Genomic DNA, 49,383 nt, shown 5'->3' with positions numbered 1-49,383 from the left:
ATCCGACTAAAAAGCCTGACCTCCAGGCGTCGTTCGCGGTGGTTCTGACCACGACGCAAGCTCAGCCTCGCTGACCCAGACCGTCAGATCACCACGTCGCCGCAAGCCTTCGTCATACTCAGCCCAGTTGGTCACACGATGTTCTCGGCGCGGTTATTGAGCCCCTTGTGTGACCAATGATCAAGGCCAGGCGCGACTTCGCGCTTGGCGGCGCCGTAGGATCGCAATTTGTCCGTAATGATCCTTTTGGGAACGGAGCCCCAGCGTTTCATCAGCTTGACCAAAAGTCGCTTTGCCGCGACCTTCACGACGACTTCGTCCAGATGCAAGACATCGCCGGGGCGCGGCTGCCGTCGCCGCAGAACGTGGGCGATCAGGGGCCCAAACTTAACGGTCCAGCGCCGGCTCGTCTCGTACGAAACGTCCACGCCACGTTCCATCATCATCTCCTCGACCTCGCGCAGGCTCAAGTTGACCCGGGCGTAGAGCCAGACAACATGAGCAATGATCTGGGGCGAGAAACGGTGGCGCTTGAAAGCGCCGGAACGTTGGCTTTTGTCCAATCGGTCGCTACCGTCTCAGAGCAGGCCCGGCAAGTTGACGATGCCGCTGTGCTGGAAGAAGTTCGCGAGTGCAATCCCAGGCGCTGGAGCGGATGTGTCGCATCGTGATCTTCGACGCTATGCGGATCAAAATCCGCGACGCTCCCTCTCGTATGTTTAAACATGCACTGCCGGGCAACGAACAGCCTCATGGTCAATAATAAGGCCGTCTACTTGGCCCTCCGCGTCAGCAGGGAGGGCGTCCGCGAGGTTCTCGGCCTCTGGATTGCCGACAACGAAGGCGCCAAATTCTGACCGTCTGTGATGAACGAACTCAAGAGCCGGGGCGTGCAAGACATCCTGATCCCCGTCGTTTATGGGCTCAAAGGCTTCCCTGACGCCATCACGGCGGCCTTTCCCGAAGTCGCGGTCCAGCCGGAGCTCCGACCGTTCTGGGCTGAATTGGTCCACTGGAACAATTCCAGGACGCCCCTCACCCTGCATCATGTCTCCGGTACGCCAGTCCATGAATTTCTGCGCATGGAAAGACCGCAAGGTTGTCGCCGCCGATCTGCGCTTGATTTACGGGTCTGCCGCAGCCGATCTGGCGTCTGCGGAACCGGACGCCTTCGAAGAGAAATGGGCCGAAAAATACCCCTCAAACGCTCCGGTATGGCGGCGAGGGTTGCAAAAGGCGATCCCGTTCTTCGCCTTGGATCCTGCGATCCGCAAGATCATCGACACCACCGATGCTGTCGAAAGACTGGACCACTTGATCCGAAAATCCATCAAGACCCTTGAAATCAATCGCCACGTCCGGGACCCTGTCTGAAATCTCAAAACCTCCGACTATCACAAGCGTCACGACAGTCACATCCGCTCAACAGTTTGTGGAAGAGCCTTTCTGCATCCGCCGTTTACCGAGGGCTAACCGTTATACAAAATTATAGTAGAGAATTTCTCCCTTTTTGCCTCATAGATCCAGACTTGGCAGGGAGTCGGAGATCGCAACGTTGATTAAAAGAGCTCAAATTGAAACGAAAGTCGACGATCCCTACCATCTGAGCGAAGCGGCGCAAGTCGTGGCGCTTGGGATGCAGCGGGGGGCATTGGCCCCAATTTGGGTCGCATGTTTTGCAAGCGCGATCGAATTTCCGATGGCAGCGCTGATACTGTGGTTTGCGCAATTTGCATCTGTTCCGACAAATGAATTTTCTGCTAAGAGCGCGGAATACATCGCCATTGTCGGCGCCGGTCTGTTTGTCGCAACAATGGCGCTAACGAACAGTTTCCGCATTTCTGTCATCTCCTCTGCGCTGAATTTCACAGCAAGAACGGCGATTTGCCTGCTGATCCCAGTCCTGATTGCCTGTGACTTCCAAAGCGACGCCAGGCTCGGATCGCTGCTCTACAATGTGATCTTAGCGCTTTTGATCTACGTCCTGCCCACCCGGCTGATTGCCGCATACGTCATGAAATGGGTGGCCGAGGCCGGGCTGGTCTCAAGACATGCGGTCATCGCGGGAAACAGCGCAGAAACGACCAGCCTTATTCGCGGCCTTGCACAGCGGAAAACCAATATCATCCGTCCTTATGGCATTTTCGATGACGACGACACGTCGCCCGACCAGAACCTGGGGATCCCAAAGATCGGAACATTCAAGGATCTCATTTCATTTGTGCGCATAGCCAAAGTGGACATGATCATCATCGCCCTGCCTCTGAGAGAGGAGGCGCGCATCAACTGGCTTCTCGAAGAGCTCAAGGTTCTTCCTGTCGAGGTGCGGCTGTCCGCCTACACTCAGGACTACAACTTTTCCGGCGCACATCGTGATCGCCTTCTTTCCGCCCTAAGGCAGAGCTTCGCGCCGCGCCGTCGGCTTACGAAACGCATCTTCGATCTTTTCTTTGCCAGCACAGCCCTTCTGATCCTGTGGCCTGTCCTGCTTATCGCCGCAATCGCAGTGCGCCTTGAAACTCCGGGCCCGGTCATCTTTCGCCAGTTACGGCATGGCTACAACGACGGCGTCATAGAAGTTTTTAAATTCCGCTCGATGTATGCCGAAATGTCCGATCCGCAGGGACGGGATGTTGTCACGCGTGGGGATCCGCGTGTCACCCGTGTCGGCAGATTTTTGCGGCGAACCTCCATTGACGAGCTTCCGCAATTGTTCAACGTCCTGCGCGGCAACCTGTCGCTGGTCGGCCCGCGGCCGCATGCCCTGAATGCGCAGTCCAGCAAACACGAACCTTTCAGTCAACTTGTTCAGGGCTATTCGGCACGGCATCGTCTACCCCCCGGGATCACCGGCTGGGCACAAATAAACGGATGGCGTGGCGAAATCGACCAAGCGTCGAAACTCACCGCTCGGCTTGATCACGACCTGTTCTATATCGAGAATTGGTCAGTGTGGCTCGACCTGAAGATCCTACTCCTGACGCCAGTCAGTCTGGTCACCACGAAATCAGCCTATTGATCGACCTTCAGGTTATTGCATGGCAAAGACTGTGTTGATTGCGTTGATGCGCCTCCCGACGGCATCGCAATGTGCCATTGTGGAGAGTTTTAACGCCATCACAAAAGGAAGGAGCATCCACGTCCAAAGTTACTCTCATCGGTAACGAGGCGCTCCGCGCGTCCAGATACTTCGGTCACGCCATCTGGCAATAGTGGAGCGGTTGACCACGCCCACCTTTCGGTGTGTGGTCAGCGCATGATACGCGGCGCTCTGATCACGCATAATACCTTTGGTTTGCCTGATATTTTCTGGCGTGAGGCACGGTTTTGCCTGAATCCAGCAACCGAACTTACCTATATGCTCGATCCCTCCGGCCCGGTAACTGTCCGCTTGCCAGCAGACCTGAGGGGAGCCGTTATAAAGCGTCGCAGTGAATACCTTGCCGGGCGAGCCGTCGCCGCCTTGGCGTTGCGAGAGGCGGGATTGCCGGAGCAGGTCGGAAGGCGCGATCGCGCGCCGCTCTGGCCAAAAGGAAGCACGGGATCCATCAGCCATACAGACACAAGGGTCATTGCGGTGGTCTCGCGCAGCCATGCGGGGCTGGGGGTGGATTGTGAAACGATCATGACCCCTTCACAGGCCGCGGAAATACACCCCATGGTCCTGACCCCTGCAGAGGCTGGTCAGCACCCGGGAATACTGTCGTTCTCCGCGTTCCTGACCCTTGTCTTCTCCGCCAAGGAAGCGCTCTACAAGGCCGTTTCCGCCCGCTTGGAGCGCATTCCCGAATTTTGCGAGGCGACCCTTACGAGCATGTCTGCGGATACACTGCATCTGGACTTTGAGGGAGCCATCTATGTCGCTCATTATAACATTGACGCGTTGGAATGTCTGACACTGGTCCAACTGCGGGAATGACCGCTTCGGATTGAGATGCCTCAGCGGGGCCACGGCAAGCATGAACCAAAAGCTCAGCCCAATGAGATCTGAATCTCTGCGATCTTGTTTGCGTCATAGTTGGGCTGATCTGAACCTGTTGCGGTTTTGTCCCAATCCAAGTGCTCGTTTAAGCCATCTTGCCTTCAAAAGCGACGCACCGCCTCAAGACCCTCGGCGGCCCCGGGCCCTACGAATGCATCTGCAAAATCTGGACTTCAGAGCCAGCTTGATTCATCCTAAACCCGTTCCACGGCTGTGTTGCTCAAATCCCGTGAAGGATTCACTTCATGAAACCAATATCATAGCCGGCGGGCATGAGCAGTTAGGCCCCCACAAAGTACAAGACTACGAACTGGTCGAGCTATAACGCGTCGCTGAAGCGCAGGGGATCGCTGTCGATCTGGTTTGACCCCGAGATGATCTGGTCACCACCGCCGAGCGGCAAGCGCGGTCGGCAGCAGCGTTTCAACGACGCCGCGATACAGGCTCGCCTGACTTTTAAGGTGCTGTTCAGGCTGCCACTGCAGCAAACCACTGGATTTGTGGAAAGCCTAATACAGTTGGTCAGACTGGACTGGGCGGCACCTGATTTCAGCACCCTCTGCCGCCGTCAAAAAAAGATTGAGGTAAGCCTTCCAAATCGTGGTGGCAATGGCCCTCAGAGCCTTCTGATCGATAGCACGGGAATTAAGTCAGAGGGCGAAGGCGAGTGGAATTCCCGTAAGCATGGTAGTCCCAAGCGGCGTATCTGGCGCAAGATCCACATCGAGATCGACGAGAAAATGTTGGAAGTTCGCGCGATTGAGGTCACCAGTAGCAACATCGATGAACATCGCCGGTGAGCGCGGCATGGCGCTCTGTGCGACAGCCGCAGGCCAGCCTCTCTACGAGAAACTGGGATTCGAGGGGGTTGGTACGGTCACCCAGTATCAGGGGTTTGTCACCGCCCTGCCCCAGGCTGCAGATGTGCCATTGACCCGCTGCACCGGCGCGGATCTCGACTGGCTGATCCAGACAGACAGGCCTATGGCACCGCACGACCCGTGATGCTGGAAGAATTGCTGAACATCGGTGAGGTTGCGCGCTGTGAAACTGGCTATGTCGCACGCAGGAACTTCGGTCGCGGCGCTGTGATCGGCCCAATCGTCGCGCAGAATGCCTCTCTAGCGCTTTCGATGATCCGGGCAATGGCCCGTCCTGGCGAATTCCTGCGCATCGACACCACACCCGAAACCGAAATTGCACCGCATCTGAAAGCGATGGGGCTTGAATATGTCGGCGGAGGCACCTCAATGGTGCGGGGCGCGCGTCGTCGCGCGACCGCGCCGTGGTCGGTGATGGCTCTTGCCTCGCAGGCGATCGGTTGAACGCCGCCACCGCTTCGTGCAGACTTCCGCAAGCCTCAGTGCGCTGAGCCTGAATGAAAGACCCTCCTGATGACTGATCTAACCGCGCAACTCGCCCACCTTCAGACCCCATGCCTCCTGCTGGATGAGGCGAAGATGGCGCGCAATGTCACCCGGATGCAGGCCCGCGCAGAGCAGCTGGGCGTGACGCTGCGCCCGCATCTCAAGACCAGTAAATCCATAGAGGTCGCGCGCCGGACTTTGACCGGCGGCACCGGTCCTGCGACCGTCTCGACACTTGCAGAAGCAGAGGCCTTCGCGGCAGCCGGTCTGCGCGACATCCTCTATGCGGTGGGCATCACGCCGCATAAACTCGGGCGGGTTCTGGCGCTGCGTGCGTCGGGGTGCGATCTGACCATACTGCTCGACTCTCTGCCCCAGGCCGAAGCGGTGGCCGCGGCAGCGCGCGCATCTGGGCAAGCAATCCCGAGCTTTATCGAGATCGACAGCGATGGGCATCGCGGTGGCTTGCAAGCGGGTGACGCGGCCCTGATCGAGATCGGCAAACTGCTGGAAGACAGCGGTGCAGGCTTGCGCGGTGTGCTGACCCATGCCGGAGAGAGCTATGGCGTCAGCGGCACCCAAGCCCATGAAAGATTTTCCGAAAAAGAGCGTGATGCAACGGTTTCAGCGGCAGAGGCGCTGCGCGCGGCAGGACTTCCCTGTCCGGTGGTATCGGTCGGTTCGACGCCGACTGCCGTGGCGGCGCGTGACCTGACGGGCGTTACCGAATTGCGGGCGGGCGTCTTTGCCTTTTTCGATCTGGTCATGGCCGGGATCGGTGCTTGCAGCATAGACGACATCGCGCTCTCGGTTCTTGCCACTGTGATCGGTCATCAGCCAGAGCGTGGCTGGATCTTGATTGATGCAGGCTGGATGGCGATGTCGCGCGACCGCGGCACAGCGGCTCAGGCGGTCGATCAGGCCTATGGTCTGGTCTGCGATGCGCAAGGCAATCTGCTTGAGGATCTGATCCTGCTCAAGACCAATCAGGAACACGGCATTATCGCGCGGCGCGACGGGGCGGCAGGGCCGCTGCCCGACTTTCCAATCGGCGCGCAGCTGCGGATCCTGCCCAACCATGCCTGTGCAACCGCAGCGCAATTTGACCGCTATCACGTACTGCCGGCCAAAGGCGCAGCTCCACTGCAGGAATGGCCCCGCTTTGGCGGCTGGTGATTGATATCCCATCCGGCGATCAGCTCTATTCGGCCAGCTTGGCAGGGCTGAAACGCTCCGCGAAGATTTCCGCTACGGGAAAGGTGCGCTGAACTCCGAATGTTGGGTGCTACATTTGTTGGCTGTGAAAGGCTGAGTGCACCTCCGGCACAGCAGCCCAAACAGATCCCCACACAATGTCTGGCACCTTTCTGGTGGCAGCCTCCCTGCCTGGGCTTGCACGATCACCGGCCTGGGGAAACAGCCAGAGGCCCAATCAGGACCTTTAGCCCTGCTGTCCAAGGCCAAAATCACCCCCGCCAAGCGGGAACTTATTGCCAAACCCACCTCCCCAAAAGCCGGATCTCTGAGCATCCTCTCGTAAATCATTGTAGTGTAAGCGTCTTATCCCAGCATCATGGCCAGAAAAGCCTTGCGCGAATCCGAGTCGTTAGGCAATAGTCACGAAAAAGCGGCGATAAACGCCAAATTCCGTGAACACGTCGCGGGGGCAGAGGGCAAATGGACAAAACATTTTCGCAGGAAGACCTGAACGCGGTCATCCGCCAACACTCTGAATGGCTGGCTGCCCAGCTGCATTCGCAGCGCGCGAGCCTGTTCCCACCCAATGCCACAAAGAACATGCGCAAGTTCACCTCTGGCGAGGCTGCGTCTTTGCTGGGCGTCAACGATTCCTACCTGCGCAAACTGCATCTCGATGGCAAGGGCCCCTCGCCCGAAACCACCCCCGGCAACCGGCGTCTCTACTCGACCGAGGATATTCAGGCCCTGCGCGTCCTTCTGGAAAAGACCGCGCGCAAAGTCGGCGACTATCTGCCAGGGCGCCGCGACGGCGATCACATGCAGATCATCGGCGTGATGAACTTCAAAGGCGGTTCGGGCAAGACCACCACCTCGGCCCATCTCGCACAACGCCTTGCCCTGCGCGGCTACCGGGTGCTGGCCATCGATCTTGACCCGCAGGCCTCGTTAACGGCGCTGCATGGGGTGCAGCCTGAATTCGATCTGGTTGACGGCGGCACGCTCTATGACGCGATCCGCTATGACAATCCCGTGCCCATCCGCGATGTCATCCGCGAGACCTATATCCCGAACCTTGATCTGATCCCGGGCAACCTGGAACTGATGGAATTCGAACACGACACCCCCCGCGCCCTGTCGCAGGGCAATGCCGGCCTGTTCTTCTTTCGTGTAAAAGAGGCGCTCGCCCAGATAGACGACAGCTATGACGTGGTTGTCATCGACTGCCCGCCGCAACTTGGCTTTCTGACCATGTCCGCCCTGTCGGCGGCGACTGGCGTGCTGGTGACCATCCACCCCGAAATGCTCGACGTCATGTCGATGAGCCAGTTCCTGCGCATGACCGCAGACCTCATGGACGTGATCGCCGAATCCGGTGCCGACATGAGCCATGACTGGATGCGCTATCTGCTCACCCGGTACGAACCTTCAGATGCGCCGCAAAACCGCATCGTCGCCTTTCTGCGCACCATGTATGGCGACAAGGTGCTGAACGCCCAGATGCTGAAATCCACTGCGATTTCAGATGCCGGCCTGACCAAGCAAACACTTTATGAGGTCGAGCGCAGCGCCTTCACCAGATCGACCTATGACCGCGCCATCGAAAGCATGAACGCGGTCAATGATGAAATCGCCCAGCTCATTCAGCAGACTTGGGGACGCAAATGACCAGCTCCAAAAAAACCCGGATGTCGATGCTCGACAATCTTACGACAACCGGCACCCCCTCTCCGGCCACCACCTCGATGATGTCGAGCAATCGGGCCCTTCGGTCGGCGCGTGACGCAGTCGATGGCCACCGGGTCTGGGACATCGACCCGGCGTTGATCATGGACGACCGTTATGCCGACCGTCTTGACCCCAACGATGTGGCCGACCTGCGCGAGGCGATCGAAACCAATGGCCAGACAGTGCCCATTCTGGTGCGTCGCCATCCGACCGAAGCCGACCGCTACCTGCTGGTCTATGGCCGCCGCAGGCTCGAGGCGATCCGCCTGTCGGACAAGGTGGACAAGGTCCGCGCCCTTGTCGCAAATATCGATGATGATGCCGCTTTGCGCGCGCAAATCTCGGAAAACATGGCTCGCCGAGATCTGTCGTTCATCGAAAAGGCCCTGTTCGCCAAGGAACTTGTGGAAAGTGGCTTCGGCAATCAGTCCCAGGTTGCCGAGGTCTTGACGGTCACCAAATCCTCAATCTCGATGGCCATTTCCATTGCCGAAACCATCGGCACCGATCTCGCGAGGGCTATTGGCCCGGCGCATGGCATTGGTCGGCCCAAATGGGAAGCTTTGGCAAAGGCGATTGAGGAAACGGGCATCAGCCGCGACCGGCTGATCGACTTGGCCGCAAAGGTCCATGACGATGCCGCCGTCTCGCTTTTGACGCAGGACAATTCTCCGGACACATCAGAGGTTTCGGCCCAGGCTTTCGACGCCGTGACCAGGCTGGTGGCAAAGGCCGCCGCCCAGACGTCGGCCCCCTCCCCTGCCCGTCGCAGCAGCCGTAGCCGTCCGTTGCTGGTCTCTGGTCAGCGTGGCGGCACCGTCCGCCGTTCGGACAAGGGTGTGTCGCTGGATCTGGACACTGGACCATTCGCCGATTGGATCGACTCGCAGGCCGAGGATCTGGTCGCAGAACTTCACGCACGATGGAAAAAGCGTGCGGAAGATTGAGGTAGATCAGCAATGAAAAGGAGGCACGATACAGGCTAAAGAAAAGGTCCCGCAAAGACGACGCTTCACGAGACCCTAACTTGTTGCTTGCACCTTCAAGATAGTGGCCAGAGCTTCACTCCGCAAGTCCAAAGGATTTGCGGGCGGCATTTTCTTTGTCTTCGTGAACGTAAAATGGGCTATATACCTGTAACGCCGTTCCGGCGAACCTTGGATGCTGCCGTTTTGGCACATCAATCCTACGCAAGCCGCGACCTTCCCTGCGACGCCATCGACAAATGGCAGGTCCTGCGGGATCTTGCCACGGCACGAGAAGCCTATGAGCTGTCAGACCGTGACATAACGGTGCTACAAGCGCTGGTCAGTTTCAGCCCTGGCGCGATTCTTGGCGGTCCCGAGGCGGGTCTGGTGGTTTATCCGTCAAACCAGACAATCTGCGACCGGCTGAACGGCATGCCCTCTTCGACCATGCGTCGCCATCTTTCGCGGCTGGTTCAGGCGGGGCTTGTCCTGCGCCGCGACAGCCCTAACGGCAAAAGGTTCGCCCGCCGTTATGGCGCTGAAAAGGTGGCCTTTGGTTTTGACCTCAGCCCGCTCGTGACCCGCTTTGATGAATTCAAGGTAGCTGCCGATGCAGCCCGTCACGCTGCAGCAGAGCTTCAGCGCAAGCGACAGACCGTCAGTCTGATGCGCCGCGACATTGCCAACCTCGCAGAGTTCGGAGCCACCCTGCCCTGTGTTCCAGCGCAGTGGGATCGCTTCAGCGACCTCGCCCGCCTCACCGCCCGCGACCTGCGCCGCAAGCTGAACCTTGCCGAATTGACTGCGCTTGAGATCACACTCGGCGATGCGATATTCGAGCTGCACACATACCTTGAACCCACAGAAACAGACGAAATGGGCATCAGCGAGTCCCAGAATGAGCAGCACCATCAGAATTCAAATAAAGAAACTGATAAGTCCGATCTTGCTGAGAACATGCCAGAGAATTGCCGCGTTCCGCTGACAGAAAAAGCAAACCCCCACGACACACCAAGTGCACAATACACCCAGAGTTCAGACACAGAATATTTGCCGAAGAGTCCCCTTAATATGGTTTTGTCCGCTTGCAGGGAAATTCAGACTTACTCAGAACGTCCCATACGCAGTTGGCGGGATCTTGAAGTTATTTCAGAAACGATAAGCCCCATGATGGGTATCACCCCATCAGCCTGGAATCATGCAAAGCAATCCATGGGCCGACAAGAGGCCGCCGCCGTCCTGTCAGCGATGTTGGAAAGGTTCACAGAAGTCCGCTCTCATGGAGCCTATTTACGGCACCTCAGTGATAAGGCTGCGCTTGGTTTGTTTTCCAGTTCATCGATGCTGATGGCCCTCCTGCACCGGGAGGCCACGTGAAAAGTTCACAGCTGTGAACAGTGCATTTCGGCGGTCGATCCAGTTAGAGTTCACAGCTGTGAACTCTTGATGGTTTGATCTTGCACGGCCAAAGACCGGTCAGGACAGCCTATCTCTCGCCTTCTTTAGCGCCCGATTTAGCTGAATAAGCTACAGCAGTCAGAATCTGAGCCGCCGCTGCTGCGTTTCAAAGGCAAGGTATGAGGGTTGAGACCCCTTTCACAGATAGCTCACTCGGACACGGTGTTTAGAATTTCTCTGCCTAGGACATGCTGCGCAGTGATCAACCGGCGTAGCAATATCACCCAAAGACTCTAGCGAAGAACCGGCAGGATCTCGTCAGATCACTACCGAAGTGGAATGGTTCGTCTGGTAACCCGAACTTTTTAAAACCTTGCAAAAAAAGGAACCGAAGGCCCGTTCTTGGGGAACCCCTATTCGGCTAACAATCCCGCGCAAGCCTCTTGTTGCAGTGGCTGAGGAAGTGGGCAGGTCGCGAGCGTACCCACTATCGGATCGGAGAAGGGCGGGCGGGCTGCTGGAAGTCGCGGTCCATTACTGGTGTAGCCGAACTCGAAGATCACCAAGACGTCCGACATGGTCCTGCTTGATCAGCGCGGCACCACTGGCAAGCTGACGATGCCCTCGTCGCTCAAATGTGCCATAGCTTCCAATGTCAAGTTCCGCCTGCGCTGGACCGCCAATTGATCGTTTTGTTCAAGCGGCACGGCGCCGACCAAGCGGACAAGGGCGTCATCGTCGGAAAGTTGGGAGGTTCAGGAAACCATCCGGTAGATGGTTTTTCCGACCAACGCCAACAACATCGGTGAGGTGCTTTATTTCGCTGTTGAGGAATTTGATCGGATTGGCGAAGTTCAGCTTGGGGCGATGCTCATTCAGAAAGGTCATCTAGGCCAGAGCGTCTTGTTCTGCGTTGTCCACGATGTTCGCAAGGCTTGGTACTTTTGGGCGGATCTGATTGGTGACTGCGCGCCACTGGGTGCTGGCAGCTGCGGCTGTCGGCTGGGCAAAGGCTGCGACATTGCGCTGAAAATGAACCCGACAGCGCTACCACTTGGCGCACAGAACCTTTATGAAGGCTACCTTGAGCCGCGACAGCTGGCTCTTCTAGGTGCCACTCATGCATGTTCTCGGCAGCATCCTGTTCATGTGTCTTCTGGACGGTGCATGGCTTCACAACCTCGTCGACAGAGCACGTAGGGATGCCTGCTGGAGCGAGCCATGGGAATCCGCTTGCTCCGAAAGACAGTGGCGAGCGCCTTCAGTGCCGTCTCGGCCGTCCGGCTCCGCTCAAAAAAGCCGGGAAAATAATCGGCCTTGCGGAGCTTCTGAATGCGCAGCTTGACCATTCCGACCGTTCGACGAGAAAACGATCCCTCGGATCATTCTCTGCCACCTCACCTCCCAGTCCCCGTCGCGATGATGTTGCGCTGCGCCTGTTGGATCGTGTCCATCTCGCCATAAGCGGCAACAGTAAAGCCACCGACCGCCATCTCCATCAGGCGTTCGGCTACATAGCTGATCATCTCGCGCCGAAGGTTACCGTCAGGAGCCTTTTCGACGAGGTGGTGGAATTCGAGCACGTCGGTGGCATCTGCGGTCCAGGTTGGCGTTAGCAACCAGACCCTACCGGAACATCGCCGTTGAGCACCTCAACCAGACTCTACCCGACGCGTCGGGATACGATCGGGCGCGTGCGCGTTACGCGACGACCTTGCCTGTTTCGACACGGACTTTTAAGTGCTCGGGAATATATGTGTGTCGATAGACAGAGTTAACGACAGCGATATCCACATTGAAACACATACGAAAACTCGAGACCGCCTCTATGAGTAACCAGTCCCGCGGAAGATCTGAATATCGGGAGAAAAAGAACTTGTGCCAGTGTTGCGCCGGATCGGATTCAACATCCGAGACAATCGACGTCTACAACGTCGGCTATGTCCACCCTGCCCCGCTACTGTCAACGATAGAACGTTGGCTTCCGGCGTTGCCCAGGATCAAGCGCCGCTATATCCGCACGCCGATGCAGAAAGAAGTGGCCTTGCGCAACGGTTTCCTCGCCACCCTGCTCTTCGATCTGTGCGACCGGGAAATCCAGCCTTCGGGCTATCGAGGAAGCCTGCGCCGGTCCGAGATGGTCAGCCTGGATGTGCACAAAGACGACCGGCTGGTCGGCGGTGTCATGTTGACCCTGAACGCCGAAATTGGCCTTGGTTCGCCGGATCAGACCCGCCCGATGAATGCGCTGCAGCACTGGTTTCGCTGTGTCATGATCGACTTCAGCCCCATCTTCATGCCGCGCCCGTATGCTGTTAATTCGGTTTACTGACAGCTGCTTAGCCCGCCTGGTCAAGCGTGCCGTGCTCTAGATTGACATTCGTTCGGAAATGTTCGGAAAGATCCGCCTCGCATTGCTCTTGGCCGCCAGCTTATGTGGCGATCTTGCCAGTTCGGCCGATGGTTACGACTGCTAAGTCCGTAAGTTGTTCGTGCCTGCGCAGGCAGAAATGCCCCCCCCTTTATCAGCGCCAGAGTGACCGTTTCCAGACAAAGCTGGACCCAGATTGCGGGGTTCGTGCCCCCTGCGCTTCTGTCTTGTCCAGAGCGTTCAGGCTTTGAAACACGCAGATGGAATTCATATGGAAAGCGTATGGTTTCCGTATGGCTGAGATCCAGCACAGAAGGGATAGGAGCTTTCGTTGGTGATGCATAGGTCCGAGTGTGAGGTCACTGAGAGCAGGATATTTGCGCAATGGCCTGTGTGGGCTGCCAAGGGCGTTAAACGATTTACCGCGGTAAATCGCAGGTTCAGATACCGTTGCCTTGCGCACCTGCGCGAGATTGCTGTGTCGATCAGTTCACCGCGGTAAACTGATCCTTTGCCGGTAACATGGCTGTTCATATCATCGACCTATACTGGCACGGGATTGCGTGCTGACAGTCGTTCCAAACGCTTTGGCACAACAGAGCCATTGGCGATGGGGTGTCCCGCCTGAAAGCTTTTGATCATAGTAAGTAGATATCGGTCCGGGTGGGCTATCCCTGTGATGTTTTCAGAGAGGTAATCCAGAACGGGGATCATTCCGTTCCAGCCTAGGGAAGATAGGCTGTGGGTGACGCTGTCATGTCTTAGTCCAATAAAAGATGAAAATTGAAAAAGGGTGTTTGCAAGACTGCGCTCTGTTTGCGGGATTTCTGGATACAGAGCCTGTATGGATTTTGTCTCTGCCCAGAGACGCGCGATACGCTTTTTATCGAAACGCAGATGCTGCGTATTTTTTATATCTTTTGGTTCTGACTCTATGTGGCGGACAGATTGACCGGCATCCGCGGGTTTTCTGTCCGGTGAAACCACGGTTTCATAGCGTTTGGAAGGGCAGGGGGGCGAGCAGGGGACGACCGATTCAAAGCTGTCGACGGGGGTTTCTGTATCCGCTTCGAGTTGTTGAAGCTGGGTTTCGATCTGGTCGAGATCCTCCATCCGGGTCGTGCTGCGCCGCAGGACATTGCGAAGCGTTTGTCGCAGGGCATCGGCCCAGTCGGGCAGGGCCTGTGCGCTTGCCGTGAGGTGGCGCAGGAGGGATTGCAGGCGGGCGCTGAGGCTGTTCTTGCGGCTGCGCAGGGCAAGCCGTTCTGCGTCAAGGCTGTCCTTGAGGCGAAGAAGTTCGGCATGCTTTTCAAAAATCGGGGCGAGGTCGATGCCATAGGCGTTGACGATGCGGCCTGATCTGTCGCGTTCGGGAAAGCGTCTGCCATTGGCGCTGAGACGGCGGCGTATGAGGCCGACTTCCTCCAACCGTGCCTCGCCGCGCCGGAAACGCCGTGCGTCCATTCCACAGGCCCGGTCCAGAATTTCGGCCACGCCCATGAAGGACACATTGAGCCTGGACGGATCAAGCGGACCCTGTGGCAGCACGGTGAGATGGGCCCTGAGCACCATCACATCCCGGTCGGTGAGCCCGATTTCACGGCGCATCGAGGTGATTAGAGACAAGAGTTCCCAGCGGTCCAAGGGGCAAAGCCCTTGACCAGAGTTCGGACAAGCGTCTGCCGCCTGCCCACGCGGGGTTACCGCGGACATCCATGTGTTCATTCAGTTATCAGACGGCAAAATCCGACCGTTCACCGAAAACCGGTGTTGAAAGATATTCGGAAAGCGGCTAGAAAGACTTTGCTACAAGACCATTCCAGCCCTCTCCGGAACTACGGTTTCGGGGGGGCTTTTTTGTGCCGGTATCTGCTCCTTATGTGTTGCCTGTATGAGGGCCTTATGGCCCAACTTTTTTGGATTTACCGCGGTAAATCAATTTTTCTTTTTATTATCAGGTGGTTACATGGTCGCTTTCCTTGTTTTGTTTCAAATTCAGCCATGAGTTCCGCGATCGTTGCGTCGATCTTGTCAAGAATCTCGGATGGCATGTTCTTGCGGGTCTTGACGACCAGCTGCTGTGGCTTGCGCGCTGTGGAGACGCCGCCATCAAGGAATGTGCGCCGGGTCACGGTGGCGGTGACAGCGGGGGAGGGGGCCTTTTTGCGCGCCAGACCAGCCTGCAGGGCGTTTGAGAGCGCCTCAAAGCGTTCGACGCTGTCCTCTATGGTGGGATCAACGCGCTCTTGCGCTGCTGTGGGCGAGACGCCTTGGCGTTCCATCAGCGTAACGAGGGCGTCCCACTTGCGGCGACCGACACCGCGGGCCGGGCCGATGGCCAGAACAAGGTCTTCGCCCACGGCCTGATAGGTCTTGACCATGAAGTTCATCAGAGTGCGCGAGATATTGAGGAATTCGGCCACATCCTTTTGCTCATAGCCGGCTTCGACCCCTTGTGCTGCGGCGCGGGCGCGTTCGATATAGCTGGTCTCAAGCCGGGCGGAGTTTTCTATGCCCTGCGCGATGAAGGCTTCGCGGTCGTCCATCTTGGCCACAAAGGCCTTGATCCGGGGGTGACCCAGACGGCGATGGGCGGCCAGACGCCGACGGCCGACAACGATTTCATAGGGTTTGTCACCCTGAACCACCCGGACGAGAATGGGAATCTGCTGGCCGTTTTCGCGGATGCTTTCGACAAGACTGTCGAGATTTTCCTCGACGTCGATCCGGTCGCGGATCTGGCTGTCCTGAATCTGGTCAACCGAGATGTCCTGGTAGGTGCGGTCGGCGCCACCCTGCGTCGCGGCGTTGATGTATTTCGAACTGGCCGCGCCGCCCTTGATGATCGGCTTGCGCCGGGCGAGGCGGGGTGTCTGGTCAGGCTGGTCGGCGTCGGCAGGCGGCTGGTTTCCAAAAACGGATCGTGCCATCAGTTCATCCCCTCAGTTTCGGGTATCCGGCCGCGCCCGGTCATGATCTCGCCCTCAATCTCAAGCGCGATGCCGTGCAGGCTTTCGAGAATGCGGTCATAGGTTTTTCGCGTGAAGCTGGAGGGATCGACCTCAAGCAGGGGGTTCATGGTGTTGCCGGCATCCGCAATGGCGGTTGAGGCCAGAAAATCCGTGTTCAGCATGGCATTGCCCAGCGTGTTGCGCAGGAAGGAGCTGAGCTGAAGCTGCGCCGGATCGTTGGGCGAATAGCGCGTCAGCAGGATGCGGATGAAGTCGAAACGTTTGTTGGGATCGACGCCTTCGATGCTGTCGAGCGTGCTGGAGGCCAGATCGAGAAACTTGACCAGGCTGACCACATCCAGCATGCCCGCCGACAGCGGAATCAGCATGGAATTCGACGCATAAAGCGCTGCGATCACGCAGAAGGACATATGCGGAGGTGTGTCGAACAGCACAACGTCATAGGCGTCTTCGACGAGGCTGAGCGCATCGGAGATCCGGGAGTAAAAGGGGATGCCCTTGGCTGCGGCGCTGGCGGTTTCATATTCGAATTCGGTCAGGGAAATGGAGCCCGGGATGATGTCGATATTGGGGAAATAGGTGGCCTGAATCGCATCGGCGATGGGCACGCGGGCCTCGCCGTCGCCTTCTTCCTCGTAGCGCAGGACATCATAGATCGAGGGGGTGCCGTCGAGATCGGCCTGAATGTCGAAGAGATCCGAGCAACTGGCCTGCGGATCAAGGTCGACCAGCAGGATCTTGAAGCCGCGCATCGCGAGAAACTGGGCCAGATTGACTGCGGTCGAGGTCTTTGAAACCCCGCCTTTGAGATTATAGATCAACAGCTTCGCGGTTTCTTCGCCCTCGAACTTGTTGGGGTAGAGGGGGGCAGGGATCTTGCCCGCGTCAAACAGCTTTTGCTGGACCTCGTGAATTTCTTCGAGCGAGAAGGTGCGCCGGTTGCCGGGTTCCATGATGCCTTGGGGAAGGTCGGGAATATTCTTGAGGTGATGGCGCAGGGTGTTGTAGTTCATCCGGAAGCAGATGTCCGCCATCTCGCGGATTGTGAAACGCCGCAGGCCCTTGTCGGATTTGCGGGAATCCGGGGCAAGAAGGCGGCTGGCCTGTTGACGCAGCGCAAGGTCCAGCGCCTCGCTGAACGCACCCAGCGTCTCTGACCCCTGAAGGTTTCTCATCATGCTCTGTCCTCGTGGGTACTTTTTTTAAAAGACATACATCAGTAAATGCATTCAAGTCCAAAGAAAGCTGATGGGGTAGGGCATTTAACGTGAGATCGTAGAGGGTTGATGAGGGGGGCATACTTAAAAAATTATTGCTATTCAGTTAGTTAGCGGATTATTCCTGATTGCAACGATTTTTCGGCAGGGTGTTACTGATATGCCCACTGGGCTTTCGCGTGGCCGAATCGGGTGAAGCGATGACGGCGCGGGCAAAAGATCAATCGCTGAAACCGCCGGTGGGAGGGTCCGCGGCGCGGCGAATCATTTGCCTTCTCAGGCGAATGGCCGTCGCTTTGCGCGCAGCACGACCCTAATGATGGGTCCGTAACGGGCAGGTCAGATTGTCAGCCGATCTGCCTCTCCAACAGGTCTTATAAGCGCTGGGTGCGCAGCCAATCGGCACTCTTTTTCAACTGCGCCTCAATGATGGCAGGGACTCCCGCGCCCTTGTCGGTCGAAAACGGATTGGGACCCGGCGCGTTTGTTTCCATAATGACGGGGCCATCATAGCCGATATCTCTCAGAGCTGCGAACTGTGCAGGGAAATCGATGTGGCCATCCCCGATGCCTTCGCGGTTGCTGTCGGCGGCGTGATAAAGGCCCAGCTTGTTACCTGCGCGGCGCAGGGCCGCTGCTGGGTCACGTTCTTCGATATTCATGTGATAGGCGTCCGGGAGGAGTTTGAGATTTTCGGCGCCAACCTGATCGAGCAAGACAAGCCCTTCAGCCACGGTACGGATCTGGTGCGTCTCATAACGGTTCAGAATCTCGAACACGACGTTCTGGCCTTGCGCTGCGGCCATGTCACAGATCGCGCGGGTTGAGGCGATGAGATGGGCATCCTCTTCGGCTTGGCTGGCAATGGGCGCGATGCGGGTCACCTGACCGTGGCATGAAATCAGGGGCCCCCCGAGAGCGGCGGCAAAATCGACAAGCCTGCGATAGTAGTCGAGCGCCTGATCCCTCACGGCTGCATCGGGATGCGAAATATCCGCGTCGCCCGGGGTGAGCGAGAACACCGCGAGCCCGTGATCCCCGAGGAGCGACAGCACCACTTTGGGATCGAGCGATACGTCACCGAACAGTTCGACCCCATCAAGGCCAGCGCGCTTGACCCGGGTTGCCGTCACCGCCAGCGGTTCGCCACCAAAGATCCAAGTGCAGCAGCCGATCTTCACGGGGCGCCGCCCGTCATTTCAGCGGTGAGCGTCACGGTGCGGCCCTCTTTCAGGGAAATGTTGGCCGCTTCGGCCAGAGCCAAAGCGTTCACGCCGTCCTGCACGGTTGCGGGCATGGCGGTGCCATTGGTCAGAGCGTCAAGAAAGGCGGCCCATTCGGTTTCATAGGCCCGCATATAACGTTCAAGGAAGAACAGCTGCGGTTTGGCAGAGCTGACGCCCGCTGTCGTTGATTTTCTGACCGTGGTTTCAAGCTGGTTTTCGACTGACAGCATCCCGTCAGAGCCGAGCAGTTCCAACCGCTGATCGTAGCCAAAGACGGCGCGGCGCGAATTGCGGATCGTGGCGAGACGTCCGTCGGCGTAGTGCAGGATGACGACGGCCGTATCCACATCGCCGGCTTCGCCAATTGCCGGGTCCACAAGGCACGAGCCGGTTGCGGTGACCTTTGCCGGCAGGCCGAAGAGCCAGCAGCACATATCGAAATCGTGGATCATCATGTCGCGGAAAAGACCGCCGGATACCTTGATATAGCTCACCGGTGGCGGGGCCGGGTCGTAAGAGGTGACGGACAGCAGCTCTCCCTTGCCGATTTCACCGGCATCGAAGGCTGCCTTGAGCGTGGCGAAGTTGGGATCAAAACGGCGGTTGAAGCCCATCATCACCGGCTTGCCGGATGCGGCGACGCTGGCACGGACCTTGAGGGCGCGTTGCAGATCGAGGTCGATGGGTTTTTCGCAGAACACGGCCTTGCCTGCCGCGATACCGCGTTCGATGAGGTCGGCGTGGGTGTTGGTGGACGCGGCGATGAGGATCGCATCGATGCTTGCGTCGGCAAGGATTTCATCCTCTGTCATTACCTCGATGCCATGTTCGGCGGCCAGCGCCTGAGCCGCTTGCGCCATGACGTCGGTGACGGCGACCAGCTGCGCGCGCGGGTCGGATTTGATCGAGGCGGCGTGGACCTTGCCAATGCGGCCAGCGCCAAAGAGAGCGATGTTCAGTGTCATGTCAGTCCTTTCGGGAAGAGAAGCTAAAGGGCGACGCGCTGGCCGCTTGTGGCGGCGGCGTCGATGGAATGGATGACGGCCTCGAAGGGGAGAGCGTCGGTGAAGGTCGGCATGCTTGGCGGCCCACCCGCGATCCAGCGCAGGAAATTGGCGACCTCGATGGTCTTGAGGTCACCAAAGCCAAGCTGATGTCCGGGCGCCGGGCAGAACTCGCCGTAGGGGGCATGTGCCGGGCCGGAGAGTATCGTGCGAAAGCCCTGCGTCGCGGTTGGCCCTTCGGCAACATAAAGCTGCAATTCGTTCAGTCGCTCTTGCTGGAAGGTCAGCATCCCCCTGGTGCCGTGCACCTCCCAGTCGAGCCGGTTCTTGCGGCCCCAGGCCGAGCGCGATGTGCAAAGTGTCCCTTGGGCGCCGCTGGCAAAGCGAAGGATGGCAGAGGCCGTGTCTTCGTTTTCCACCGCCGCGCGGCCGGTGCCGTCTGGCAAAGGGCGGGTTTTGTGGATGATCTGCGTGTCCGCAATCAGACTCTCCACAGGGCCCATAAGGCCGTAGGCGAGCGAGACCAGATGGCAGCCAAGATCCCCCAGCGTGCCGAGGCCAGCCTGCGCACGGGTGCAGCGCCAGCTCCAAGGCAGGTCCGGATCGGCCTGATAATCCTCGTCCACCCAGCCACGGAAATGCACCGGCGTGCCGATGGCGCCATCAGCGATCAGACGCTGCGCGTGACGAAAGGCCGGGTTCTGCGTGTAGTTGTAGCCCACCATGGTCTTTGTGCCGCGCGCACGGGCCGCCGCGTCCATCTGGCGGGCTTGATCGAGCGTGAGGGACAGTGGTTTTTCACAATGAACATGCTTGCCCGCCGCAATGGCGGCCATGGCCATGTCAAAATGCAGGGAGTTGGGGCTGGTGATCGCGACGATGTCGACATCGGGTGAGGTGATCAGGGCCCGCCAGTCGGCTGTTGCGCTTTCGAAACCGAACTGCGTTGCCATTTTGGCGGCGACCGCAGCATCCTGATCACACAGGCAGGCCAGCCTGACCCCTGGCAGATCGCCAAAGACCGCGGGCGCGGCGCGGTAGGCGAGCGCATGTGCCTTGCCCATGAAGCCGGTCCCGATCAGGCCCAAACCTATCGTGTCCATTTATTTCCCCTCCCTTACGGAACAAAGCAGAATTTTCGTTCCATTTTGGTTTTCGCTGCGATACTGCTTTCTGTCAAGAGGGAGGATCTGTCTTGGAAGATAAGATTGAGCGTGTCGAGGCGGCGCCTGCAAGTATATCAGAACTTCTTGAGCGGCTGGACCGCACGACCGCCGCCATGCCCAAACGGCTGAGGCAGTGCGCGGACTATCTGCGGGCTCATATCAATCTGGTGGCTGTTACCACCGTGGCGGATATGGCGACCGCAGCGGGCGTCGCGCCGTCCGCCTTCATGCGTTTCTGTCAGGCGCTTGGGTTTTCTGGATATTCCGAAATGCAGGCGTTGTTTAGATCCGAATATGCGCAGTCGCGCCCCGACTATGCAGAGCGGCTGAGCGATCTGCGGGCGCGCGGAGAGCATGGCAGTGCGCAGCTTCTGGTGGATTTTGTCGAGGCGGGGCACAAATCACTTATGTTCCTGTCAAATATGGCCGAAATGGACCAGCTTGCGCAGGTTGTCGAGCGCATGGCCAAGGCGCGTACGCTGCATCTTGTCGGGATGCGCAGAGCCTATCCTGTGGTTTGCTACATGGGGTATATGTTGCAAAAAATGGGCATCCCTTGCGTTGTGCACACCGGAAACGCCGGTATCGAATTCACATCGGCAATCCTGCCCGACGATCTGCTTTTTGCGGTCACCTTTGCCCCGTTCGCGAGCGAGACGCGCAGCATTGCTGAGGCGGCCCACCGGTCCGGTGCGCCGGTTCTGCTTTTGACCGACTCTGCGGATTGCCCGCTGACAGAGATTGCCGAGGCGCAGCTGATCGCGCGTGAGGTTGATGTCGGCGCCTTTCGTGTTCCAACCTCATCCATGACGCTTGTCACGACGATCGCCGTGGCGTTGGGGGGTATTCGGGGGATCACAGAATAGAAAAATGTGTTGATCGAGAAAAAAATGGAATTAATGTTCCATTGTCGGCATCGGGCGAATCGCCAGGGGCTGTGGAGGAGGCGCGGATCGGCAAAAGCCGTGACGTGGCAAAACCGGCTAAGCCGGTGCAGGGCGGAGAGGACCGCCCATTCGGTCAAGGGAGGACACATGACCAATTTCGTAAAAATGGCTGCGACAGCAGTCGCACTCGCAATCGCAACGCCGGTTCTGGCGCAGGACATCATCGTCGTGTCGCACGGGCAGGCAAATGACCCGTTCTGGTCTGTTGTGAAAAACGGCGTCGATAAGGCCGCCGCAGATTCCGGAGCCACCGTCGATTACCGCGCCCCCGAGACCTTTGACATGGTCGCGATGAGCCAGCTGATCGACGCCGCGGTGAACCAGGAACCCGATGGCATTGTGGTGTCGATCCCTGACGCCGATGCACTCGGCCCATCGATCGAGCGCGCCGTTGCCGCCGGTATTCCGGTTATCTCGATGAACTCTGGCTCCGACGTTTCCAAGGGCCTTGGTGCGCTGCTGCACGTGGGGCAGGACGAATTCGACGCAGGCAAGGCTGCGGGCGAAAAGCTCGCCTCGATGGGGGGCTCTGTGGGCATCTGTGTGAACCAGGAGGTCGGCAACGTCTCGCTTGATCAGCGCTGTGCGGGCTTCTCGGAAGGGTTCGGCGGTTCTGTCGAGGTCATCCCCACGCAGAACGATCCGGCTGAGGTCGAAGCCAAGGTCAAGGCAGCACTGGAATCCAACCCCGATATCGACACGATCATGGGTCTGGGCGCCTCGCTTGTGGGGGAGCCGTCGATTGCAGCGGTTGAGGCCGTGGGTCGCACAGGTGAGGTCAACGTCGCGACATTTGACCTGTCTGCCGGCTTTCTTGAAGCCATCGCCGAAGGCCGCGCCGCATTCGGCATCGACCAGCAGCAGTTCCTGCAAGGGTATCTGCCGGTCATCTTCCTGGCGCTGAATGCCAACTACGGATTGATCCCCGGCGGCAACGTTCCTTCTGGTCCGAACCTGATCACGCAGGAAAAGGCAGCCCAGGTGGTCGAGCTGTCCGCAAAGGGCATCCGCTAAACACGACACCTGAAATCTGACGCAATCAAGGCCGCGGTGTTTTCCGCGTCGCGGCCTTTTTGCATTCAAAATCCATATAGCGGGGGGACCGGCCATGGCCGATACAGCCCAGATCATCGTTGACGAACGCATCAAGAAAGAGTCTTTTGGCTCGCGCCTCATGCAGCGCCCGGAACTGGGCGCCATCGCCGGTGTGGTTCTTGTCACGATCTTCTTTTTGTTCACTGCAGACAGCGCGATGTTCACGCTTTCCGGCATCATGAACTTCATGACACCTGCGGCGCAGCTAGGTATTCTGGCCATTGGCGCGGCCATGCTGATGATCGGCGGAGAATTCGACCTGTCCATCGGATCCATGGTCGCCTTTGCCGGGCTGATCTTTGGCGCATGCGTTGTGACATTCGGTCTGCCGCTGATCATCGCGATCCCGATCACCTTTGTGTTCGCTGCCCTCGTCGGGGCGCTGAACGGTGCCATCGTGCTCAGGACGGGTCTGCCGTCGTTTATCGTGACGCTTGCCTTTCTTTTCATCCTGCGCGGCGTGTCCCTTGTCGGGCTGAAGCTTGCGACCGACGGATCGACCCAGCTGCGCGGTGTGCGCGACGCTGTTGAAGGTGACTTTTTGACGCCGCTCTTTTCGGGTGATGCCTTTGGCGGTCTTTTTGCCTGGCTGGCTGAGATTGGTCTTGTTGAAACCTTCAACAACGGGGCGCCCAAGGTGCCCGGTATTCCTGTCGAGATCCTGTGGTTCATCGCTCTGGCACTGGCCGCGACCTATATCCTGCTGCGCACGCCCTACGGCAACTGGATCTTCGCCTCTGGCGGTGACCGGAATGCTGCTTCGAATTCGGGTGTGCCGGTACGTCGGGTCAAGATCTCGCTCTTTATGCTGACGGCCTGCTGCGCTGCGCTTGTCGCCATCATCACCGTGATGGATGCGGGATCAACCGATGCCCGTCGCGGATTTATGAAGGAATTCGAGGCGATCATCGCCGCTGTCATCGGTGGGTGCCTTTTGACAGGGGGATACGGTTCTGCCATCGGCGCCTTCTTTGGGGCCATCATCTTTGGCATGGTTGTGATCGGGCTGAGCTACACCAATTTTGATCAGGACTGGTTTCAGGTCTTCCTGGGCGGCATGCTTTTGATCGCGGTGCTGTTCAACAACTACATCCGCAAGCGCGTGACGGGGGAGCGTTGATATGGCCAAACCTATCATCCAGATGGAAAATATCGAAAAGCATTTCGGCAACATCATTGCTCTGGCAGGGGTGAGTTTTGACGTGGTGCCCGGCGAATGCCACTGTCTTTTGGGGGACAATGGCGCGGGTAAGTCCACCTTTATCAAGACGATGTCGGGTGTGCACAAGCCCACCAAGGGCACGATCACGCTGGATGGCAAGCCGATGCATTTCGACAGCCCGCGTGACGCGATGGAGGCGGGGATTGCCACGGTGTTTCAGGATCTCGCCATGATCCCGCTTATGTCCGTGACCCGCAATTTCTTTATGGGGCGCGAACCGACCAAGGGGCGTGGCCCGTTCAAGCGGATGGATATCAAGACCGCGAACGACATCTGTGTTGAATCGATGCGCGCGATGGGGATCAATCTGAGGGGTCCCGATCAGGCGGTCGGGACCTTGTCAGGCGGGGAACGCCAGACCGTCGCCATCGCCCGTGCCGTGCATTTTGGGGCCAAGGTGCTGATCCTTGACGAGCCGACCTCAGCCCTGGGTGTGCGTCAGACCTCGAACGTGCTGGCCACAATTGACCGAGTGCGCAAGCAGGGGGTGGGTGTGGTGTTCATCACCCATAACGTGCGCCATTCGATGGCGGTTGGTGATCGCTTCACCGTGTTGAACCGGGGCAAGACGCTGGGAACGGCGGAGCGCGGGCGGATCACGGCAGAAGAGCTTCAGGACATGATGGCCGGTGGGCAGGAACTTGCCTCGCTTGAAGGGTCCCTGGGGGGGACGGTCTGATGGTCAAGTCGCTGGATCTGATCACGATCGGCCGGTCCTCTGTCGACCTTTACGGTGCGCAGATCGGCGGGCGGCTTGAGGATATGGGCAGCTTTCAGAAATACATCGGCGGATCGCCCACCAACATGGCCGCCGGAACTGCCCGTCTGGGCCTTAAATCGGCGCTTATCACCCGGGTCGGGGATGAACACATGGGGCGCTTTATCCGCGAGGAACTGGTGCGCGAAGGTGTCGATCCCGGCGGGATTGTCACCGACCCCGAGCGCCTGACCGCGCTGGTTCTGCTGGGCATCCGCGATCAGGAACAGTTTCCGCTGATCTTCTACCGCGAAAACTGTGCCGACATGGCGCTGTGCGAAGACGATATCGACGAGGATTTCATTGCCCGCGCGCGGTCCGTCGTGGTGACCGGCACGCATCTGAGCAACCCGCGCACCGAAGCGGCTGTTCTCAAGGCGCTTCGGTGCGCGCGCAAACACGGCGCGCGCAGGGCGCTTGACATCGACTATCGCCCCAATCTTTGGGGGCTTGCGGGGCATGGTGACGGTGAAAACCGCTTTATCGCGTCTGAGGCGGTCACGGGCAAGTTGCGGGCGAGCCTGCATCATTTTGACCTGATCGTCGGCACCGAAGAGGAATTCCATATTGCCGGCGGCACCACGGACACCCTTGGGGCCCTGCGTGCGGTGCGGGCCGTGTCGGATGCGACGCTGGTCTGCAAACGCGGAGCTGCAGGGGCTGTGGCGTTTGAGGGCGCAATTCCCGACAGTCTGGACGACGGCATCGCGGGGCAAGGTTTCCCGATCGAGGTGTTCAACGTGCTGGGTGCGGGGGACGGGTTCATGTCCGGCCTTCTCAAGGGCTGGCTTGACGATGAGGACTGGCCGACCTCGCTGAAATACGCCAACGCCTGCGGGGCTTTTGCCGTGTCGCGCCATGGCTGCACACCCGCCTATCCGTCCTGGACCGAGCTTCAGTTCTTTCTGAGGCGCGGCATCCGGGAAAAGGCGCTGCGCAGGGACGGCGAACTGGAACAGATCCATTGGGCGACCAACCGCAAGGGCGACTGGTCGACGATGCGGGTGTTTGCCTTTGACCACCGCATGCAACTGGAGGATTTGCCAGGTGCCACGCCCGGCAAGATCGGCGCGTTCAAGGAGCTTTGCCTTGAAGCCTGCAATCAAGTGGCACAGGGCCGTCCCGGTTATGGCATGCTGTGTGAAAGCCGTCTGGGGCGCGACGCGCTTTACAAGGCGGTGGGGCAGGGGCTTTGGATCGGTCGTCCGGTCGAGTTGCCCGGCTCGCGCCCGCTGAGCCTTGAGCCCGAGATCGGGCCTGATTTCGGCGGGTTGTCGGAATGGCCGCTGGAGCATGTGGTCAAATGCCTTTGTTTCTATCACCCGGATGACGCGCCCGAGATGAAGGCCGAACAGGAAGCTGTCATTGTCCGTCTGTTTCACGCCGCCCGCCGCAACCGGCTGGAATTCCTGCTTGAGGTGATACCGTCCAAAGTTGACGCGGTTGATGACGACACCACCGCGACGATCATCCAGCGATTTTACGATCTTGGGGTTTATCCCGACTGGTGGAAGCTGGAACCGATGACGACCGACGGCGCATGGAGCAATGCGTGCGAGGCCATCACCAGAAATGACCCGCACACGCGCGGCATTGTCGTTCTGGGGCTGGCGGCCGAAGAGGAAACGCTGGCGGCCAGCTTCAAGGTCGCGGCGCGCCATCCTCTGGTCAAAGGTTTTGCCGTTGGCCGCACGATCTTTGGCGCGGCGGCAGATCGCTACATGGGGGGCAACACACCTGACGCCGAATTGGTGCGCGACATGGCCGAGAAATATAACCGGCTGTGCACCCTCTGGGATGAGGCCCGCGCAGATGTAAGAAGGAATGCCGCATGAGCGGAACCATCAGGCTGACCGCTGCTCAGGCGCTGGTCAAATATATCGCTGTGCAGATGAACGAGGATGGCGTGCCGTTCCTTGATGGCATCTGGGCAATCTTTGGTCATGGCAACGTGGCCGGTCTGGGTGAGGCGCTTTTTGCCGAGCGCGATGTGATCCAGACCTATCGCGGCCATAACGAGCAGACGATGTGCCATGCGGCCATCGCCTATGCCAAGCAACAGGGGCGCCGCCGCGCCATGGCGGTGACCTCTTCGATCGGGCCGGGTGCTACAAACATGGTGACAGCAGCGGCGCTGGCCCATGTGAACCGTTTGCCGATCCTCCTCCTCCCGGGGGATGTGTTTGCCAATCGTGGGCCCGACCCGGTTCTGCAGCAGGTTGAGGATTTCAACGACGGCACGATCAGCGTCAATGACTGCTTCAGGCCTGTCGTGCGCTATTTTGACCGGATCACCCGGCCGGAACAAATCCTGACGGCGCTGCCGCGCGCCTTTGCCACCATGACGGATCCTGCTGACTGCGGGCCGGTGTGTCTGGCGTTCTGTCAGGATGTGCAGGCCGAGGCCTATGATTATCCGGTCGCCTTTTTTGAGCCGCGCATCTGGCGGCAGCGTCGGATCGGTGCGGATGAGGGTGAACTGGGGCGGGTGGCCGAGGCGATCCGCGGCGCCAAGGCGCCCGTGATCGTCGCCGGGGGTGGCGTGCATTATGCCGGTGCGACAGAGGCTTTGCGTACCTTTGCCGAGAGGCACAGTATCCCTGTTGTCGAAAGTCAGGCGGGCAAGTCAGCGCTGGCCTGGGATCATCCGCTGAACTTCGGCCCTGTGGGCGTCACCGGTGCGTCGAGCGCCAATGCGATCTGCGAGGCGGCGGATCTGGTTCTGGGTGTCGGCACCCGGTTTCAGGATTTTACAACCGGCTCCTGGAATCTGTTCCAGAACCCGCAGCGCAAGCTGATCAGCCTGAACGTCGCGGCCTATGATGCAATGAAGCACGGGGCGATGCCGTTGCAATGTGACGCCTTGCGCGGCCTGAGGGAGTTGTCCGAGGCTCTGGGTGATTTCACGGCGACGGCGCCGGACAGCGCGCTGAAGACCGCGTGGTTTGCGGCGGTTGATCCGCTGACTGATGCGCCTGCCGATGGCAACGCGCTGCCCACCGACCAGCAGGTCATCGGCGCGGTTCAGCGTGCCTCGGGGCTTGACACGGTGGTGATGTGCGCCGCCGGCACCATGCCAGGAGAGCTGCACAAGTTGTGGAAAGCGCCGCGCGCGGGTGGCTATCACATGGAATACGGCTTTAGTTGCATGGGTTACGAAGTGGCGGGCGCGATGGGCATCAAGATGGCCCAGCCCGAGCGCGACGTCGTCTGCATGGTTGGCGATGGAAGCTATCTGATGGCCAATTCCGAACTGGCCACTGCGGCAATGCTCGGCATTCCCTTCACCATCGTGCTGAGCGACAACCGGGGCTATGGCTGCATCAACCGGCTGCAATTGGGCACTGGCGGGGCCGAGTTCAACAACCTGCTTGTCCATGCGCATCATGTGAACCCGTCTGCCATCGACTTTGCCGCACATGCAGCGTCGCTTGGCGCCCAAAGCGTGCATGTGCAGAGCATTGCCGAACTTGAAGAGGCCCTCTCCACAGCCAAGACCGCCAAAGGCCCTTATGTCGTGGTCATCGACACCGATCCCTACCCGAGCACGCCGGATGGTGGATCCTGGTGGGACGTCGCCGTGCCTGAAGTGTCGGGGCGCGACGAGGTGCGCCAGAAACGCAAAGCATACGAGGCGCAGATGCGCGCCCGTGTGATGGGCTGAGGCCCTTCACGACCCAACAACCCTCTCAATATCAGGACACGTTCCATGATCCGTTTCGGAACCAACCCCATTGCCTGGTCCAATGACGACGACCAGACGCTTGGCGCCCACATTTCCCTCGATCAGTGCCTGTCAGAGGCCGGCAAGATCGGCTTTGACGGCATCGAGAACGGCCACAAGATGCCGTGGAAGGCAGATGAGCTGAAAGCGGTGCTAGCCCCGCACGGGCTGCAATTCATTTCGGCGTGGTATTCGCTCAACCTGCTGGTGAGGTCGGTCGAGGAGGAGATCGAGGCGATCCAGCCGCAACTTGACCGGCTCAAGGCCATGGGCTGCACCGTCTGCATCGCTTGCGAAACCTCGAACGCCATCCACGGCAATGACGCCGCGCCGCTGCGCGACAGCCCGTCGCTGTCGCCCGAGCAGTGGGAGGAGTTTGGCGCCAAGGTCGAAGCCGTGGCGGCCCATTGCGCGGCAGAGGGGCTCCCCATGGTGTATCACCACCACATGGGCACCGTGGTCGAAACCCCGGTCGAAATCGACCGCTTCATGGAGGTGACGGGGCCGGAAACGAAGCTGCTGTTTGACGCGGGCCACTTCTACTTTGGCTCGGACGGTGCCGATCCCGCGCCGTATCTTGCAAAATACATCGACCGTGTCGGGCATTTTCACGCCAAAAACGTCCGCCGCGCCGTCAAGGCCGAGGTGCGTTCGCAGCATCTGAGCTTTCTCGAAGGGGTGCGGCGCGGTGTCTTTACAGTGCCCGGCGATCCGGAGGGCGCGGTGGACTTTGCCGAGTGCCTGAAGGTGCTGGCCAAGCACAGCTATGATGGCTGGATCGTGATTGAGGCAGAACAGGACCCGGAGGTGCGCAATCCGTTCGAGTATCAGTCGCTTGGCCTGAAGACCCTGAAAACCCTCGCCAAGGACGCCGGCCTGATCGGCTGATCTTTTGTCGCCACGCAAGGAACATCACCATGTCAGACCTTCTGAGACATCCCGACGGCACAAACGGCAAGGTGCACGACATCACCGTGGACAGTGCGAGGGGGCCGAAAAGCCCGGATTGGGGTTATGTCGGCTTTGGCCTTTACCGTCTGGCCGCAGGCGAAACGGCGGCCGAGGCGACCGTTGACCGAGAGGTCATTCTCGTGCTGGTTGAGGGCAAGGCTCACCTTTCGGCCGGAAGCCAAGACTTTGGCGAAATGGGCGACCGGATGAGTGTGTTCGAAAAGACGCCGCCGCATTGTCTTTATGTCCCCAACGACAGCGACTGGCGGGCTGTCGCCACGACTGATTGCACGCTGGCCGTCTGCACGGCGCCGGGTCATTCGGGCCACACGGCGCAAAAGCTTGGGCCCGATGGCATCACCCTGACCGCGCGCGGCAAGGGCACCAACACGCGCTATATCAACAACATCGCAATGGAGGATCGCGATGTGGCCGACAGCCTTCTGGTCACCGAGGTCTTTACCCCGTCAGGGCACTGGTCGTCCTATCCACCGCACCGGCATGACGAGGATGACTTTCCCAACATGACCTATCTGGAAGAGACCTATTACCACCGCCTGAACCCTGATCAGGGCTACGGTCATCAGCGGGTCTGGACAGAAGACGGTTCATTGGACGAAACCATGTCCGTCTCGAGCCACGATGTGACCCTTGTCCCCAAGGGTCACCATCCCTGCGGCGCGCCCTACGGATACGAGATGTATTACCTGAACGTCATGGCCGGCCCTCGCAGAAACTGGCGCTTCAGGAACCATCCCGACCATGACTGGATCGCCAAGCGTGATGCATAGCGGTTGTCATATAACGTCTCTCACGATTTCCGGCGCGTTGATTTGGCATAGTTGGTCGCCATGCACAGAGCATGCATCAGCTCCAATCAGCGCTCCTATGCGCCGAAAGGCGCTAGGTAGCACCCGGCCTTGATCATCGGTCACAAAATTGATCAAGTGTTTGGCATGATGCGATAAAAGGCCAGCGCGCTTTCACGCAGCAAAGCGTTGCGCGCCTCTGTGCTGATCTCCATCGCATCTATCTGATTTCTGGCTCGGACCGGGTCCACGACGGGCCAGTCCGTGCCGAACATTACCTTGCCAACGCCACGCTTCGCCAGATAGTCGATCAGTGATGCCGGCCAATGGCGAGGCGGGTGAGCATCTGTGGCAATACGTACGTTGGGATGCTTGAAGGCGACGGATATCATTTCGTCCGTCCAAGGCACGCCGATGTGGGTTCCGACCAGCTTGAGTTCGGGGAAATCGCAGGCGACGGTGTCCAGCGTCATAGGCTGGCCGACACTGCGCAGCGGGCGGTCGGGGTCGTAGATCAGAGCATGGCCGACCTGCACCTGTATTGGGACGTCAAGTTCGCAACACTTTGCATAGTAGGGATAATACCGTGCGTGATCGGGGGCCATCGCGAACCAGTGCGGATAGAGATGGGCGCCGACAAAGCCCATGTCACGCACCGCGTTTTCGAGATCGCGCAGGCCCGCCATCCCACGGGTCGGATCGATTCCCGCCAGCCCGCTGAAGCGGTCAGGGTGGCGGGCGCAGATCTGGGCCACACGCGCGTAGGGAATCTCGAACGAGCCGCGAATCCGCATGTCACCGGCGCGCACGGCAATGAGAAAGCTGCGCTCGATTCCTGCGCGGTCCATCTGGTCGAGCAGGACATCGACACCGGCGCCGGTGCGGGCCTGATCGTCAAGGTGCAGCAGATCGCGAAACGCAGACGACAGCCCTCCTCCGTGGCTGGTGGCGTCGCCCGGTTCATGCAGGTTGCAGGCGATGTCGATGGCACGCAGCGGCGGATTTGCCATCAGGCGGTGCGCGCGGCGGGGGATCGGAGCAGCACCACTTCAGGCGCGGGCGGACGCGGGGTGACACCGGGAATGGCGGCAAGCAGCTGGCGGGTATAGGCCTCTCGCGGGGCGGCAAAAAGCGCCTCGGTTTCGCCATGTTCGACGATGTTCCCGTGTTGCATGACATAGACGTGATGGGCGATCTGGCGCACCACGGCGAGGTCGTGAGAGATGAAGAGATACGACAAACCCAGCTTTTCCTGAAGGTCCACCAGAAGCCTGAGGATCTGCGCCTGAACGATCACATCCAGCGCCGAGACGGCTTCGTCCAGCACCACCAGCTCGGGATCCAGAACGAGGGCGCGGGCGATGGCGACGCGCTGACGCTGTCCGCCCGAAAGCTCGGCGGGCAGGCGGGAGGCCATCTCACGCGGCAGGGCCACGGCATCCAGCGCCTCTTCGACCTTTCGCTGACGGCTGGCGGGGCTGCCGATGCGGTGAATGCACAGCGGTTCTTCGATCGAGGCGCCGATAGTCCAGCGGGCATCGAGCGAGCCATAGGGGTTCTGGAACACCGGCTGCACGCGACGGCGGAAATCGTTCAGCCGTCGACGGCGCAGGCGGGTTACGGCGAGGCCGTCAAAGATGATGTCGCCGCTGGTCACGGCTTCGGTGCGCAGCAGCATCTTTGCGGTGGTCGATTTGCCGGACCCGCTTTCGCCCACCACTGCAACTGTCTGACCACGGGGGATTTTCAGGTTCATCCCTTCGACCGCAACAAAGGGGGCCGCGCGGCCGAACAGGCGCGCCACACCGGGATATTCCTTGCGCGCAGCGACCAGTTCGGCCAGGACGCGCTGGCTGGCGGCTGTGGTGGTGTTGGCGACGGGCGTGCGCACCAAGCGCGGCGCTGCGAGGGTCGGGGCCGCGTCGATCAAGCGGCGGGTATAATCGGATTGCGGCGTCTGCATGACGCGGGCGGCTGGGCCGCGCTCGATCATGTCGCCGCGAAACATCACCAGCGCTTCGTCGCAGCGTTCAGATGCCAGCGGCAGGTCGTGGGTGATCAGGATGACGGCGGTGCCCATCTCGGCCGTCAGGCTTTGCAACTCGTCCAAGATGACCTTCTGCACGGTCACGTCCAGCGCCGAGGTCGGTTCATCCGCGATCAGCAGGCGCGGGCGGCAGGCAAGGCCGATGGCGATCAGAACGCGCTGGCGCATGCCGCCGGAGAGTTCATGCGGGTATTGCCGCGCCCGGCGCGCCGGATCGTCGATGCCGACCATGTCCAGCAGTTCGACGGCGCGGGCACGTGCGCTTTTGCCGCTGGCCTGGCCATGCACCCTGAGGACCTCGGCGATCTGGGTGCCGACGCGCTGGATCGGATTCAGGTTCGACATCGGGTCCTGCGGCACCAGGCCGATGCCACTGCCGCGGATGCGGCGCAACTCGGCCTCGCTGGCCTTCACGAGGTCGCGCCCTTCGAACAGGATTTCGCCGCGTGTGACGCGCCCGTTGCGCGCCAGCAAGCCATTGATCGCCGCGGCTATAGTGGATTTGCCAGAGCCGCTCTCGCCCACGATGGCGACAGTCTGCGCCGGTTTCAGATCAAGATTGACACCGCGCACCGCCGTGATTGGACCATTGGGCGTGTCGAATTCGATATGCAGATCGCGGATCGACAGCAGCGGAGCGATGGAGGCAGAGGGCATCAGGCGGACTCCGGTAAAGGTGAGGCGTGAAGGGGGCCGGACGCGCCAGATCGGCGCGCCCGAACAAAGCTCATTCGGCGGCCTGAGCCGAGGAACTGGGCATCCAGGCGGCAGAGACGTCAGCGGTTTCAACGACTTCACCAAAGGACCACGCCATTCCGACGAGGGCATAGTGATTGCGCTCGGGCGTGAATTCGGCCACCGCATCCTTGACGACATAGGTGCCGTAATCGCGCTGCCCGGCATCGCGCACGGTGCTTTCGACGCAGATGTTGGTCGTCACGCCGCAGACCACCAGGTTGCGGATCCCCATCGAGGTCAGCACGGGTTCAAGGCGGGTGCCGTAAAACGACGAGGGCCGCGATTTGTCGATGATGATGTCATCGGGGCGCGCGCCCAACTCGTCGATCACCTCAATCTCCCCGGTGCCGAAACCGAGCGACTTGTTGGCCAGCCGGTCCTCGCCCTTGGCACCGCGGTGCAGGCCGAAATCGACCATGCCGGGCATGTAGACATAGCGGGTGAAGATCACCGGGATACCGGCCGCGCGGGCCATTTCGACCAGTTTGATGCAGCCGGGGATGGCGTCCCGCAGAGGAGTTACGTCAAGGCCAAGCTGGCCGAGACTGTACTGGTTGTCGACAAAGGCCTTTTGCATGTCGACGACCAGCAGGGCGGTGTTTTGTGTGGGAATAGGTGTCATGTGTGTACCTCAGCGAAAAACCATCATGCCATCGGGGCGCGGGGACCATTCGATGTCCTTGGACACGCCGTAGATGTAGCTGTCGATGAAGAGCGGGGCGTAGATCGTCCGCTCGGTGTTGATGGCCGAAATTTCGGCCAGATCGGCGGCGCGCGCTTCAAGGTCGGTTTCGCCAACCTGCTTGGCCATCAGCGCGTCGATACGCTCGTCAAAGATATAGCCCTGCTGATCCTTGGCGAGCAGCATGTAGAAGGGCAGGTGCGCGTCCATCACCGACGGCGCGAAGGCGAAGATGAAGATGCCGGGGAAGGATTTGCCGAACCAGTTGCCGTAGAAGGTGTTCTGCTCCATCGGGTCGAGTTCGGTCTTGATGCCGGCCTGGTCCATGAAATAGGCAACCGCCTGGGCCAGTTGGTCGATCTGTGGCAGGCCGGTGGTGGGGTAGGAGATCTTGATCGGCGTGCCGTCATAACCGGCCTCTTCGACCAGCGCCTTGGCGGCGGCGACATCGGTCTGGGTCGGCTTCATCGTGGAATCAAAACCGAAGGTGACGGGGGCGATGATCTGGGCGGTCGGCGTCGCGGCGCTGTTGAGCAGTCGGGTCGAGATCAGATCGCGGTCGATGGAGAGGTCAACCGCCTTGCGCATCTTCTGGTCGCCAAGGAAAGGCGCGCCGCCGTTAAAGCCCAGAAACACCACGCGGTTGGCATCCTGTGCGACAACGTTGACCGAGCCCTGCTGCTTGACGCCGTCAACCTGTGCTGGCCCGAGCAGGGCGACATCGACGTCGCCCGATTGCACGGCGGCGGCGCGGGTCGTCTCATCCGGGATTGGCTTGAACGTCACCTTGTCGTATTTCGCGGGTTCGCCGCGAAAGCCGCCAAAGCGCACCATCTCGATGGAGTCGCCCGAGCTCCAGTTGGTCACCTGATAGGGGCCGGAGCCGATGGGTTTGCGGCCATAGGCCTCCTTGCCCATGTCCTCGTAGGCTTCCTGGCAGACGATCGGGATCAGGGAGACCTGGCGGTCAAACGGCGCGAACGCGCTCTTGAGATGGATCACCACTTCGGTGGGCGAGGGGGCGTCGACAGAGGCCACCAGGCCGAGATAGCCGCCCAGCCGAGAGGTGCTGTCGCCCATGGCGGTGTCGAAGGTGAACTTTACGTCCGAGCTGTCCATCGGCGCGCCGTCCTGGCAGGTCATGCCCTCGGCCAGCGTGAAGGTCCACTGATCCAGCGTGTCGTTGAAGGTCCAGTTGCTGGCGAGGTCGGGGACAACGTCGCCTTTGCCGTCGATCGTCGCCAGCCGGTCGAAGACGTTGTAATAGATATTCAGTGCAGGAAGGTTGGTGTCGTAGAGCGGGTTCAGGGAATCCGGCTCGCCGTGCAGACCGGCGACGATTTCGGTGGGCTGGGCCATGGCGCTGAGCGGAGCGAGGGCAGCCAAGGCCGTCGCGGCGAGGGTGGTTTTCAGGATCCTGTTGGTCATATGTGTTCTCTTTTTATTGGGGAGGAACCGTTTTTATCAGCCGCGAGAGGGAGGTTTCGCGGCAAGCCCCTGCCCGGCGAACTGGATGCCGCCGATCAGGCAGAAGATCACGAAGGCCGGCAGGAGGGTCAGGTGCGGTTCTGTCTGCAGATACCGCTGCCCTTCCGAGATCATCATGCCGAGTGAGGGTGTGGGGGGTTGCACGCCAAGCCCGATGAAGGACAGCGAGCTTTCGATCGCGATGACGACGCCGGTGTCGAAGGCGGCGAGGATCAGCACCTTGGGGGCGACGTTGGGCAGCAGGTGGCGGGCGAGGATCCACAGATCGCTGGCCCCGGCGGTGCGGGCGGCGATGATGAATTCCTGTGATCGTAAGCTGAGGACCATTGATCGGGTCAGGCGGCCATAGGTCACCCAGTTGGTCAGCCCCAGCAGCAGCACCAGCATCCAGGTCGAGGCACCGAGCGCCGCGACCAGCACGATCAGCAGCAGCACGACCGGGATCGCCAGCTGGATATCGCCCACACCCATCAGCAGCGTGTCGGCCAGCCCGCGATACCACCCGGCCAGCAGGCCCAGGGCCAGCCCGAGACAGGCGCTGATTGCCACGGCGCTCGCGGCGATCAGCATCGACACCTGCGTGGCGCGCGCCAGCCGCGACAGCACGTCCCGCCCTAAGGCATCGGTGCCAAGGGGGTGCGCGGGGTCGGTGAAGCCGGGTGCGAGCGAGTCGAACAGATCCTGGTGCAGCGGATCAAAACCGGGCCAGAGCGGGGTCAGCGCTGCCAGCGTCAGCACCAGTCCCAGCATCAGCAGCGCCAGCGAGGTCGACAGCGACGGCCGGTTGCGGCGGCGTTTCGGGGCGGTCAGATCTGTGGCGGTCATGAATGCCTCACGCGCGGGTCGAGGGCCGCGTAGATGAAATCGACGAGAAGGTTGATGACGACGAAGGCGCAGGCAATCATCAGCACCCCGGCCTGCACAACGGGAAAGTCGCGCTGGCTGACGCTGTCGATGATCAAGCGGCCAAGGCCGGGCCAGTTGAACACCGTCTCAAGCACCACCAGCCCGCCTATCAAGACGCCAAGGTTGACGCCAGCCACGGTGATCACTGGCAAAAGCGCATTGGGAAGCATGTGTCCCATCACCAGGCGCGGGCGCGAAATCCCCTTGGCGCGCGCGGTGCGCACCCAGTCACTGGCGCGCATTTCTTCAAAGGCCGATCCGATCAGGCGCAGGTAGAGCGCAACTTCAAAGCTGGCGATGGTGGCGACGGGAATGACGTAGCTTTTCCAGTCGTTGCGACCGATGGCGGGCAAGATATTCATCTTTACCGAAAAGATCAGCACCAGCAGGATGCCGAACAGGAACGGCGGTACCGACTGGCGCGCGGTTGCAACCCACAGGATCGCCGTATGCAGGCGTTTTGAGCCTGAAACTTCGCTTATGACCGCAAGGGCAACGGCGACGAAAAACCCGATGGTGAAAGAGATCAGGGCCAGTTCCAGCGTTGCTGGCATCCGCTCCAGCACGATCTCCAGCGCCGGGCGGCCCTGACGCAGCGAGATCCCGAGATCACCCTGCAGGGCCGAACGTAGGAAGCTGATATATTGCACCGGCAGGCTGGCGTCGAGGCCGAGGGCGTGGCGCATTGCTGCAACGTCTTGGGCGGTGGCCTGATCCGGCAGCATCAGTCGCACAGGATCACCTGAAAATCGAACCAGCAAGAAGACGAAGGTCAGCACCGCCAGCAAGGTGGCAGCACCCCCGAGCAATCGTGACAGCAGATATCGTGCCATTCAGTTCTCCGGTCGGTTGGCGAGAACGCAGGGATCCGGGCGGGCTGGGGTGGACGTCAGGCAATGTCTGCCAGTCCTGAGGGCCGCGCCCGTCAGAGCGATCTCGTCTTCAATGCTGCGACTGCACTGTTGATCGTGTCAATATTTATATTCAATATTCGGATGTTAAAATTAAATTAGTTTACATATTAAAATTTTATTGTCAGTTGGTGAACAATTCTGCTTAGATGAGCATCAGATGGCTTGAGTCGCTGCGCTTCGTCCTTCTCTATGGGGCATTCCAAAGGTCCGATCCGGACCGATGGGTGCCGGGACACTAAAATGAGGAGATGCGCAGCCATGCCGATGGAACAGGAACCAGATGGCGCTCAGCCAGACGCAGAAGACAAGCCGGTCATCGCATCGGGCAAGAAGCCGCCGCAAGGAAGTCAGACGGTCGACAAGGCTATGATATTGTTAAAGACAATCGCCAGCGGGTCGTCCGAAGGATTACGCCTGATGGATATCGCCGAGCAAAGCGGGCTCGACCGGGCGACAGCTTATCGTCTGGTGACCAGCCTTGCCAACCACAACTTCGTCGATCAGGACATGCAGTCCAAACGCTATACGCTGGGGCTTGAGTTCTTCGCGCTCGCCTCGGCCGCGTCAAACCGGCATGACTTGTCGGATCGGGCACGTGAGGCGCTTGAACATCTGGCAGAGGCCACCGGCGACACCGCCATGTACTGCTTGCGTTCGGGGCTGGATGTCATCTGCATGGATGTTCAGATGGGCAAATTCCCGGTGCGCACGATGCCGATGGACATCGGATCGCGCAAACCCATCGGGGCCGGGGCGACGGGCATCGCCATATTGGCACCCCTGTCCGACCCCGAGATCGAGGACATCCTGGCGCGCGCGGCGCAGCGGCTGGCCAAGGTACCCGGGTCGGATCCTGAAACGATCCGCCACCAGGTCGCACTGTGCCGAGAACGCGGCTGGGCGCTGGCGGCAGACGACCCGCAGGGGCGCATCATGGGGCTGAGCCTGTGTCTGACTTCACGCAACAACCGTCCGATCGGTGCGCTGACGCTGAACGGCATTCCCGAACGCTTCGCCGATGACCGTGTGGCGGGCCTTGCGGCCTTGCTGCGGGAAGAGGCACGTGAACTGGCCGATCAGCTTGATCGGCTGCCTGAAACGGAACGCCATCGCACCCGCTGGTCGGGCATGCGGACCGGACGTTCTCAAAACCGGCCCTGATGTGCCTTAGGAGGGCGCAAAGGGGTCAGATCTAGAAAGGAACTAGCCCGAATGACCATGACGGATCTTCTACGCGGCCGCCTGCGCCTTCCAGTCATCTGCTCTCCGCTCTTCATCATTTCGGGGCCGGAACTCGTCATTGCGCAATGCAAGGCCGGGGTCATTGGCTCTTTCCCGGCGCTGAACGCGCGCCCGCCGGAACTGCTTGACGACTGGCTGTGCCAGATCAGGGAGGAACTGGACGCCCATGATGCCCGCCATCCGGACCGCCCCGCCGCGCCCTTTGCGGTGAACCAAGTGGTCAACAAGATGAGCCAGCGGCTGGATGGCGACATGGCGATCTGCGAAAAGCACAAGGTGCCGCTGATCATCACCTCCCTTGGCGCGCGCGAAGACGTCAATCAGGCGGTGCATGGGTGGGGCGGTCAGGTCTATCACGACGTCACGACGAATTTCTACGCCCACAAGGCCATCGACAAGGGCGCCGACGGTCTGATCGCCGTCGCCGCCGGTGCCGGCGGTCATGCCAGCGACGTGTCGCCCTTTGCGCTGATGCAGGAAATCCGCGCCTGGTGGGACGGCCCGCTGGCCCTGTCGGGCTGCATCTCCACCGGCCGCTCCATTCTGGCGGCCGAGGCCATGGGCGCCGATTTCGCCTATATCGGCTCGGCCTTCATCGCCGCCTCCGAAGCCAATGCGGTCGATGATTACAAGCAGATGATCGTCGACAGCGATGCCAAGGACATCATGATGACGGACCTCTTCACCGGCCATCCCGGCAACTACTTGCGCCCCTCGATCGAGCGCGCCGGTCTGGACCCCGAACAGCTGCACCTTGAAACCAAGGAGACGCTGGAATGGTCGCTGAACCACAAGAAGGTCAAGCGCTGGAAGGACGTCTGGGGGGCCGGTCAGGGCATCGGCGCGATTGACGCCGTCCGTTCCGTGGAAGAAATCGTGGATCGTTGGGTCGAAGATTATAATCGCGCCAAATCCGGCCTTCTGCGCGAAAGAACCTATCTTCGCTCGGTTGCGTGATCGGGACCCCGGTCAGTTTAAAGGGGGCGTGACGGGGCAGCCTGTCCCGCCTTTTTCATCTGGGCGCTACAGCAGGGCACGCAAGATCTGGGGCTCGGTATCGCGCCCCAGCAGGGTCGCGGTGGCCTGTGCCTGCAGAGCTTCGAGATCTGGAGAGAGCGGCAGGGGCCGCTGATGCGCGGCGTCGCGGCAAAACCACGGATCGTAGATCAGCCCATCGCGGGCGCGCCACCAAGCCGCCAACATGTGGCCGCCGTGCCAGTCGACAGGCAGGTCCTGAGCGTAATGCGCGCGCAAAAGCGCGAGGGCTGCGGCGTCCTCTGGCAGGGGGCATGGCGCGCGGTGACGCGGAACCTGTCTGTCGGCAGATGCGCCGCAATGCGGGCCCCGGTGAACCATGTCTCGACCATGGCGCTGCCGGGGATCGCCTCTGCCAGCGCCGCCGCGATCCGGGCGGCCAAGGTTTCGGGCGCGCCGTCCAGCGGGGCCGACTGACCTGAGCCGGGCAGATCCGGCACCCATACAGGTCCGTCGGCCCGTTCCGTTTGGGGCAAAAGCAGCTCTCCCGAACCGGGGTGCCCATGCAGAAGCAGCTTGGCGGGTCCCTCTGCCGGACCGAGACGGCGCAGCAACATTCCCTCTTTGGTGAAAAAGGCGCGCGGGCTCTGGGCGGGCAGCGCAGGCGCCGCGGTGTCGTGTTGCAGCGCTTGCGCAATCGCCTGCTGCCAAGGGGTAATGTCGGAAGGCAGGCGGAGGATCTTGGCCTTGGGGGCAAGCTCTGACACACGCTCGAGATGCGGAAACAGCAGATCGTCCGCGCGGCACAGATAGGTGACGGGCAGGTCGTCACGGGCGGCGGCACACACATCCTCATGGGTGTCATGGCGGAACGCAGCACTGTACCCGGTCGCATAGTTGGGCGCATCGCCAACCCCGGCGGCCAGCAGATCGGCGATCACCTGCATGTGGAATTCCAGCGATGGCGGGTCGAACTGCAGGCGGTTGGTTTCTCCCCGCGCATACCATGGATAGAATATCAGTTGATCGCGGACGCGGGCCCAGAGCGCGCTCATATGCGTGCCCGACCATTCTGGGGCGAAGCGCGGCAGGTAGTGGCGCAACTGTTCCTCGCTTTCCTGCCGGGTGAAGAGCGGCAGTCCGTCCAGCACAATGCGAGCACAACACCCAGGGTGTCGACGGGCGAGCGACAGGGCGATTTCCGCCCCCGTGTGGGTTCCGTAAAGCGTTGGGCGGTGCAACCCGAGGGTTTGCAGCAAGCCGGCGGTCGCATCAGCGAAATCGGTGATCTCGGGCTGTGTCAGGGACAGCGCCTCGGATTGGCCATATCCGGGCGTATCCGGGCAATAGACGGTGAAGCGGTCGGCCAGAGACTGCGCCAGCGGCAGGACCTGCACGGAGGAGCGCGGCGAAAGATGTAGCAGCACCACCGGTGGGCCGCTGCCCAGAACGCGGACATGATGACTGCGCTGCGCCACGTCTACGACAAGGCGGGTGACGGCGTGAGGCATGAGGGGCAAGGCTCCGTTCAGTGGATGGGGCGAGGAGTGCAGGATTTTGACATTTTGCGATCTTGCGATTCAAAATTTCAGATACAGAAAATCTAGACCAGTGATGTCGGCGCAATCTGCGGGATCCGCGCGTGGAATGGGCCTGTGGCGTGCGGTTCGAGGCGCAAGTGCGCAAAATTTGTACAGGGTCTTTTGATATAAGTTTAATAAATGAACTATTAATGCAAAATAGTGCCATTAAATGAAATCATAGTTGACGCCCTAAATGCCCCACAGCATCGTTGCCGCAAGAGACCGATGGCGGTGCGCTCGAGCTTGTTGCGGCTGACCGGCCACCGCGCCCTATCGCCGGAATGGAGCAGTTGATGACTCTGGACAATGCCACATCCGAGATGCAGTCGGGTCCGGATTTTTCCCAGGACCCCGGCCACGAGATGATCCGTGACCAGGTTCGCAGCTTTTTCCAGCGCCACCTGCCCGAAACAGGCATTCGTGCGGCAGATCGCGCCCGCAAGATTCCCGATGACATCCTGCACATCATCGCCGATCTGGGATGGCACGGCCTGACTATTTCCGAACGCTTTGGTGGGGCAGGGGCCGATGTCACATATGCTGCTGTTCTGGTGGAAGAAGTGGCGCGGCGTTTCCCGTCGATGGCGACCGACCTCGTGGGCTTTTTCATGGGTGCGCGCACCATATCCGAACACGGATCAGCGGCCCAGAAGACCGAGTGGCTGCCAAAGATGGCCACCGGCGCGTTCACTTTTGCCTTCGCAATAACCGAACCCGACTGCGGCACAGATGCACTGCGCGGCAAGACCCGCGCAGAACGGCAGGGCGATGGCAGCTGGAAGATCAACGGACGCAAGCTTTATACCTCCTTCGCCGCCGAGGCTGACGCAGTGCTGGTGCTGGCGCGCACCGCGCCCCACCCCGAAGGCAAACCGGCACGCGGTCTGTCGCTGCTGATGACGCCAACGGATCAACCGGGGTTCGAGGCCCGCCGGATGGAGCTGATGGCCCACCGCGCCGCCTGCACCTGCGAGACCTATTACGATGATGCAATTGCTCCGGCAGATGGTCTTTTGGGCGAAGAGGGGCGCGGCTTCTACCAGCTGATCAGGACGCTGGACGAGGAGCGGATCCTGGCCGCTGCGATCTATATCGGGATCATGCAGGGTGTGCTGGATCAGGCGGTGCAATACGCCCAAGAGCGGATTGCGTTCGAACGCCCCATTGGTGCCTTTCAGGCGGTACAGCACCCACTGGCGGATATCGCGACAGATCTTGAGCACGCCCGTCTGTTCACCATGAAAGCCGCATGGATGATTTCGCGCGGAATCGAATGTTCATCGCAGGCGGCTATGGCCAAGGTCTTTGCCTCTGAGGGGGCGCAACGCGCGACAGATCGCGGGATGCGCGTGCTGGCCGGGTATGGCCTGATCGAGGAAAGCCCGATGGAACGGCTGTTTCGCGACGCGCGCCTTGGCCTGTTTTCTCCGGTGTCTAACGAAATGAGCCGGAACTTCATCGGGGAACGCCTCGGCCTTCCCCGCTCCTACTGAGCCTGCTGGCAGGGCAACGTCCCGACAGATAACGACAAAGGAAGACGCCTTGAATGTCATGAGCGCAATCGAACCCGCAAGCTATCCTTGGCTGGACTATCGCAAATATGCCTTTGCCCTAGGGCGCAAGACACCGGCGGGGCTGTTCCTGTCCGGCGCCACGGGGTCGGAATATATCGACGGCGCAGTGGTGACGCGCGGCGGCATGGCTGATCAGGCGCGCCTGGCCTGGGACAAGATCGCCCGCGTGCTCGACGCTGAAGGCAAAAGCCTGTCGGACATCACCCGCGTCGCCGAATACGTCCCCATCCACGCGCTTGAGCAATACGGCGAAGCCATCGACGTGCGCACCGAAATCCTTGACGGGCGTGAGATCTGCGTCAACACCATCCCCGTCAAGGCCCTGCTGCGCCCGGACTCCTTGATCGAGATCGAGGCCAATACCGACATCGCCGCCGAGGGCATCTCGAAAGGCGTCGTGCATCTGCCCACCATCCTGCCCCTTAAGAAGGGCGAGATCTGCTATCCCGGCGACGTTGTCGGCCAGACCGCGCGGATCTTCGAGGTGGCGGAAGAGATGCTGCTGGCGATGGGGCTCGACCTCAGCCACGTGGTGCAGACCATCGACTACCTGCTGCCCAGCGTGCGGCGCGATTATCGCGGCGCCGGTCAGCCGCGTTTCGACGCGCTCGGCCCGGTCTACCCCGGTGCCGCCGGGATCATGCAGCCGGGCCTGCTGCACCCCGACGCGGTGGTGCAATACGACATCACCGCAACGCGCGATGTCCTCGAACGCATCCGCGTTCCGGGCTGGGACCGCTACGACGGCCTGTCCTATTCGGCGGGGGTGAAGGCGGGCAAACTGGTCTTCGGCTCAGGCTTCGGGGCGCTGAACTGCGCCACGGGGGAAAGCTTTCATGACTATGACATCGTCGCCCAGGCCGACATGATCTATGCCTCGATCCAGACCATGCTGGCGGTCGCCGGGGCGAAGATGTCGGACGTCGTCCATACGCTGGAATTTGTCGAAAGCCAGACGCTCGACGCCTACAAGGGCGTGGCCGATGTACGGCGCAAATACTTCGGCTCCAAGGTGCTTCCGGCGGCCACGGGTGTGGTCTGCGAAGGCATCCTGAAGCGCAGCTTCGTCATCGAAATCGTGCCGATCGCCGTGATCAGCGCATGAGCGATCTGCTGAGCGAGGAGATCCGCGCCATGATCGGCGCCGAGCGGTTCTATCCTGCGCAGGAAGAGGTCAGTGCGGTCGCGATCCGCTATTTCGCCATTGCCGTGGGGGACACCGATCCGGTCTATGTCGATGATGCGGCGGCCATGGCGCAGGGCTATCCCAGCCGGATCGCGCCACCCACCTTTGTTGTGGAAACCGGCCAGTACGCCGGTAATACGCCCAATGACAACGGCTATGTCCCCCACGAATGGGACTGGCCGGAGGGGTTTCGCACCATCCGTGGCGGACAGGATTACACTTTCACGCGCCCGGTGCTGCCGAGCGACAGGATTTCCGTGCGCTATCGTTTGGAAAGCGTCGAGGAGAAATCCTCGCGCGACGGGAGGGGGCAATTGCTGGCAATCTCGATGGCCGAATATGTCGATGCGGCGGGGGCGATCATAGCCACCAACCGTGAGCTGTTCTTTCTTCAGCCGATGGAGATCGCCGCATGACCCTGCAGGACGGATCGGTGCTGCCGCTGATTGAGAAGACGCTCACCCCGGTGGACCTGATGGCCTATGGCGCTGCCACCTGGGACTGGTACGCCTGTCATTACAATGACGCGGCCGCCCGCGACCTTGGTCTGCCGGCACCCTTTGTCGACGGCCAGATGTGGGGGGCCTGGTTTGCCCGCCAGCTGCGGGCGCATTTCGGGCCGCAGGCCTTCGTCAAGGCCATGAAGCTGCGCTATCACGCGATGTGCTTTGCCGGCGATCACGTGATCTGCAGCGGAGTGATCGGCAGGGTTCAGCAGCGCAACGATGGCCATGAGCTGGAGGTCACGCAGCAGATCGAGAAATCCGGCACCCGCGTCGCCACCTGCACCTCGGTCGTGCTGCTGCCGAAACACTCTGCCCTCAAAGAAGGTCTTCGTACGTGAATATTGGCCACCAACTCTCTCAGTCCGCCGCGCGCTGGCCGGACAAGACTGCCATACTCTTCGAGGGCAAAAGCTATAGCTACGCGGCCTTCAACGCACTGGCCAACCGCGCCGCCAATGCCTTTGCCGCCAAGGGCATTCGCCCCGGCGACCGCGTCGCCTTCCTCACCTGGAACCTGCCCGAACAGGTCGCCAGCTTCTACGGCTTGCTGAAGATGGGTGCGGTGCCGGTGCCGGTGAACTATCGCCTGGCCTCTAATGAACTGAAGTTCATCATCCAGAACGCCGAAGCCCGTATGGTGGTGTTTGACGACGACCTTGCTGACCGAGTGGCGCAGATCGTGCCCGATCTCGATGTGCTGGGCTATGTCAATATCGGCACTGCGCGTCCCGGCTTCGCGACCGAATTCCATGAGTTCATCGCCCCCGCCGCGGACCGCGAACCTCCGACCGGTGCCGGTTGGGATGACATCGCCTTCATCATGTATACCTCGGGCACCACGGGTCTGCCCAAAGGCGTGCTGCGTTCGCACCGGGCCGAGATCATCGGCGCCATGATGACCGCGCAGGAAATCGGCTTTCGCCACACCGACATCTGCATTCACAACAAGCCGTTGTTCCATATTGCGCAACTTCAGCTGCAGGTGCTGCCCTTCATCATGCTTGGGGCGACCGCGATCATTACCCGCGGCTTCGACGTGGACGAGACGATGAACCACGTCGTCGATCACCGCGTCAGCGTACTGCACGGGGTGCCCACGCAGCTGGTCATGATGATGCAGCAGGATCTGTCGAAATACGACCTGACCTCGATGCGCACCGGGTTTTTCGGCGGTCAGAACCTGAACGATGAAACCACGCGGGCGGCGATGGCGCTGTTTTCGGACCGGTTCCTGAACCTCTTTGGAATGACCGAGGCGTTGACCTGCACCGGTATCGACTACAAGCAGCGCCCCGACCGCCTCGGCTCGGTCGGGCATGAGCTGGCCTCGGTGCAGATGCGGCTGGTGAAACCGGATGCCACCGATCCGCGCGACATCGCCGCGCCCGGGCAGATCGGGCAGGTGATCGCGAAATCCCCCGCCGTGATGGACGGCTACCTCGGCCTGCCGGAAAAGACCGCGCAGGTGCTGAAGGACGGCTGGTACTTCACCGGCGATGCAGGCTCGCTCGACGACACCGGCGCGCTCTACGTCCACGGTCGCATCGACTATACCATCAAGTCGGGGGGCGAGAATATTCACCCCTCCGAGGTCGAGAACGTGCTGTTCCGCCACCCCGCCATCCGCGACGCCGCCGTCATCGGCCTGCCAAGCGCGAAATGGGGCGACATGGTCTGTGCGGCCATCGTCGCCAAGGACCCCGGCCTGACCGCCGAGGCGCTGGACCGCTGGTGCCGCGAGAGCCCCGATCTTGCCGATTTCAAACGCCCCCGGCGCTATTTCTTCGTGCCCGACATCCCGTCGAATTCGACCGGCAAGGTCGAACGCAACAAGCTCAAGGCGCACCTTCTCGATGCGCTGGACGCCCCCCTGGACTGACCGGAGCCGCCTCATGACCACCACTCTTGCCGGGCCCAAGGCCCTTGACCACCCGTTCCCAGACGCGCCCGCCACGGGGCAGGCCATAACGGTGGCCCCCGGCGTGCTCTGGATGCGCCTCGCCCTGCCGCTCTCTCTCGATCACGTCAACATCTACGCGATCGAGGACAGCGATGGCTGGTTCCTCTGGGATGCCGGGATGGCCGACGCCCCGACCCTCGAAACCTGGGAACAATTGCTGGCAGGTCCGCTCGCCGGGCGCCCCGTCACCCGCCTGCTGGTCACCCATCACCACCCCGATCACGTCGGCGCGGCGGGCTGGCTTTGTGCGCGCACCGGGGCGGACCTGCTGATGGTGAAGTCGGAATTCCTGCTGACCCGTGTCCGTCTGGGCGGCCTGTTTGCCGATACCGAAACCCAGGACCGCGATTTCTACCATGCGCGCGGCCTGTCGGGCGATGCCACCGACGGCATCCTTGGCCGCGGCGCCACCTATATCGAAACCGTCGCCCCGCTGCCCGCCGCCTATACCTCGGTTCGCGCAGGCGATGTGCTGCGCATCGCCGGGCAGGACTGGCACCTGCGCACCGGCGGCGGTCATTCCGATGAAATGGCGATGCTGTGGAACCCCGCCGCCCGCCTCTTCCTCGCCGCCGATCAGGTGATGGAAAAGATCACCCCCAATATCGGCGTCTGGCCGCAGGAACCCTCGGCCCGCCCGCTGGATGAATTCCTGACCTCCCTGCGTGCGCTGCGCGACGAAATCCCCGATGACTCGCTGGTGCTGCCGGGCCACAAACTGCCGTTCCTCGGCCTGCACCAACGCATCGAAGAACTTCTGGCCCATCACGAAAAGGTCTGCGGCAAGATCATCGCCGCCTCTGCCGATGGCCCCAGCAGTGTCGGCGCGCTGATCCCGCGGCTGTTCCAGCGCGAGCTTCCGCCGCATCACGCGGGCCTCGCCTTTGCCGAGACGCTGGCGCATGTGAACACCCTGATCGCGCGCGGTAATCTGACTCATGACGCTGATCCGGATGGCAAGTACTGGCTGAGGCAGGTGGCATGACCGCTGGCGGTGCCGCTGATGTCGTCTATGAGGTGGCCGATGGCGTCGCCGTCCTCACCTTGAACCGTCCCACGCGCATGAACGCCTGGACACCCGGTATGGAGGCGGGCTTGCACGCCGCCTTCACGCGTGCCGAAGCCGACCCTGAGGCGCGCGTGCTTTTGCTGACAGGTGCCGGGCGCGCGTTCTGCGTCGGCGCTGACATGGACAGCGCAGAAGGGGACGCCGAAACCGCAATGAAGGCTCCCCCTGCGCGCGAGGGAGATTTTGCGCAGCGATATTCCTACCTGATGGGGGGGCGTAAGCCGCTGATTGCTGCAATCAATGGCGGTGCTGCCGGTGTTGGGTTGGTGTTGGCGCTTTTTGCCGATATCCGGCTTGCGCGCGCAGGGGCGAAGATGACCACCTCTTTCGCGCGAAGGGGCTTTGTGGCCGAACACGGATCGGCGTGGTTGCTGCAACGTCTTATAGGGCCTATGAATGCCGCCGATCTCCTGCTGAGTGGGCGTGTCATCACGGGCTCAGAAGCTGAAATGATTGGGCTTTGCCGCGCGCTGCCCGATGAGGGTTTTGTCGATGAGGCGCGCGCTCGAGCTCAGGATATGGCGAGGATGTGTTCCCCGCGATCCATGGCGGTGATCAAGTCACAGTTGCGCGCCGCTTGGGGCCAGACCCTCAGCGAGGCGACGCATCTTGCGGAGCAAGAGCTTGAGGCCTGCATTTGCACCCCTGATGTGGCCGAAGGCGTTCGTAGTTTTGTTGAAAAGCGTGCGCCTTGCTTTTCGACGCTCTGAAGTGGGGTAAAAATCGCAAAAAGGTCTTGTTGCAGGGAGCGTGAAAAGCTCGGAACGCGCACGACCTCATCCGGATTTCATGCAATGCGTTCGAAATTGGGACGGCCAACCTCGGTCATCCGGATAATCATTGTCACGTGTTCCAATCTGCCTATCTGCGGTGCTTGGAAATTCGGTGGTCACGTCCGTCAAGCAAGCATATGTTTCGGATCGCCATTCGGGATCATCGGTCAGGCAGTCTGTGTTGCACTGCTTAGAACCGGGTTGGGCTTTTTGAGGTTGTTTTGGCGTCCGGCGAGACTCTGTTGTGCAAACCAGCTGACGAACGGATCTCCCCTTTCCGCAGACGGATTTACCCCACGGCTTTCGTGACAGGGATGCCAAGGGCGGTGTAGCCGTTCAGGATCGCAACGCGCGCCTGAACCTGCGCGACCTGGCGGTCGAAGTCACGTGCCATCAGGCGTTGGCCGAATAGTTTCACGCAGTGCATCCACTGCCCGGCAGGGTATTGCGCAGCAATGCCCGAGAGGGTTTGTCTCGACGCGACTCCGGCGGTGGTAGCCGCTCCAGTTTCGCCAGAGTGCTCGACCTAGATATCTTGATGCACGCAGCGCGTCGTTCCTGGCGATGGCGCCGGTGGTGGTTGGCTTCCATGGCTGGGCATTTCGGCGTGGCGGTATCACTGCAGCCGCACCGCGCTCAGCCCCTCTCATGCATGCAAACATGCACTGCCGGGCAGTGGATAGCGTTGTGGCATCGGCGTGTGTCGTAGGCACCATCGAGAGTCACGCTACCAATCCCCTGATCGCGCGGGATCTGGTTGAGCAGATGAGGTTAGCATCGGTGCATCCCCGGTGCTGCTGCCGGTGATCTCAACCGTTCTGACTTCCAATGTTTGTTCGTCTATACCCCCTCTCGGCAGATTGCTTTGCAATCGCCTGCCGTGCAGTGGATGTGGATCTTGCGCCAGACACGCCGTTTGCAGCCGCCATGCTTGCGGGCGTTCCATTAGCCTTCTCCTTCGACCTTGATAGCCAGTGCTATCAATCAGAAGGTGCAGTGGGCCCTTCGAGCCGCGATACGGAATGGTGCTGAAGTCAGGCACGGGCCAGTCCAGACCCGTCAGCCGCAGCAGGCTTTTCACGAAGCCATTGTTTGCCGAAGCGCCATCCCTAACAGCACTTTCATGGTCAGGCACGTCCGGATCGCAGCGTCACTGAATGTCCGCGATCTGCCTCTCTTGAAGGAAGGTTCAGCACCCCAGTGCATCTCGGGATCGAACCAGATCGTCAGTGATCCGCGCCGCTTCAGCGCTGCGTTATAATCAGCCCAGTTCGTCGTCTTGTAGGTAGGTGATGTCGGTTTTGTCACACTACGCGACTCTCGGTCTGAAGCGTTTTCTGATGGCGTATTTTTTGCCTGTGATCAGGGGAGTGTGGTTTGTGCGAAGGCGGCGGCGCAGTTCATCGAAACCAGTTCTGAACCACGACTTTGAACAGTACCCGTGCTTTTTCCGGGCGGGATATTTTGACCCCATGAGCCTGGAAGCTGTGTGACATGCCATGGCGAGAGCGATCGCGCAGACTGCCATCAGAAGGCTCAATTTTTTGGAGAGTTTCATCCTCGTATCCTCAATGTTTAGCCCCTTTGTTTTGCTGTCAGAAAACATGCACTCGATGAACCAGCGCCACCGGTAGGATCG

At 60.5% G+C, this 49,383-nt stretch carries 42 protein-coding genes and 4 pseudogenes; 29 read left to right on the top strand and 17 right to left on the bottom strand.

The annotated features are described in order from the left end of the window. Positions 1–140: 140 nt before the first annotated feature. Positions 141–563 (bottom strand): annotated as a pseudogene (locus P775_RS23825) (IS6 family transposase); the annotation flags it as partial. Between the two features lie 45 nt (positions 564–608). Between P775_RS23825 and P775_RS30030 the strand changes: the two are divergent. The 11 genes and pseudogenes from P775_RS30030 to P775_RS23770 all read left to right on the top strand — a co-directional run. Further along, positions 609–1,338 (top strand): annotated as a pseudogene (locus P775_RS30030) (transposase); the annotation flags it as partial. Between the two features lie 217 nt (positions 1,339–1,555). After that, on the top strand, positions 1,556–3,019 hold the full coding sequence (locus P775_RS23815; protein ID WP_245875838.1) for an exopolysaccharide biosynthesis polyprenyl glycosylphosphotransferase: 1,464 nt from the start codon (positions 1,556–1,558) through the stop codon (positions 3,017–3,019). 237 nt (positions 3,020–3,256) lie between these two features. Beyond that, positions 3,257–3,919, top strand: a complete 663-nt coding sequence (locus P775_RS23810; protein ID WP_099913324.1) for a 4'-phosphopantetheinyl transferase family protein — start codon at positions 3,257–3,259, stop codon at positions 3,917–3,919. Positions 3,920–4,269: 350 nt separating this feature from the next. Continuing rightward, positions 4,270–4,770 (top strand): annotated as a pseudogene (locus P775_RS23805) (IS5 family transposase); the annotation flags it as partial. Further along, positions 4,766–4,987 carry a hypothetical protein gene (locus tag P775_RS23800; RefSeq protein ID WP_099913323.1) on the top strand — a complete coding sequence of 74 codons (222 nt, stop codon included), beginning with the start codon at positions 4,766–4,768 and terminating at the stop codon, positions 4,985–4,987. The pseudogene P775_RS23805 and the gene P775_RS23800, both read left to right, overlap by 5 nt. Further along, entirely contained in the window at positions 4,987–5,307 is a 321-nt protein-coding gene (locus P775_RS23795) for a GNAT family N-acetyltransferase (protein ID WP_099913322.1), read from the top strand. The genes P775_RS23800 and P775_RS23795 overlap by 1 nt, the downstream gene beginning before the upstream one ends. A gap of 69 nt (positions 5,308–5,376) precedes the next feature. Then, a complete protein-coding gene (locus tag P775_RS23790; RefSeq protein WP_099913321.1) occupies positions 5,377–6,525 on the top strand; it encodes an alanine racemase in 1,149 nt (382 codons plus the stop codon). Positions 6,526–7,026: 501 nt separating this feature from the next. Continuing rightward, on the top strand, positions 7,027–8,214 hold the full coding sequence (gene repA, locus P775_RS23785; RefSeq protein ID WP_099913320.1) for a plasmid partitioning protein RepA: 1,188 nt from the start codon (positions 7,027–7,029) through the stop codon (positions 8,212–8,214). Further along, positions 8,211–9,221 carry a plasmid partitioning protein RepB gene (gene repB, locus P775_RS23780; RefSeq protein ID WP_099913319.1) on the top strand — a complete coding sequence of 337 codons (1,011 nt, stop codon included), beginning with the start codon at positions 8,211–8,213 and terminating at the stop codon, positions 9,219–9,221. The genes repA and repB overlap by 4 nt, the downstream gene beginning before the upstream one ends. Before the next feature lie 174 nt (positions 9,222–9,395). Further along, positions 9,396–10,619, top strand: coding sequence for a plasmid replication protein RepC (gene repC / locus P775_RS23775; protein WP_099913318.1), 1,224 nt, complete (start codon positions 9,396–9,398; stop codon positions 10,617–10,619). Positions 10,620–11,414: 795 nt separating this feature from the next. Further along, a complete protein-coding gene (locus tag P775_RS23770) occupies positions 11,415–11,840 on the top strand; it encodes a hypothetical protein (RefSeq protein WP_099913317.1) in 426 nt (141 codons plus the stop codon). Between the two features lie 197 nt (positions 11,841–12,037). On the opposite strand, the gene P775_RS27740 is transcribed toward P775_RS23770, so the two are convergent. Further along, positions 12,038–12,259: a hypothetical protein gene (locus tag P775_RS27740; protein ID WP_143520982.1), complete on the bottom strand. Its 222-nt coding sequence runs from the start codon at positions 12,257–12,259 to the stop codon at positions 12,038–12,040. 176 nt (positions 12,260–12,435) lie between these two features. Between P775_RS27740 and P775_RS28270 the strand changes: the two genes are divergently transcribed. After that, on the top strand, positions 12,436–12,972 hold the full coding sequence (locus tag P775_RS28270) for a site-specific integrase (protein WP_180287565.1): 537 nt from the start codon (positions 12,436–12,438) through the stop codon (positions 12,970–12,972). A 582-nt stretch (positions 12,973–13,554) separates the two neighbouring features. Here the strand turns inward: P775_RS28270 and P775_RS23760 are convergent. The 6 genes from P775_RS23760 to P775_RS23735 all read right to left on the bottom strand — a co-directional run bounded on the left by P775_RS23760 (position 13,555) and on the right by P775_RS23735 (position 20,533). After that, entirely contained in the window at positions 13,555–14,724 is a 1,170-nt protein-coding gene (locus P775_RS23760; protein ID WP_180287564.1) for a helix-turn-helix domain-containing protein, read from the bottom strand. A 209-nt stretch (positions 14,725–14,933) separates the two neighbouring features. Further along, complete coding sequence (locus P775_RS23755) at positions 14,934–15,941, bottom strand: ParB/RepB/Spo0J family partition protein (protein WP_099913314.1); 1,008 nt, start codon at positions 15,939–15,941, stop codon at positions 14,934–14,936. Next, positions 15,941–17,161 carry an AAA family ATPase gene (locus P775_RS23750; protein ID WP_099913313.1) on the bottom strand — a complete coding sequence of 407 codons (1,221 nt, stop codon included), beginning with the start codon at positions 17,159–17,161 and terminating at the stop codon, positions 15,941–15,943. The genes P775_RS23755 and P775_RS23750 overlap by 1 nt, the downstream gene beginning before the upstream one ends. 413 nt (positions 17,162–17,574) lie before the next feature. Continuing rightward, complete coding sequence (locus P775_RS23745; protein ID WP_099913312.1) at positions 17,575–18,381, bottom strand: sugar phosphate isomerase/epimerase family protein; 807 nt, start codon at positions 18,379–18,381, stop codon at positions 17,575–17,577. Beyond that, positions 18,378–19,391, bottom strand: a complete 1,014-nt coding sequence (iolG, locus tag P775_RS23740; RefSeq protein ID WP_180287563.1) for an inositol 2-dehydrogenase — start codon at positions 19,389–19,391, stop codon at positions 18,378–18,380. The genes P775_RS23745 and iolG overlap by 4 nt, the downstream gene beginning before the upstream one ends. Before the next feature lie 23 nt (positions 19,392–19,414). Further along, positions 19,415–20,533 carry a Gfo/Idh/MocA family protein gene (locus P775_RS23735; protein WP_099913311.1) on the bottom strand — a complete coding sequence of 373 codons (1,119 nt, stop codon included), beginning with the start codon at positions 20,531–20,533 and terminating at the stop codon, positions 19,415–19,417. Between the two features lie 92 nt (positions 20,534–20,625). Here P775_RS23735 and P775_RS23730 point away from each other — a divergent pair, with 92 nt between their 5' ends. The 8 genes from P775_RS23730 to iolB all read left to right on the top strand — a co-directional run bounded on the left by P775_RS23730 (position 20,626) and on the right by iolB (position 30,083). Beyond that, a complete protein-coding gene (locus P775_RS23730; RefSeq protein ID WP_245875837.1) occupies positions 20,626–21,462 on the top strand; it encodes a MurR/RpiR family transcriptional regulator in 837 nt (278 codons plus the stop codon). 168 nt (positions 21,463–21,630) lie between these two features. Further along, the gene (locus tag P775_RS23725; RefSeq protein ID WP_099913310.1) at positions 21,631–22,557 is read left to right on the top strand and encodes a sugar ABC transporter substrate-binding protein; all 927 of its coding nucleotides are present in this window, start codon (positions 21,631–21,633) and stop codon (positions 22,555–22,557) included. 94 nt (positions 22,558–22,651) lie between these two features. Beyond that, complete coding sequence (locus tag P775_RS23720; protein ID WP_099913309.1) at positions 22,652–23,758, top strand: ABC transporter permease; 1,107 nt, start codon at positions 22,652–22,654, stop codon at positions 23,756–23,758. Position 23,759: 1 nt separating this feature from the next. Beyond that, positions 23,760–24,539: an ATP-binding cassette domain-containing protein gene (locus tag P775_RS23715; RefSeq protein WP_099913308.1), complete on the top strand. Its 780-nt coding sequence runs from the start codon at positions 23,760–23,762 to the stop codon at positions 24,537–24,539. After that, positions 24,539–26,452 (top strand): bifunctional 5-dehydro-2-deoxygluconokinase/5-dehydro-2-deoxyphosphogluconate aldolase, encoded by a 1,914-nt coding sequence (locus P775_RS23710; protein WP_099913307.1) that lies wholly within the window; start codon positions 24,539–24,541, stop codon positions 26,450–26,452. The genes P775_RS23715 and P775_RS23710 overlap by 1 nt, the downstream gene beginning before the upstream one ends. Then, on the top strand, positions 26,449–28,281 hold the full coding sequence (gene iolD / locus P775_RS23705; protein ID WP_099913306.1) for a 3D-(3,5/4)-trihydroxycyclohexane-1,2-dione acylhydrolase (decyclizing): 1,833 nt from the start codon (positions 26,449–26,451) through the stop codon (positions 28,279–28,281). The genes P775_RS23710 and iolD overlap by 4 nt, the downstream gene beginning before the upstream one ends. A gap of 45 nt (positions 28,282–28,326) precedes the next feature. After that, positions 28,327–29,229, top strand: a complete 903-nt coding sequence (iolE, locus tag P775_RS23700) for a myo-inosose-2 dehydratase (RefSeq protein ID WP_099913305.1) — start codon at positions 28,327–28,329, stop codon at positions 29,227–29,229. Between the two features lie 29 nt (positions 29,230–29,258). Continuing rightward, complete coding sequence (gene iolB, locus P775_RS23695; RefSeq protein ID WP_099913304.1) at positions 29,259–30,083, top strand: 5-deoxy-glucuronate isomerase; 825 nt, start codon at positions 29,259–29,261, stop codon at positions 30,081–30,083. Between the two features lie 152 nt (positions 30,084–30,235). Here the strand turns inward: iolB and P775_RS23690 are convergent, their stop codons facing one another. From P775_RS23690 to P775_RS23665, 6 genes are all read right to left on the bottom strand, one after another. Further along, on the bottom strand, positions 30,236–31,111 hold the full coding sequence (locus P775_RS23690) for an amidohydrolase family protein (RefSeq protein WP_099913303.1): 876 nt from the start codon (positions 31,109–31,111) through the stop codon (positions 30,236–30,238). Further along, a complete protein-coding gene (locus P775_RS23685) occupies positions 31,111–32,805 on the bottom strand; it encodes a dipeptide ABC transporter ATP-binding protein (protein ID WP_099913302.1) in 1,695 nt (564 codons plus the stop codon). Before P775_RS23685 ends, P775_RS23690 begins: the two co-directional genes overlap by 1 nt. A gap of 70 nt (positions 32,806–32,875) precedes the next feature. Continuing rightward, a complete protein-coding gene (locus P775_RS23680) occupies positions 32,876–33,508 on the bottom strand; it encodes a cysteine hydrolase family protein (protein ID WP_099913301.1) in 633 nt (210 codons plus the stop codon). A 9-nt stretch (positions 33,509–33,517) separates the two neighbouring features. Further along, positions 33,518–34,996, bottom strand: coding sequence for an ABC transporter substrate-binding protein (locus P775_RS23675; RefSeq protein ID WP_099913300.1), 1,479 nt, complete (start codon positions 34,994–34,996; stop codon positions 33,518–33,520). Positions 34,997–35,032: 36 nt separating this feature from the next. Continuing rightward, entirely contained in the window at positions 35,033–35,881 is an 849-nt protein-coding gene (locus tag P775_RS23670) for an ABC transporter permease (RefSeq protein ID WP_099913299.1), read from the bottom strand. Further along, positions 35,878–36,795 carry an ABC transporter permease gene (locus P775_RS23665; RefSeq protein ID WP_099913298.1) on the bottom strand — a complete coding sequence of 306 codons (918 nt, stop codon included), beginning with the start codon at positions 36,793–36,795 and terminating at the stop codon, positions 35,878–35,880. The genes P775_RS23670 and P775_RS23665 overlap by 4 nt, the downstream gene beginning before the upstream one ends. Before the next feature lie 339 nt (positions 36,796–37,134). Between P775_RS23665 and P775_RS23660 the strand changes: the two genes are divergently transcribed. After that, a complete protein-coding gene (locus P775_RS23660; protein ID WP_180287562.1) occupies positions 37,135–38,037 on the top strand; it encodes an IclR family transcriptional regulator in 903 nt (300 codons plus the stop codon). 51 nt (positions 38,038–38,088) lie between these two features. Then, positions 38,089–39,075: an NAD(P)H-dependent flavin oxidoreductase gene (locus P775_RS23655; RefSeq protein WP_099913296.1), complete on the top strand. Its 987-nt coding sequence runs from the start codon at positions 38,089–38,091 to the stop codon at positions 39,073–39,075. A gap of 66 nt (positions 39,076–39,141) precedes the next feature. On the opposite strand, the gene P775_RS23650 is transcribed toward P775_RS23655, so the two are convergent. Together P775_RS23650 and P775_RS23645 are read right to left on the bottom strand one after the other, a co-directional pair. Then, positions 39,142–39,321: a hypothetical protein gene (locus P775_RS23650; protein ID WP_099913295.1), complete on the bottom strand. Its 180-nt coding sequence runs from the start codon at positions 39,319–39,321 to the stop codon at positions 39,142–39,144. Next, positions 39,285–40,604, bottom strand: coding sequence for an alpha/beta fold hydrolase (locus tag P775_RS23645; protein WP_099913294.1), 1,320 nt, complete (start codon positions 40,602–40,604; stop codon positions 39,285–39,287). The genes P775_RS23650 and P775_RS23645 overlap by 37 nt, the downstream gene beginning before the upstream one ends. A gap of 365 nt (positions 40,605–40,969) precedes the next feature. Between P775_RS23645 and P775_RS23640 the strand changes: the two genes are divergently transcribed. Genes P775_RS23640 through P775_RS23610 form a run of 7 tightly spaced genes read left to right on the top strand, consistent with a single transcriptional unit; the run spans position 40,970 to position 47,681 of the window. Continuing rightward, positions 40,970–42,169, top strand: coding sequence for an acyl-CoA dehydrogenase family protein (locus P775_RS23640; RefSeq protein WP_180287561.1), 1,200 nt, complete (start codon positions 40,970–40,972; stop codon positions 42,167–42,169). A 58-nt stretch (positions 42,170–42,227) separates the two neighbouring features. Beyond that, on the top strand, positions 42,228–43,355 hold the full coding sequence (locus P775_RS23635; RefSeq protein ID WP_099913292.1) for a RidA family protein: 1,128 nt from the start codon (positions 42,228–42,230) through the stop codon (positions 43,353–43,355). Continuing rightward, entirely contained in the window at positions 43,352–43,852 is a 501-nt protein-coding gene (locus P775_RS23630; RefSeq protein ID WP_143520978.1) for an FAS1-like dehydratase domain-containing protein, read from the top strand. Before P775_RS23635 ends, P775_RS23630 begins: the two co-directional genes overlap by 4 nt. Next, positions 43,849–44,280 (top strand): MaoC/PaaZ C-terminal domain-containing protein, encoded by a 432-nt coding sequence (locus tag P775_RS23625; RefSeq protein WP_099913291.1) that lies wholly within the window; start codon positions 43,849–43,851, stop codon positions 44,278–44,280. Before P775_RS23630 ends, P775_RS23625 begins: the two co-directional genes overlap by 4 nt. After that, the gene (locus P775_RS23620; protein WP_099913290.1) at positions 44,277–45,821 is read left to right on the top strand and encodes a class I adenylate-forming enzyme family protein; all 1,545 of its coding nucleotides are present in this window, start codon (positions 44,277–44,279) and stop codon (positions 45,819–45,821) included. Before P775_RS23625 ends, P775_RS23620 begins: the two co-directional genes overlap by 4 nt. A 13-nt stretch (positions 45,822–45,834) precedes the next feature. Next, the gene (locus P775_RS23615) at positions 45,835–46,887 is read left to right on the top strand and encodes an MBL fold metallo-hydrolase (RefSeq protein ID WP_180287560.1); all 1,053 of its coding nucleotides are present in this window, start codon (positions 45,835–45,837) and stop codon (positions 46,885–46,887) included. Continuing rightward, positions 46,884–47,681 (top strand): enoyl-CoA hydratase-related protein, encoded by a 798-nt coding sequence (locus tag P775_RS23610; protein ID WP_099913288.1) that lies wholly within the window; start codon positions 46,884–46,886, stop codon positions 47,679–47,681. The genes P775_RS23615 and P775_RS23610 overlap by 4 nt, the downstream gene beginning before the upstream one ends. A gap of 352 nt (positions 47,682–48,033) precedes the next feature. Here P775_RS23610 and P775_RS23605 read toward each other — a convergent pair. Next, positions 48,034–49,052, bottom strand: a pseudogene (locus tag P775_RS23605) (IS5 family transposase). Positions 49,053–49,383: the final 331 nt, after the last annotated feature.

Source organism: Puniceibacterium antarcticum, from assembly GCF_002760615.1.
GTDB classification, from domain to species: domain Bacteria; phylum Pseudomonadota; class Alphaproteobacteria; order Rhodobacterales; family Rhodobacteraceae; genus Puniceibacterium; species Puniceibacterium antarcticum.
The sequence above is the reverse complement of the archived record's forward strand: the minus strand, read 5'-3'. Positions and strand labels throughout refer to the sequence as shown.

Coding starts and splice junctions, on each gene's coding strand:
- P775_RS23795 (WP_099913322.1), top strand. CDS start 4,987: ATGCTGGAAGAATTGCTGAACATCGGTGAGGTTGCGCGCTGTGAAACT.
- P775_RS23685 (WP_099913302.1), bottom strand. CDS start 32,805: ATGCCCTCTGCCTCCATCGCTCCGCTGCTGTCGATCCGCGATCTGCAT.
- P775_RS23790 (WP_099913321.1), top strand. CDS start 5,377: ATGACTGATCTAACCGCGCAACTCGCCCACCTTCAGACCCCATGCCTC.
- iolE (WP_099913305.1), top strand. CDS start 28,327: ATGATCCGTTTCGGAACCAACCCCATTGCCTGGTCCAATGACGACGAC.
- P775_RS23710 (WP_099913307.1), top strand. CDS start 24,539: ATGGTCAAGTCGCTGGATCTGATCACGATCGGCCGGTCCTCTGTCGAC.
- iolD (WP_099913306.1), top strand. CDS start 26,449: ATGAGCGGAACCATCAGGCTGACCGCTGCTCAGGCGCTGGTCAAATAT.
- P775_RS23715 (WP_099913308.1), top strand. CDS start 23,760: ATGGCCAAACCTATCATCCAGATGGAAAATATCGAAAAGCATTTCGGC.
- P775_RS23690 (WP_099913303.1), bottom strand. CDS start 31,111: ATGGCAAATCCGCCGCTGCGTGCCATCGACATCGCCTGCAACCTGCAT.
- P775_RS23630 (WP_143520978.1), top strand. CDS start 43,352: ATGAGCGATCTGCTGAGCGAGGAGATCCGCGCCATGATCGGCGCCGAG.
- P775_RS23680 (WP_099913301.1), bottom strand. CDS start 33,508: ATGACACCTATTCCCACACAAAACACCGCCCTGCTGGTCGTCGACATG.
- repC (WP_099913318.1), top strand. CDS start 9,396: ATGGGCTATATACCTGTAACGCCGTTCCGGCGAACCTTGGATGCTGCC.
- P775_RS23735 (WP_099913311.1), bottom strand. CDS start 20,533: ATGGACACGATAGGTTTGGGCCTGATCGGGACCGGCTTCATGGGCAAG.
- P775_RS23810 (WP_099913324.1), top strand. CDS start 3,257: ATGATACGCGGCGCTCTGATCACGCATAATACCTTTGGTTTGCCTGAT.
- P775_RS23760 (WP_180287564.1), bottom strand. CDS start 14,724: ATGTCCGCGGTAACCCCGCGTGGGCAGGCGGCAGACGCTTGTCCGAAC.
- P775_RS23770 (WP_099913317.1), top strand. CDS start 11,415: ATGGTTTTTCCGACCAACGCCAACAACATCGGTGAGGTGCTTTATTTC.
- P775_RS23750 (WP_099913313.1), bottom strand. CDS start 17,161: ATGATGAGAAACCTTCAGGGGTCAGAGACGCTGGGTGCGTTCAGCGAG.
- P775_RS23610 (WP_099913288.1), top strand. CDS start 46,884: ATGACCGCTGGCGGTGCCGCTGATGTCGTCTATGAGGTGGCCGATGGC.
- P775_RS23675 (WP_099913300.1), bottom strand. CDS start 34,996: ATGACCAACAGGATCCTGAAAACCACCCTCGCCGCGACGGCCTTGGCT.
- P775_RS23660 (WP_180287562.1), top strand. CDS start 37,135: ATGCCGATGGAACAGGAACCAGATGGCGCTCAGCCAGACGCAGAAGAC.
- P775_RS23650 (WP_099913295.1), bottom strand. CDS start 39,321: ATGTTGGCGGCTTGGTGGCGCGCCCGCGATGGGCTGATCTACGATCCG.
- repB (WP_099913319.1), top strand. CDS start 8,211: ATGACCAGCTCCAAAAAAACCCGGATGTCGATGCTCGACAATCTTACG.
- P775_RS23755 (WP_099913314.1), bottom strand. CDS start 15,941: ATGGCACGATCCGTTTTTGGAAACCAGCCGCCTGCCGACGCCGACCAG.
- P775_RS23640 (WP_180287561.1), top strand. CDS start 40,970: ATGACTCTGGACAATGCCACATCCGAGATGCAGTCGGGTCCGGATTTT.
- P775_RS23665 (WP_099913298.1), bottom strand. CDS start 36,795: ATGGCACGATATCTGCTGTCACGATTGCTCGGGGGTGCTGCCACCTTG.
- P775_RS23625 (WP_099913291.1), top strand. CDS start 43,849: ATGACCCTGCAGGACGGATCGGTGCTGCCGCTGATTGAGAAGACGCTC.
- iolG (WP_180287563.1), bottom strand. CDS start 19,391: ATGACACTGAACATCGCTCTCTTTGGCGCTGGCCGCATTGGCAAGGTC.
- repA (WP_099913320.1), top strand. CDS start 7,027: ATGGACAAAACATTTTCGCAGGAAGACCTGAACGCGGTCATCCGCCAA.
- iolB (WP_099913304.1), top strand. CDS start 29,259: ATGTCAGACCTTCTGAGACATCCCGACGGCACAAACGGCAAGGTGCAC.
- P775_RS23670 (WP_099913299.1), bottom strand. CDS start 35,881: ATGACCGCCACAGATCTGACCGCCCCGAAACGCCGCCGCAACCGGCCG.
- P775_RS23720 (WP_099913309.1), top strand. CDS start 22,652: ATGGCCGATACAGCCCAGATCATCGTTGACGAACGCATCAAGAAAGAG.
- P775_RS23645 (WP_099913294.1), bottom strand. CDS start 40,604: ATGCCTCACGCCGTCACCCGCCTTGTCGTAGACGTGGCGCAGCGCAGT.
- P775_RS23800 (WP_099913323.1), top strand. CDS start 4,766: ATGAACATCGCCGGTGAGCGCGGCATGGCGCTCTGTGCGACAGCCGCA.
- P775_RS23655 (WP_099913296.1), top strand. CDS start 38,089: ATGACCATGACGGATCTTCTACGCGGCCGCCTGCGCCTTCCAGTCATC.
- P775_RS23725 (WP_099913310.1), top strand. CDS start 21,631: ATGACCAATTTCGTAAAAATGGCTGCGACAGCAGTCGCACTCGCAATC.
- P775_RS23635 (WP_099913292.1), top strand. CDS start 42,228: ATGAGCGCAATCGAACCCGCAAGCTATCCTTGGCTGGACTATCGCAAA.
- P775_RS23615 (WP_180287560.1), top strand. CDS start 45,835: ATGACCACCACTCTTGCCGGGCCCAAGGCCCTTGACCACCCGTTCCCA.